Origin of the sequence: Lacibacter luteus (genome assembly GCF_004118265.1) — a bacterium.
Taxonomy (GTDB): Bacteria; Bacteroidota; Bacteroidia; order Chitinophagales; family Chitinophagaceae; genus Lacibacter; species Lacibacter luteus.
In genome coordinates, this window is sequence record NZ_SDHW01000008.1 from 1 (window position 1) to 57,671 (window position 57,671).

The 57,671-nt window shown below is 40.7% G+C and carries 52 protein-coding genes, 1 tRNA gene and 1 other RNA gene (1 of these 54 running past the window's edge); 27 read left to right on the top strand and 27 right to left on the bottom strand.

Annotated features, from left to right (window positions below; genetic code table 11):
• Window positions 1–105: 105 nt before the first annotated feature.
• Window positions 106–1,104: a hypothetical protein gene (locus tag ESA94_RS19390; protein WP_129132614.1), complete on the bottom strand. Its 999-nt coding sequence runs from the start codon at window positions 1,102–1,104 to the stop codon at window positions 106–108.
• A gap of 6 nt (window positions 1,105–1,110) precedes the next feature.
• Window positions 1,111–1,326: a hypothetical protein gene (locus tag ESA94_RS19395; RefSeq protein WP_129132615.1), complete on the bottom strand. Its 216-nt coding sequence runs from the start codon at window positions 1,324–1,326 to the stop codon at window positions 1,111–1,113.
• Window positions 1,327–1,431: 105 nt separating this feature from the next.
• Here ESA94_RS19395 and ESA94_RS19400 point away from each other — a divergent pair, with 105 nt between their 5' ends.
• Window positions 1,432–2,325: a LexA family transcriptional regulator gene (locus ESA94_RS19400; protein ID WP_164972802.1), complete on the top strand. Its 894-nt coding sequence runs from the start codon at window positions 1,432–1,434 to the stop codon at window positions 2,323–2,325.
• A 265-nt stretch (window positions 2,326–2,590) separates the two neighbouring features.
• The gene (locus ESA94_RS21630) at window positions 2,591–3,301 is read left to right on the top strand and encodes a MopE-related protein (RefSeq protein WP_205756022.1); all 711 of its coding nucleotides are present in this window, start codon (window positions 2,591–2,593) and stop codon (window positions 3,299–3,301) included.
• A gap of 72 nt (window positions 3,302–3,373) precedes the next feature.
• Here the strand turns inward: ESA94_RS21630 and ESA94_RS19410 are convergent, their stop codons facing one another.
• The 4 genes from ESA94_RS19410 to ESA94_RS19425 are packed head-to-tail and all read right to left on the bottom strand — an operon-like array spanning window position 3,374 to window position 6,188.
• Window positions 3,374–3,994 carry an NUDIX hydrolase gene (locus ESA94_RS19410; RefSeq protein WP_129132617.1) on the bottom strand — a complete coding sequence of 207 codons (621 nt, stop codon included), beginning with the start codon at window positions 3,992–3,994 and terminating at the stop codon, window positions 3,374–3,376.
• A gap of 44 nt (window positions 3,995–4,038) precedes the next feature.
• Window positions 4,039–4,584 (bottom strand): hypothetical protein, encoded by a 546-nt coding sequence (locus ESA94_RS19415; protein WP_129132618.1) that lies wholly within the window; start codon window positions 4,582–4,584, stop codon window positions 4,039–4,041.
• 17 nt (window positions 4,585–4,601) lie between these two features.
• Window positions 4,602–5,282, bottom strand: coding sequence for a lysoplasmalogenase (locus ESA94_RS19420; protein WP_129132619.1), 681 nt, complete (start codon window positions 5,280–5,282; stop codon window positions 4,602–4,604).
• Window positions 5,283–5,285: 3 nt separating this feature from the next.
• Window positions 5,286–6,188, bottom strand: coding sequence for a hypothetical protein (locus ESA94_RS19425; RefSeq protein WP_129132620.1), 903 nt, complete (start codon window positions 6,186–6,188; stop codon window positions 5,286–5,288).
• Window positions 6,189–6,327: 139 nt separating this feature from the next.
• Between ESA94_RS19425 and ESA94_RS19430 the strand changes: the two genes are divergently transcribed.
• From ESA94_RS19430 to ESA94_RS19440, 3 genes are all read left to right on the top strand, one after another.
• Window positions 6,328–6,663 carry a hypothetical protein gene (locus ESA94_RS19430; RefSeq protein WP_129132621.1) on the top strand — a complete coding sequence of 112 codons (336 nt, stop codon included), beginning with the start codon at window positions 6,328–6,330 and terminating at the stop codon, window positions 6,661–6,663.
• A 37-nt stretch (window positions 6,664–6,700) separates the two neighbouring features.
• The gene (locus ESA94_RS19435; protein WP_129132622.1) at window positions 6,701–7,231 is read left to right on the top strand and encodes an FKBP-type peptidyl-prolyl cis-trans isomerase; all 531 of its coding nucleotides are present in this window, start codon (window positions 6,701–6,703) and stop codon (window positions 7,229–7,231) included.
• Between the two features lie 79 nt (window positions 7,232–7,310).
• On the top strand, window positions 7,311–8,738 hold the full coding sequence (locus tag ESA94_RS19440; RefSeq protein WP_129132623.1) for an L-serine ammonia-lyase: 1,428 nt from the start codon (window positions 7,311–7,313) through the stop codon (window positions 8,736–8,738).
• A gap of 22 nt (window positions 8,739–8,760) precedes the next feature.
• Here ESA94_RS19440 and ESA94_RS19445 read toward each other — a convergent pair whose 3' ends face one another.
• The 5 genes from ESA94_RS19445 to ESA94_RS19465 form a co-directional block, all read right to left on the bottom strand.
• Window positions 8,761–9,174, bottom strand: a complete 414-nt coding sequence (locus tag ESA94_RS19445) for a hypothetical protein (RefSeq protein WP_129132624.1) — start codon at window positions 9,172–9,174, stop codon at window positions 8,761–8,763.
• 108 nt (window positions 9,175–9,282) lie between these two features.
• Window positions 9,283–9,705 carry a hypothetical protein gene (locus tag ESA94_RS19450; protein WP_129132625.1) on the bottom strand — a complete coding sequence of 141 codons (423 nt, stop codon included), beginning with the start codon at window positions 9,703–9,705 and terminating at the stop codon, window positions 9,283–9,285.
• 44 nt (window positions 9,706–9,749) lie between these two features.
• Window positions 9,750–10,562, bottom strand: coding sequence for an alpha/beta hydrolase (locus ESA94_RS19455; RefSeq protein ID WP_129132626.1), 813 nt, complete (start codon window positions 10,560–10,562; stop codon window positions 9,750–9,752).
• A gap of 179 nt (window positions 10,563–10,741) precedes the next feature.
• Complete coding sequence (locus ESA94_RS19460) at window positions 10,742–13,063, bottom strand: M1 family metallopeptidase (protein WP_129132627.1); 2,322 nt, start codon at window positions 13,061–13,063, stop codon at window positions 10,742–10,744.
• A gap of 25 nt (window positions 13,064–13,088) precedes the next feature.
• Window positions 13,089–13,667 carry a HupE/UreJ family protein gene (locus ESA94_RS19465; RefSeq protein ID WP_129132628.1) on the bottom strand — a complete coding sequence of 193 codons (579 nt, stop codon included), beginning with the start codon at window positions 13,665–13,667 and terminating at the stop codon, window positions 13,089–13,091.
• A 217-nt stretch (window positions 13,668–13,884) separates the two neighbouring features.
• On the opposite strand from ESA94_RS19465, the gene ESA94_RS19470 reads away from it, so the two are divergent.
• Complete coding sequence (locus tag ESA94_RS19470) at window positions 13,885–14,343, top strand: DUF6702 family protein (RefSeq protein ID WP_317127875.1); 459 nt, start codon at window positions 13,885–13,887, stop codon at window positions 14,341–14,343.
• Here the strand turns inward: ESA94_RS19470 and ESA94_RS19475 are convergent, their stop codons facing one another.
• Window positions 14,344–14,658 (bottom strand): hypothetical protein, encoded by a 315-nt coding sequence (locus ESA94_RS19475; protein WP_129132630.1) that lies wholly within the window; start codon window positions 14,656–14,658, stop codon window positions 14,344–14,346.
• A 1-nt stretch (window position 14,659) separates the two neighbouring features.
• Entirely contained in the window at window positions 14,660–15,571 is a 912-nt protein-coding gene (locus ESA94_RS19480; RefSeq protein ID WP_164972803.1) for a DUF2279 domain-containing protein, read from the bottom strand.
• Window positions 15,572–15,725: 154 nt separating this feature from the next.
• On the opposite strand from ESA94_RS19480, the gene ESA94_RS19485 reads away from it, so the two are divergent.
• The 3 genes from ESA94_RS19485 to ESA94_RS19495 are packed head-to-tail and all read left to right on the top strand — an operon-like array spanning window position 15,726 to window position 18,479.
• Window positions 15,726–17,453, top strand: a complete 1,728-nt coding sequence (locus tag ESA94_RS19485; RefSeq protein ID WP_129132632.1) for a phospho-sugar mutase — start codon at window positions 15,726–15,728, stop codon at window positions 17,451–17,453.
• 6 nt (window positions 17,454–17,459) lie between these two features.
• Window positions 17,460–17,774, top strand: a complete 315-nt coding sequence (locus tag ESA94_RS19490; protein ID WP_129132633.1) for a hypothetical protein — start codon at window positions 17,460–17,462, stop codon at window positions 17,772–17,774.
• A 36-nt stretch (window positions 17,775–17,810) separates the two neighbouring features.
• A complete protein-coding gene (locus ESA94_RS19495) occupies window positions 17,811–18,479 on the top strand; it encodes a protein-L-isoaspartate(D-aspartate) O-methyltransferase (RefSeq protein WP_129132634.1) in 669 nt (222 codons plus the stop codon).
• Between the two features lie 8 nt (window positions 18,480–18,487).
• On the opposite strand, the gene ESA94_RS19500 is transcribed toward ESA94_RS19495, so the two are convergent.
• Window positions 18,488–18,931 (bottom strand): nuclear transport factor 2 family protein, encoded by a 444-nt coding sequence (locus ESA94_RS19500; RefSeq protein ID WP_129132635.1) that lies wholly within the window; start codon window positions 18,929–18,931, stop codon window positions 18,488–18,490.
• A 145-nt stretch (window positions 18,932–19,076) separates the two neighbouring features.
• Between ESA94_RS19500 and ESA94_RS19505 the strand changes: the two genes are divergently transcribed.
• Complete coding sequence (locus ESA94_RS19505; protein ID WP_240671108.1) at window positions 19,077–20,321, top strand: peptidase U32 family protein; 1,245 nt, start codon at window positions 19,077–19,079, stop codon at window positions 20,319–20,321.
• Window positions 20,314–20,535, top strand: coding sequence for a ferredoxin (locus tag ESA94_RS19510; protein ID WP_129132637.1), 222 nt, complete (start codon window positions 20,314–20,316; stop codon window positions 20,533–20,535). The genes ESA94_RS19505 and ESA94_RS19510 overlap by 8 nt, the downstream gene beginning before the upstream one ends.
• A 90-nt stretch (window positions 20,536–20,625) precedes the next feature.
• Here the strand turns inward: ESA94_RS19510 and ESA94_RS19515 are convergent, their stop codons facing one another.
• Together ESA94_RS19515 and ESA94_RS19520 are read right to left on the bottom strand one after the other, a co-directional pair.
• Window positions 20,626–21,480, bottom strand: coding sequence for an endonuclease/exonuclease/phosphatase family protein (locus ESA94_RS19515; protein ID WP_129132638.1), 855 nt, complete (start codon window positions 21,478–21,480; stop codon window positions 20,626–20,628).
• Window positions 21,481–21,489: 9 nt separating this feature from the next.
• Entirely contained in the window at window positions 21,490–22,164 is a 675-nt protein-coding gene (locus ESA94_RS19520; protein ID WP_129132639.1) for an NAD-dependent epimerase/dehydratase family protein, read from the bottom strand.
• A 201-nt stretch (window positions 22,165–22,365) separates the two neighbouring features.
• Here ESA94_RS19520 and ESA94_RS19525 point away from each other — a divergent pair, with 201 nt between their 5' ends.
• Window positions 22,366–25,503, top strand: a complete 3,138-nt coding sequence (locus ESA94_RS19525) for a T9SS type A sorting domain-containing protein (protein WP_129132640.1) — start codon at window positions 22,366–22,368, stop codon at window positions 25,501–25,503.
• Window positions 25,504–25,571: 68 nt separating this feature from the next.
• Here the strand turns inward: ESA94_RS19525 and ESA94_RS19530 are convergent, their stop codons facing one another.
• On the bottom strand, window positions 25,572–28,199 hold the full coding sequence (locus ESA94_RS19530) for an outer membrane beta-barrel protein (RefSeq protein WP_164972804.1): 2,628 nt from the start codon (window positions 28,197–28,199) through the stop codon (window positions 25,572–25,574).
• 136 nt (window positions 28,200–28,335) lie between these two features.
• Window positions 28,336–28,941: a DUF445 domain-containing protein gene (locus tag ESA94_RS19535; protein ID WP_129132642.1), complete on the bottom strand. Its 606-nt coding sequence runs from the start codon at window positions 28,939–28,941 to the stop codon at window positions 28,336–28,338.
• A gap of 93 nt (window positions 28,942–29,034) precedes the next feature.
• Here ESA94_RS19535 and ESA94_RS19540 point away from each other — a divergent pair.
• Window positions 29,035–29,111, top strand: a tRNA-His gene (locus ESA94_RS19540).
• 52 nt (window positions 29,112–29,163) lie between these two features.
• Here the strand turns inward: ESA94_RS19540 and ESA94_RS19545 are convergent.
• The 4 genes from ESA94_RS19545 to ESA94_RS19560 all read right to left on the bottom strand — a co-directional run bounded on the left by ESA94_RS19545 (window position 29,164) and on the right by ESA94_RS19560 (window position 34,126).
• Window positions 29,164–30,159, bottom strand: a complete 996-nt coding sequence (locus ESA94_RS19545) for a helix-turn-helix domain-containing protein (protein ID WP_129132643.1) — start codon at window positions 30,157–30,159, stop codon at window positions 29,164–29,166.
• A gap of 65 nt (window positions 30,160–30,224) precedes the next feature.
• Window positions 30,225–32,822, bottom strand: coding sequence for a DNA mismatch repair protein MutS (gene mutS, locus ESA94_RS19550; RefSeq protein WP_129132644.1), 2,598 nt, complete (start codon window positions 32,820–32,822; stop codon window positions 30,225–30,227).
• Window positions 32,823–32,879: 57 nt separating this feature from the next.
• Entirely contained in the window at window positions 32,880–33,299 is a 420-nt protein-coding gene (locus ESA94_RS19555; protein WP_129132645.1) for an OsmC family protein, read from the bottom strand.
• Window positions 33,300–33,343: 44 nt separating this feature from the next.
• Entirely contained in the window at window positions 33,344–34,126 is a 783-nt protein-coding gene (locus ESA94_RS19560) for a rhomboid family intramembrane serine protease (RefSeq protein WP_129132646.1), read from the bottom strand.
• Window positions 34,127–34,298: 172 nt separating this feature from the next.
• On the opposite strand from ESA94_RS19560, the gene rpmB reads away from it, so the two are divergent.
• The 4 genes from rpmB (at window position 34,299) to ftsY (ending at window position 36,058) form a co-directional block, all read left to right on the top strand.
• A complete protein-coding gene (gene rpmB, locus ESA94_RS19565) occupies window positions 34,299–34,535 on the top strand; it encodes a 50S ribosomal protein L28 (protein ID WP_129132647.1) in 237 nt (78 codons plus the stop codon).
• A 24-nt stretch (window positions 34,536–34,559) separates the two neighbouring features.
• Window positions 34,560–34,742 (top strand): 50S ribosomal protein L33, encoded by a 183-nt coding sequence (gene rpmG / locus ESA94_RS19570; protein WP_129132648.1) that lies wholly within the window; start codon window positions 34,560–34,562, stop codon window positions 34,740–34,742.
• A gap of 66 nt (window positions 34,743–34,808) precedes the next feature.
• Complete coding sequence (locus ESA94_RS19575) at window positions 34,809–34,982, top strand: DUF4295 domain-containing protein (protein WP_129132649.1); 174 nt, start codon at window positions 34,809–34,811, stop codon at window positions 34,980–34,982.
• A 110-nt stretch (window positions 34,983–35,092) separates the two neighbouring features.
• Complete coding sequence (ftsY, locus tag ESA94_RS19580; protein WP_129132650.1) at window positions 35,093–36,058, top strand: signal recognition particle-docking protein FtsY; 966 nt, start codon at window positions 35,093–35,095, stop codon at window positions 36,056–36,058.
• Window positions 36,059–36,130: 72 nt separating this feature from the next.
• Here ftsY and ESA94_RS21525 read toward each other — a convergent pair whose 3' ends face one another.
• From ESA94_RS21525 to rplU, 3 genes are all read right to left on the bottom strand, one after another.
• Complete coding sequence (locus ESA94_RS21525) at window positions 36,131–36,286, bottom strand: hypothetical protein (protein WP_164972805.1); 156 nt, start codon at window positions 36,284–36,286, stop codon at window positions 36,131–36,133.
• Window positions 36,287–36,363: 77 nt separating this feature from the next.
• Window positions 36,364–36,630 carry a 50S ribosomal protein L27 gene (gene rpmA / locus ESA94_RS19585; protein WP_129132651.1) on the bottom strand — a complete coding sequence of 89 codons (267 nt, stop codon included), beginning with the start codon at window positions 36,628–36,630 and terminating at the stop codon, window positions 36,364–36,366.
• A gap of 53 nt (window positions 36,631–36,683) precedes the next feature.
• Window positions 36,684–36,986, bottom strand: a complete 303-nt coding sequence (gene rplU / locus ESA94_RS19590; RefSeq protein WP_129132652.1) for a 50S ribosomal protein L21 — start codon at window positions 36,984–36,986, stop codon at window positions 36,684–36,686.
• Window positions 36,987–37,124: 138 nt separating this feature from the next.
• Here rplU and ESA94_RS19595 point away from each other — a divergent pair, with 138 nt between their 5' ends.
• The 3 genes from ESA94_RS19595 to rseP all read left to right on the top strand — a co-directional run bounded on the left by ESA94_RS19595 (window position 37,125) and on the right by rseP (window position 41,319).
• Entirely contained in the window at window positions 37,125–38,621 is a 1,497-nt protein-coding gene (locus ESA94_RS19595) for a GH3 auxin-responsive promoter family protein (RefSeq protein WP_129132653.1), read from the top strand.
• Between the two features lie 49 nt (window positions 38,622–38,670).
• A complete protein-coding gene (locus ESA94_RS19600; RefSeq protein WP_317127874.1) occupies window positions 38,671–39,876 on the top strand; it encodes a 1-deoxy-D-xylulose-5-phosphate reductoisomerase in 1,206 nt (401 codons plus the stop codon).
• 78 nt (window positions 39,877–39,954) lie between these two features.
• Window positions 39,955–41,319: an RIP metalloprotease RseP gene (gene rseP / locus ESA94_RS19605; protein WP_129132654.1), complete on the top strand. Its 1,365-nt coding sequence runs from the start codon at window positions 39,955–39,957 to the stop codon at window positions 41,317–41,319.
• A gap of 72 nt (window positions 41,320–41,391) precedes the next feature.
• Here rseP and ESA94_RS19610 read toward each other — a convergent pair whose 3' ends face one another.
• Window positions 41,392–43,194 carry a MutS family DNA mismatch repair protein gene (locus ESA94_RS19610; RefSeq protein WP_129132655.1) on the bottom strand — a complete coding sequence of 601 codons (1,803 nt, stop codon included), beginning with the start codon at window positions 43,192–43,194 and terminating at the stop codon, window positions 41,392–41,394.
• Window positions 43,195–43,294: 100 nt separating this feature from the next.
• Here ESA94_RS19610 and ssrA point away from each other — a divergent pair.
• The 5 genes from ssrA (at window position 43,295) to ESA94_RS19635 (ending at window position 54,803) form a co-directional block, all read left to right on the top strand.
• Window positions 43,295–43,667: a transfer-messenger RNA gene (gene ssrA, locus ESA94_RS19615) on the top strand.
• Window positions 43,668–44,092: 425 nt separating this feature from the next.
• A complete protein-coding gene (locus ESA94_RS19620; protein WP_129132656.1) occupies window positions 44,093–44,557 on the top strand; it encodes a hypothetical protein in 465 nt (154 codons plus the stop codon).
• 31 nt (window positions 44,558–44,588) lie between these two features.
• Window positions 44,589–49,502, top strand: a complete 4,914-nt coding sequence (locus tag ESA94_RS19625) for an Ig-like domain-containing protein (RefSeq protein ID WP_129132657.1) — start codon at window positions 44,589–44,591, stop codon at window positions 49,500–49,502.
• A 198-nt stretch (window positions 49,503–49,700) separates the two neighbouring features.
• Window positions 49,701–52,856 carry a metallophosphoesterase gene (locus ESA94_RS19630; RefSeq protein ID WP_129132658.1) on the top strand — a complete coding sequence of 1,052 codons (3,156 nt, stop codon included), beginning with the start codon at window positions 49,701–49,703 and terminating at the stop codon, window positions 52,854–52,856.
• 81 nt (window positions 52,857–52,937) lie between these two features.
• The gene (locus ESA94_RS19635) at window positions 52,938–54,803 is read left to right on the top strand and encodes a cytochrome c peroxidase (protein WP_129132659.1); all 1,866 of its coding nucleotides are present in this window, start codon (window positions 52,938–52,940) and stop codon (window positions 54,801–54,803) included.
• A 15-nt stretch (window positions 54,804–54,818) separates the two neighbouring features.
• Here the strand turns inward: ESA94_RS19635 and ESA94_RS19640 are convergent, their stop codons facing one another.
• Window positions 54,819–55,838, bottom strand: a complete 1,020-nt coding sequence (locus ESA94_RS19640) for a LacI family DNA-binding transcriptional regulator (protein ID WP_129132660.1) — start codon at window positions 55,836–55,838, stop codon at window positions 54,819–54,821.
• Between the two features lie 282 nt (window positions 55,839–56,120).
• Here ESA94_RS19640 and ESA94_RS19645 point away from each other — a divergent pair, with 282 nt between their 5' ends.
• Window positions 56,121–56,996, top strand: coding sequence for an inositol oxygenase family protein (locus ESA94_RS19645; RefSeq protein WP_129132661.1), 876 nt, complete (start codon window positions 56,121–56,123; stop codon window positions 56,994–56,996).
• A gap of 77 nt (window positions 56,997–57,073) precedes the next feature.
• Window positions 57,074–57,671, top strand: partial view of a SusC/RagA family TonB-linked outer membrane protein gene (locus ESA94_RS19650; RefSeq protein WP_240671110.1) — the start only. The gene runs 2,444 nt beyond the window's last position; only the first 598 of its 3,042 coding nucleotides appear in the window; it begins with the start codon at window positions 57,074–57,076; its stop codon lies beyond the right edge, outside the window.

The following is a 57,671-nucleotide window of genomic DNA, read 5'->3' on the forward strand; positions in this document are numbered from 1 at the left end:
GTTTGATAAACAAAAAACAGCCAGTTCTTTAACAGCTTCAGAACATCTCTCCACCAGTTTTTGGATGATTTTTTTAGGGGGTCAATTTAAAATGGCGGAAGGGGGTTAGTTTGGGTGGTATTTACAATCAGAAACAGTTACAGCAACATATCTGTTAAAGTCGTTGCCATTGCCATCTGAAAATAGAAAGTCGAGATTATTATCATCATGTTCTACCAAAAACAATGGTGCTGATGGCCTTAACCCTTTTACCTGACGGATATACTTTTCGTTGAAAGCACTGTTGCCGTAACGACCAATAGTTATTTCGGATTCTCTCTTCCTGCGCCACACGCCAACAGTAGGTGGCTCAATCATCTTATAATTATTTTTACTTGCCCATACATTGTACATCGCTGCAACCAGCACATCATCGTATTGCATCGGGTTTTCAATAAGCTCCAGCAATTGCGCTTCGGCTACCTCATCGTTAACCTTTGCGGCCTGCTTATTACCATACATCTTATCAATAAGCATGGCATATCCTTGTTCTTTATAAAGAGCTGCTTTGCGTTGGAGGTTTTGGTAGGTTGTGGGAAAATCACCCGGCAACTGTGCATTACCATCATAACTATCAACCATTCCATTCTTCTTTTCAATCTGCATTAACTCGCCAACAAACTGAAAAAATACTGGGGTTTTAATACCAAGGCTTTTAATGATTTTCAGCGATTTATCACCAGCTGCATTTATTAAAGTAAGCCACTGCGCAGCTCGTGTATATTTCTTTACAGTTTTAGTAGGTAAAGAGGAGCCGCCATATCTGTATTCGAGAAAAAAGCGGCTTGCCTCTACGTTGACTTTAAGCATTCCTAAAATAGGAGCCTTAACAACATACCCGTATGGATCACCATACTTTGCCTGTATCAATTCCTTGTTCTTGGGAGATAATTTTTCGTAGCCTACCAATGTTTTACGACGATCTGTTGGGTCTTTAATAATAAGCCACGATTGGCTTTTTCTGAGTGTAGCCTTTTTAATTGTATCCTCACTAATACCACAATTGATACACTCAACTAATTCTATGAAAAGAACATTTTCGTTATTGTATTCAATGAACTTCATGGCTATTTAGTTAAAGGGTACAAGTTTTTTTACTTCAAGCAGCAATGCGTTTTCCTTTTCCTGCAACTGCATATAAAGACTCATTACATCTTCGTTGTGCCTGTCCGAGTTAATAACCATGTACACATACCTCCGTGAAAATCCTGTCAGTTCAGCGATTTTTTTTACCCTCGTGGCTATTTCGCTATCTCTTTTTATTGGTGTACTTACTGTTTTTTGCATACCTTGAATGTTCGCTTTAGTGGAACAAATATATGTGTAGATATTTGGATTAGCCAAATATTTACGCTTTTTTTATTATTCACACCTGTTGATAACATGGATTTTTTGGCTAAAAACTTGAAATTTCTACGTACTTCGAGAGAAGAAAAACAGCACGAAACCGCTGCTGGTATTGGATTTACGAGAAGTCAATACAATAACTGGGAGTTAGGTAGATCAAATCCAACAATTAAGGATTTATTGAAGGTTGCAAAGTATTTTAACTGCACCATTTCACAGTTAGTAGAGGTTGATTTAGAAAATGTCCACCTATCTGAATTTCAAAAAAGCCAAAAAAATACGCATGATGTACACCTAAATGTCCTCCCTTCTGTCCTCCTAAACACAAAAAAGGCCAACTTGGAAGAAGCTCAACACCTGCTTAATGATGATGGTACCGGTAAGGTTTATAGCCTTGGAATGCCCAAAGTGATCACTCTTGATACACAGGGTAACGAGAATGTGGTATTGGTGCCGGTTAAAGCCAGGGCGGGCTACCTGAACGGGTATTCTGATCCTAAATTCATTGAGAAACTGCCTGCATACAGATTACCCGGTATGAACAATGGCACTTACCGTCTATTTGAAGTTGGTGGAGCATCAATGTATCCAACGTTGCACGATGGAGATAATGTAATCGGCTCTTATGTAGAACAGCTGCGGGATGTACGGGATGATCGTATATACGTAGTGGTTACAAAAACCGATGGAGTGGTGGTTAAGCGGGTATTAAACCGGCTTGAAACAGATGGTAAGTTGATATTGAAATCAGATAACTACAAGCATCGGGACGATTACCCTACAATCGTCTGCGATCCGCAGGATATACTGGAGATTTGGTACTGCGTAGGCTTTATTTCTCGCCAAATGCGGCCACCGGCAGAGATGTATAACCGTCTTATTGACCTCGAAGGCCGGATAACCCTGATTGAGGATCAAAACCGCAAAAAGTTAAACTGAAATTAAAGCAAATTGAACGCTACGTTTTTTTTCGGCAAATCGGCATTATGGCCTGAAACCCGCACTGGCTGTGCATTTTCGCACAAAATGAGAGAGTATTGATTTTATATACTATGAATTACCCCCCTTACTCATAACAGCCTGTCAAAAAGAAACGGTTACTGAACAACAGAAGGAGGAAACCGGTGCTTCTATTGCAGCCAGGGGAGCCTCTTCAAAAATTGATATCTGCCATTATGATTCTAAAAAGAATACGTGGAAGACGATGAATATAAATGTTTCTGCATGGCCCGATCACCAGGCACATGGCGATGTAAGATTAGACGACCAGGATGGCGATGGATATGTACCCAACAATAATTGCGGCGTTGGACAGCAAGGTGATTGCAATGATAATAATGCAGCCATCAACCCCGGCGCAAGAGAAATATGTGGCAATGGAATAGATGAAAACTGTAATGGTCTTGATTGGGAAGTGGGTGGTGATTACCAGGATGGAACGATCGCTTATATTTCTCAACCTGGTGACTGGAACTATGTTGCAGGTGAAACACATGGTTTGATGGTTCAAAAACTGGACACCTTTACGCATTATTGGGGTTGTATGGGCTTTCGCCTGGCGGATTATGCTATACCAACTCCTACAGCTCTTGGCTACGGTCATGACAACAGCACCAATATACAATCTTACTGCAGCTATGAGCACCTCAATGAACTAGCCGCTTTTATGGCTAGATTTGGTTTGCCTAAATACCGAGACTCTAATCTAGGTTGGTTTTTACCAACTAAAGATGAGCTGAATAAATTGTACGTAAACAGGGCAGCCATTGGTGGTTTTACCGGCGATCTTTATTGGAGCTCTTCGGAATATGATGCAGACAATGCATGGGTTCAATCATTCCAGACCGGCGGGCAAGGTCCGGGCTTAAAGAATAATCCTGCACCGTTATCGCTTCGTGCTACTAAATATTTTTAGTTGCAGGTAAATATCAGGATAGTTAATAGCTGGTTTAAAAACAGGTGAGGGATTTTTTACTTGCCTGTTTTTTTAATCAACATAAGATTCAACATTATTACTGAGTACTTTGTTGTACAACAATTCCAACTGTGTTTTTAAAATGCGGTTGGTAGAAAGTTCAGGCAATTCGTTAATGGCGAAATAACCGATATCTAATACATCAAATCCTTTTTGCAATGTTGTTGAAAGAGCTTCGCAGTAAAATGCCAGTTTAAACACGTAGTAGGGTTCTGCAGGATGATCGTGTTTGTTTTTATCAAACACAGCCAGCAGATGCTTTACTTCTGCATCCAAACCTGTTTCTTCTTTTATTTCTTTAATGATGGTTTCTTTGGCACTGTAACCCACATCGGCCCAGCCGCCCGGCAAACTCCATTTGCCATCGGTTGATTCTTTTACCAATAGTATCTTTTTATCGGGCGATAAAACCAAGCCACGTATGTCAACCTTTACCGTCGGGTAATCTTTTGCAATGGGTATGCGTTCATGCAATTCATCTGCTGTGTGCTCACTAACGGAGCTTAACAGGCGAAGGGAGATGGCTCTTAATTCTTCGTAACGTTCTTTGTCAAATTCGTTGTTGTGATAGAGCAGGCCAAGATCAGCAATGGAAAGTAACCGTGTAATGTCACGCATCAATTCGTTTGTCATGCGTTAAAGGTAAGAATGGATAAAATGCAGTTGTATAAATTAACTTATTGGTCAAAAGACCAGTCATCAGTTTTTGGTACCGTAAAATCTTTGTGATTCACGATGAGCTGACAATCAGCAAAACGTTGTGCAAGCGTGCTCAGTTCATTGTTGTACTTCTCCGGCTCATCAACACTTATCAATAATGTTTTGAATGCATGCTCCGAATTCAGTTGCAACAGCCCGTTGATGCTGATGGATGTGCCGCCGAGGTGCAACAGTTCAAGCCCTTTAATGTTGTTGATGTGAGCGATAGCTGTATCATCAATTTGGTTACATCCTTTTAAACGGAGTTCTTTAATAAAGCTGAGCTGTGTAAGTAATTCAATACTGTAGTTGGTAATTTCTGTTTCATCAAGGTCAAGCATGTTGATGGATCGTACATGTGTCATCATCAGTTCAATTTCATCATCGGTCACACTATCCCAAATGCGGAAGTTCACACGGTCAAGTTCAGTGGGAACAGCGTCGGGCAACTGCGGTCTACTGAAATACGCAAACGTGCTCCAGAATTGCTGCTCCTTCAGTTTTTGTTTTTTCTTTTTACGCAAGTGAGCAACTTGAAATGTTATGAATGTTGATTGGCAATAGCTCCTTTCACAATCAGATATTGTGCAGCAGCATAAGTGATCATCACCACTAAACTCAATGCAAGATGTTTGTAAGCAAAAAGATTTACGGCAAGCACCGAATCAGAAAGTACAAACAGCAAGGCACCTGTAATAAATAGCGAAGCTGTTTTAGTATGCAGCTTCTGTTTTGTATTTAACGCCAGTAACAGCATACTGCCGATGGTAATGCCATACACCGTTACCGGAATTTTTAACGCATCAAGATAGGGGAAGAGCAACCAGAGAAAAAGCAGGATGTACAGCAACACAGGTATTGCCAGCAAAGGCTTTTGTTGAACAAGTCCTTTTTTGTTTTTTCCTGTTTTTACAAAATAGATGATGTAAAAAATATGTGCCAGTAAAAACGAAACAAGTCCGGGTATGAACATGCCTTCCATTTGCAGCAACACATCACCACCCCAGGAAAAAAACAAAGCTGCAAAAATGAGGAAGAACAGCCCATTGTTTCGTTGTGCAGATGAAAGGTAAAAACCAATCATCAACAATGGCATCAGCAATGGTTTGGTCAACCAGCGTTCTTCTGCTTTATGAAAGCAAATGAACAACAGATCGAGCAGCGCAACAATTGCATAGATGTACCAGGTTGTTCTTGCCATCCGTTGTGCTGCTGCCGTCATTCCTTAATAAACTTTTGCTTTAATGCCGTAAAACTTCTGCAGCGAATCTTTTAAAAATGCGGTATCTCTTAATGGCCTTGCAACATGTAGTATCAGCTGGTAATGTGTACTGTCTTTCATTTCCAATTGCAACTCACGTGCTCTTGATTTATGAAAAGCAATTCTTGCATCGGCTTTTGCTTTTGAAGAAAGTGTTTCAACAATCAACTTAAATGAACTTGTATCAATAGTTGCAGGTGGGGCAATGGTTATCTGTGCAGAATCTTTAAGCATTGTTGAGCTATCGGCTTGCTCCAGGACAGGTGTGTCAAGAGCAGCTGCAGTTTGTTCTGTATTTTCCTGTTCGGTTGTAGTGGCTTGCTTTTTAGGAAATGCTAACCAAACAGCCCAGCCAACCAAAGCAAGTGCAACAATCAACCCCAAAATTAAAATTGGTTTTTTGGAACTTTTTTTTGCTTCATGCGAAAAATCAATTTCTTTTTCATCATCCGGAAGTATTGTACGGTCACGCACATGGTCGGTGCTGATGGAATCAATTTTTTCCAGCACAGGATTCCCCTGTTCAAACTGTAATTGTGTTGTTTGATTTTTTGAAAGAGAGCCGATTCCTTTTATTAAAAAAGGTTTACCGATATTGATGAGCTGCACACCGGTGCTGATGTACGATTCAAGATCGCTCAAAGCCAACGGCTTCATTTTGCCTGTCTGTTGTACAAGATAAGTAAGCAGATCGTCCGATAGCTGGGCTTGCCGGTCCATGGTAAATGTAATAGCACCCTCGGGCCAAACCTGTTCTTTTGTATCGGTTAAGATAACGGAAGGGTCGAGTTCAAAACGACCTAAACCTGGCAGGGTGAGCGACTTCTCTTTGTATAAATACTGGGCTAGTAATTCCTGAATTTTCACGGATATTTTTTTCCAAACTTACTTAAAAACCTTGTTTTCTCATACAGTTCATTAAAACAAGCGTTAACTCATGGCCAAAATAGGAAGGAAGCACAACTCTTGCTGCTCTTACTTACCTACATTTGCACAAAATCGGGTTATGTTGTCGCAGGAGGATAAAGAATTTCTTACGTGGTGGGAAGCAAACAATAAACGGGAGAAAAAGCTCATCACCCAATTATCGGTTGGCTTACCATTGGGACTGGCGTTTGGATTTCCCATACTGCTGAGTGTATTGTTCAGAGGCTGGTATAAAAACATGCCTTACGTATCGGGCTCGCAGCTTACTGTTATTTTAATTGCAGTGCTACTGATCATTGTTTTTTATGCCATCTTCCGTATGCGTTTTAAATGGGAGTTGAACGAACAGCGCTACAATGAGCTGAAAGAAAAACAGGCCAGGGAGGCAACGATAACCGAAAACGAATTGTCTTAATTCAACAATATAAAGAACCGTTATTTATTAAACAGATATGAAAAAACTAAACTTGAAGTTGATGGTTGCGGTAGTTATTGCCGCTGTTTTAATTGGTGCCTGTGGAAAAAAGGATAAGAACGAGTGTACTGCAACAGCAGGCTCTACTGTAGCATCGGATGCGGAAGAGGCGATGGTGATAAAGTATCTCGATTCAATGGGCATTACAACCAGAACCGAATTGAATGGAAGCGGTATGTATTATGTAATTGATACAGCCGGTAACAGTAAGCGTGCAGGTTTGTGTACAAGTGTAACTGTTTCCTACAAAGGTTATTACCGCAATGGTAATGTATTCGATCAGGCAACTGCTGCAAGCCCTGCAACTTTTCCCGAAATTTCAAATTTAATTGAAGGCTGGAGAAGAACATTGCCTTTGCTGGGCGAGGGTGGTGTTATCCGTATGTTTATTCCTCCATCATTAGGTTATGGTGCAAGTGGTTGGCAAAACCCAAACACCGGGCTTTATTACATATTGCCTAATGCAGTATTGATTTTTGAAATGAAACTGATTGCAATAAACGGATAAAAGCAAACTTGTTTTACAAAGCTCTCTGCAAACAGCGGGGAGCTTTTTTGTTTACTTACATTTGTAAAAACTATTGATCGTGGGCTACGAACCTATTTCCGTTTTTGATATGTTTAAAATTGGTGTTGGTCCTTCCAGCAGCCATACACTTGGTCCATGGAGGGCAGCGCAACGTTTTGTGCAATCAATTGAGCTGTTGCAGCCATTACAAAATGTGCAATCGGTGCGTGTGTTGTTATACGGATCGCTTGCAAAAACAGGTAAGGGACATGGAACCGACGTAGCCATCGAATTGGGTTTGTGTGGCGATGATCCGGTTACGTTTGATGTAAACGCTATCGACAGCAAGATCAATGATATTGCGGCCATGAAAAAAATGGTACTGGGTGGCAGGCACGAAATTGATTTTGATCCCACAGAAGATATCGACTTTTTAATGAGTGAGAGTTTGCCCTTTCACCCCAATGCAGTTACATTTCTTGCAATGTTCAGCAATGGAGAATCAGTTGCCGAAACCTATTATTCCATTGGTGGAGGTTTTGTGGTGAAGGAGGGTGAAACAACTACCGGTAAAGCACAGGTGCAATTACCTTTTCCGGTTGATACAGCACAGGACCTGTTACACTGGTGTATGAAAACAGGTATGAGCATCAGCGAAGTTGTGATGGAGAATGAAAATGCCTGGCGCAGCGAAGAAGAAACAAAGCAGGGTATACTTAACATCTGGCGTGTAATGCACGAATGTATATTTAAAGGCTGCCATACAGAAGGCTACTTGCCGGGCGGATTAAATGTAAAACGCCGTGCATCGGGCCTCAACAAAAAATTACTGCATCAAACCGCTTACAAAGATTTTGCTGAGTGGATTGAAATGATTCGTAAAGGGGGCAACGATTTTAAATACACACTCGATTGGGTAAGTTGTTTTGCATTGTCGGTGAATGAAGAAAACGCTTCGTTCGGCAGAGTGGTTACTGCACCTACCAATGGTGCAGCCGGTGTTATTCCTGCTGTGTTGATGTACTATGTTTGTTTTTGTAATGGTCATGATGAAGAGAAGATCATTCGCTTTTTAGCAACTGCTTCCGAAGTAGGCAGCATCTTTAAGAAGGGTGCAACTATTTCTGCTGCAATGGGTGGCTGCCAGGCGGAGATCGGTGTTTCGAGTGCAATGGCTGCTGCTGCATTAACGGAATGCATGGGTGGTACACAAAAGCAGGTATTAATGGCAAGTGAAATTGCAATGGAGCATCATTTGGGTTTAACCTGCGACCCAATTGCAGGGTTGGTACAGGTGCCCTGTATTGAACGCAATACGATGGGTGCTATTAAAGCCATCACCGCATCGCAACTGGCATTACAAAGCACACCCGATTTTGCAAAAGTGTCGTTAGATGCTGTTGTAAAAACGATGTGGGATACATCGCAGGATATGAACCACAAGTATAAAGAAACTGCTGAAGGTGGTTTAGCGGTGAATATTTCTTTGGCATTGCCCGAGTGTTAAACATACTGAACACCCTGAGCATTTATTTCGATAAAATGATCAATCCTCTGTCTGAACCGGGAAGATTACCCACGGTACGATTTCCTTCCATAAAACTAAAACTGCTGTTAACGGTTGCAGTAATATTTTCACGTGCATCGAATGGTGCGCCTGCAAAAAGATAAGTAGCGGTTACGGTATTACCTGTTACCTGGTAAGTGCCTTCTCCTTTAAAACCTGTTGATGAGTCGGGATAGTTCACCGCTCTTACTGTTCCGTTACTTCTGAATAATAATGCAAAGCCTACGGTTGGATAAGTGCCTGAAGCAGCAGTATTTGTATTTTTCTTACCAACCCAGAAACCAACCATCGATGGAGCTTCAGGCGCAGGGCAATTTTTTTTCTTGCAGGATGTAAGTATGAGTATAAAAAATAACAGACAGAGTAGTTGTTTCATCACAGAGATTTAAGGTTTAAAATTAATCTGTGTGATGAGAGTGGTCAATTACACATTCGGGTACTGTAAAAAGTGAGGGTATACAACAACGGGTTATTTATTTTTTGATCATGCTGAGATAGAGAGCCAAAATGGCTCCCAATCCTTAAACTCAACAGTAAAAAAGGCAAAATCTTTGTTTAAAGCATATTCGATTGACCATTCAACTTCAAGGTCAATGCTTTCTGGAATACTTATGAGGCAAAGTTTTAAATCATTTTCCAGGGTGTAATTTTTGCTCTTAGTATCTATTTTTTTAATTTCTGAATTGATGAATTTTTCAATTTGATTTTTTAATACTGCATATCTCTTTTCAATTTCAATCAAAAACTCTCTTTGATTTTTTGAAACAATTTTGTTGACAGTATATATGTTGTATTCAACTTCATAATTTAATGGACTAAACAATTTTGCTCCTAATAAATAGGATTGTTCATGTTGAGATGCTTCTATGAGGGAAAGCTTTCCGAATATCTCATCTTCTATCATCATGTTAGCTTAGTGATGTTTATAAGTTAAAAGAAAGAAGGCAACTATTACTTCCCAAACACTTTCTTAAAAAACAACAAATGGTAATCAACTGCACTTCCCCAATAGGCACCATTGTGTACACCGGGACGTTCAGTATAATCATGATCAATTTTCATTTGCATTAACTTCTGATGAAGGTTGCGATTCACCTCTAAAAAGAAATCACCTAATCCACAATCGATGAGCAGTTTTAATTCACCATTCTTTAATGTTTCTATCTGTGTAATCACAGCATAGTTATCCCAATTCTCTTTATTGGTTGTAATATCGCCCAGCACTTGTTTTATTTGCCAGTTGTTAGGAAAGGGACGAATATCCACACCACCTGCCATTGAACCTGCAAGACCAAACACTTCTTTGTTACGCACCGCAAGATAGAGTGCGCCATGTCCGCCCATACTTAAGCCAGTGATGGCCCTTTTGTTTTTATCAGCAATGGTTTTGTAATTGCTGTCGATATGGGTTACCAGCTCTTTACTTACAAAAGTTTCATACTTCATCTTTGGATCAACAGGGCTATCATAGTACCAGCTGTAATAACCTCCATCAGGACAAACGATGATCATCTGCAACTCATCAACTTTCTGTGCAAGCTGTGGTGCTTCTTTGATCCATCCTGCATAATTGCCACTGTAACCATGCAGGAGATATACAACTGGAAAACGTTCCTTGCTTTTTTTATAATTTTTCGGTGTAATCACCACACATTTAATATCCTTCTGCATGCTGGTGCTGAACACTGTAATCGTATCAACTTTGCCAGCGAAGAGATGAAAAGAGACAAAGAGAAAAAAGAGGAGAGTGGTTAGTTGTTTCATAGTTTGAAGATAAGTATTTGTGTAGTTCAAAATAATTGTCATCCCGACGAAGGAGGGATCTGTTCATCTACATACAATTGCCTGGCAGATCCCTCGTGCCTCGGGATGACAAAAAAAGGGCACAGAGTTTTTCTCCGTGCCCTTTGTGTTACCTCTGTGTTCTCTGTGGTAGAATGTATTTAATTCTTATTCTGTGCTCTCTGCATTGAATTACCACCTGTACTTGCTCCACGTGCAGGACCACCGCCCTGGCGGAACAATGTAAACTTCGATGGCATTTCTTTCACCGGCCACAGGTTATTGCTTTCATCAATATCAGCCGTTTCACGCATGGGATCTATACGGATAGCTGCTACTTCTTTATCCTTGATGAACACTTTCGTAAACTTCTGCTCGTTGAGTTTCCAAACACTTACCGGTACACGGTCAACTTCTTTGCTGCCATCTTTAAATGTCCATTCAACAATCACAGGCATAACCATACCACCTTTGTTGGTAAAGCTTAATTCGTAAAAGTTTTTATTGGCCCATTTGCTTTTGTTTTCGTTGTCGACAGGAATAGCTGCTTCACGTTGCTGTTGTGCAAACTTGCCATCAGCATCCGGGTTGAAATAGTAGTAATCACGCAGGCTTGTATCTGCATCAGTTGCATACACAATGCTCTTGTCATCTTTATTGCGAAGTTTATGCACTGCATCAAATTGTTTTTGCTGGAAAGCAGCAGCATTTGATGCATCGTTGAGTTTAAACCAACGTACACTGTCGAGCGAAATATCTACCGGCTCAGTACCGTAGTACCAACCTCTCCAGAACCAATCAAGATCAACAGCACTTGCATCTTCCATAGTGCGGAAGAGATCAGCAGGTGTTGGATGTTTAAATGCCCAACGGCGTGCGTATTCACGGAAAGAATAATCAAACAATTCACGACCCATTACTGTTTCACGTAAAATATTTAAACCTGTTGCTGCTTTTGCATAAGCGTTCGAACCAACCTGTGCAACGTTGTCGCCCATGGTCATAATTGGTTCAAGCTGATCTTTCGGCAACTTCATGTAATCTGTGATCAAATGTGCAGGTCCACGACGTGAAGGATAGTTGTTATCAAACTCACCTTCAGTTAAGAATTGTGTGAACGTATTCAAACCTTCATCCATCCACCAGTACTGGCGTTCATCACTGTTAACGATCATGGGGAAAAAGTTATGACCAACTTCATGAATCACCACACCAATCATTCCATACTTTGTTGCTTCACTATAAGTGCCATCTTTTTCTGTACGACCATAGTTGAAAGCGATCATCGGGTATTCCATACCTTGCGATGCTTCAACAGACAACGCAACCGGATAAGGATAAGGAATGGTATGTTTTGAATAAATTTTCAATGTATGTGCAGTAACCTTTGTTGAATACTTGCGCCACAAACCATAAGCTTCTTTTGGATAATAGCTCATGCTCATGATCTTCTTTCCTTCAACATAAGTTGGCATTGCATCCCAGATAAACTTGCGGCTTGCACCCCATGCAAAATCACGAACGTTTTCTGCAGAGTAGATCCATGTTTTTTTATCGGTTGATTTATCTTTTTCGTTTGCCTTTGCTTCATCGAGTGTAACAACCTCCACTACGTCTTTTGCAGTTTGCGCCTGTTTCCAACGTTGCTGTTGTGCAGGTGTAAGCAATTGATTGTAGTTCTGGCATTCGCCTGTTGCAGCTACAACAAAATCACCGGGTACGGTCATCTTTACTTTAAAGTTGCCAAAGGTTAATGCAAACTCAGCACCACCGCTGAACTGTGTGTTCTGCCAACCCTGGAAATCGCTGTACACAGCCATACGTGGATAGAACTGGCTCATGGTAAATACAGAGTTGCCATCTTCAGCAAAGTATTCATAACCGCCACGGCTGCCCCAAACACCACGATCAGGAATTTTATAGTTCCAATCGATCTTGAAAACAAATTTCTGTCCGGGCTTTAATGCTGTTGGCAAATCAACACGCATCATGGTTTGGTTGATGGTGTACTTTAAACTGTTGCCGGCACCATCTGTAAGCTTTGTGATCTTTACACCAAGATCAGTTTCTTTTGCTAAACGCCATTTTTCAAGATTCACCAATTGTGCATTGCTCATGGTTGCTTCCATACGGTTGCGGCCGTTACGGAGATAATCATGATCGGGGTGATGAATGTTACCATCAACCTGCAACCACAGGTAAGTCAACGCATCGGGTGAATTGTTGAAATACGTAATGGTTTCGGTGCCGGTTAAACGAAGATTGGCTTCATCCAGTTCAACACTGATGTCGTAATCGGCTTTTTGCTGCCAATACTTTGGACCGGGTGCGCCACTGGCGGTACGGTACTCATTCGGACTTTGAAGTAAATATCCCAGTTGCTCAAAGCGGTTGCCATGATTACTGCCGGGATTACTTTGTGGTGGTTGCGCCACGCTTACCACAGTAAGCAATAAACAACCCATTAAAAAACGAATATGCATAGTTCAGATTTTTTCTCAATGCTTATTAAAACGGTATACGATCCAGTGCCATTACAAGCGATAATGCTGCAATACCACCTGTTACAAATAACATCCACTCTCTGCGCAGCACATTAAACACTTGTATAAATACAAATGCCACTAACAATACTGCAGCAACAATCAGTAACTGGCCAATTTCCAAACCAAGATTGAAAGCCAGTAACTGCGTAACAATTGTTTCGCTTTTGCCGAGCATGCTCTTCAGGTAATTGCTGAAACCAAGCCCATGTATGCAGCCAAACAACAAAGCGGCAATATAACGCAGCTTTGGCTGATGGACGGTTTCTTTTTTTTGCAGGATATTTCCCAGTGAGGTCAGCAAAATGGTAACCGGTATCAAAAACTCAATCCATTTACTGGAAATAAGGATGGCGTCAAATACGCTTAATGCAAGCGTAACCGAATGACCAATTGTAAAAGCGGTTACAAGTACCAGTATTTTTTTCCAGTCTTTTGCAAAGTAGGGCAGGCAGAGGGCCATGATAAAAAGGATATGATCGTACCCTTTCCAATCTGTAATATGATAGAAGCCTTCCCTTAAATAAAAACCAAAATCCTCCATTTTTTACTGCAGTGGTGGTTGAAGCTGGAAAATAAAGCAGAAGTTTGTACCCTTAAAATTTAATCGGTTAATGGTGGCAGTATTATATAAGCGGCTTGTTGAAGGCAAGTGGAGAGTGGGGAGTTGGGAGTGGTCAGTGGTGAGTCGACAGTCAACAGTCGACAGTCGACTATTGTCCGCCGTTCGTGGTCTGTTGTCTATGGTCTGTGGTCTTTTGATGCTATCGGCTTTCTCCCTTCATCCTTACTACATGAGCGTAACGGAAATAGAATACAAACCTGCCGAAAAAGAAGTGCAGATTGCCTGTAAAATTTTCACCGACGACCTGGAAGAAGCATTAAAAAGAGAGTTTAATAAAAAGGTTGATATTGTAAATGCTGCGCAAAAGAAAGAGAACGAACAACTGCTGCAACGTTATCTGCAAAAACATTTAAAACTTCAGCTCGATAATAAAACGCTTGCTTTAGAATTTTTTGGTTTTGAAGAAGAAGGGGAGGCAATATGGATTTACCTGCTTGCAAAAAATGTAGCAGCATTCAAATCGGCCAATGTGTTTAACGATGTATTGTATAGCTACAGGGAAGATCAGCTTAACATCATTCACTTCAAAAACAAAAACGAACGGAAAAGCTATCGCCTCAATTACCCTAATAACCAGGTTGTGTTTAACTGGTAATTAAAAAGCGTTGAGATAAATTTTTGCAGTAAGAAAAAGAATGGCAAAAAGTGTAAGCCACAACAGGTAATAATACACAGTTGCTTTTTGCTGAAATACAAGATGCTTTTTTTGATCGATACTTACAGCCCTTAATCTCGATTGCAGCAGGGGTTTTAGTTTAAGCACGATCGAAAGAAAACGATTGCCAAAAGAAACGGGTCTGTTTTTATCGTGCTTTGCATTTAACCGTTCGTACCCCGCCATAAGCAAAGCTCTCAGCAGGTAAAAAAACATAAACAAAGCAATCATTCCATATAACATTAAGTTAAGCATACTAAAACTGAATGGGTTTTAATGTAAGCTTCCTGTTTGTATTGTATTCAATAGCAGGGGCCGGAATTTTAAAATATTGTAATGAAAACAAAGGCGCATTTAAAGCCTGTGCCGAACGTATACGATGCAGATCGGCATCGGCAGCCAGGTAAAACTGCCGGCTGCGTTTAAACGAAGGTATTGCTTTGCCGTTTATCTCAAAAGGGTTTTGCCTTGCGCCAATCATTCCATCGGCACCAATACCTGCAGCTGCATTTAACCACACGGGAAAGTTACTTTCGGTTTTCATAAACGAACGCAGGTTTACACTCAGCCAATAGGTTTGCCCGTTGTAATCTTTCATTAAACGTTCGGCCCATTTTGTACCAAGTTGTTTGGGATTATAGATGGCATAGGGCGAAAAACTTGCAGAAAATTTTAAACCCATCCGCTGTTGGCCCCAACCTTTTTGCTGTGCTGCAAATAAACCAATACCTGAGAGGTTGGCAACCATATCGCCACCCGAAAAACCCCAGTCTCTGCTAAACCCATCCATCACCTCAACAATACTTAAAAAAGCAAGCGATGTAAGTGCACTGCCAAGAATAGCCTGGTTAGGTTTTACACCGCTCCAACGCAACAGATCGTGTTGCATGGTGGAAATATTGTAAGCAGTGGTGGCATGCCCCATCTTATCCATCTGCAACCATTCCCTGTTATCGTTAAGGAAATGAAATTTACTTGCAGGATATTTTTTGTACCAGAGAAAATAAAGCCCGATGGATGTTAGAACAAAAATGGCCGATTCGGTAAACACAACTTTGCGAAAACGATCGGGACGAAACTGCTCGCTTGGTGGAAGAAAATACTGTTGCGCAGGCAGCTGCTGAAACGAAAGTGCAGCCAATAAAAACAGTAATATCAGTTTCTTCATATATAAACGGCGGGTGAACACTTGCAAAATACGTAAGCTGCGGCAAATACACATCAATACAAACAACCGTTTTCAAAGCAATACAAAATCATCATTGCTGCTTTTTGATTGTTAGCTGCCAAATCCTACATTTGAATCTCTAAAAACAAACTGTATGCAAGCAACGATTCAGGCCAATGTGCAAAAGTGGCTCGATGGTAATTTCGAGCAACCGGTAAAAGATGAAATAAAAAAACTGCAACAGGATCATCCCGATGAGCTGGCTGATTCGTTTTACCGCAACCTGGAGTTTGGTACCGGCGGCTTACGTGGTATTATGGGTATTGGCACCAACCGTATGAACAAGTACACGGTGGGTATGGCTACACAGGGTTATGCAAATTATCTCAATAAAAGTTTTGGCGAAGGCAATGTAAAAGTGGTGGTTGGTCACGACAGCCGTAATAACAGCAGGCTCTTTGCTGAGATTGTTGCAAACGTAATGGGTGCAAACGGTATTAAAGTGTTTTTGTTTGAAGCATTACGTCCCACACCGGAGTTGAGTTTTGCTATCCGTCATTTGGGTTGCCAGGGTGGTGTTGTTTGTACAGCATCGCACAATCCAAAAGAATACAACGGTTACAAAGCCTATTGGAATGATGGCGGACAGTTGGTGCCACCACACGATAAAAATGTAATTACCGAAGTAGATAAAATTGCCGGTGTTGATGATGTAAAATGGAGTGGTGGTGAAAGTAATATCACCTTGATTGGAAGAGCTATCGATGAAGCGTATATGCAGATGGTGCAAAGCCTCAGCGTATATCCTGAAGTGTGTAAAGCACAACATGATCTCAAAATTGTGTACACATCCATCCACGGTACAGGTATTACACTCGTACCCGAAGTGTTGCAGCGTTTTGGTTTTACCAACGTAACTATTGTTGATGAACAGAAAGAACCCAATGGTAATTTCCCAACAGTAGTGTATCCCAACCCGGAAGAAGCAGAAGCCATGAATATTGGTTTGAACAAAGCCAAAGCATTGGACGCAGATATTTTATTGGGTACTGACCCAGACAGCGATCGTGTAGGTATTGGTGTAAAAGATCACAACGGTAACTGGGTGCTCATGAATGGTAACCAAACAGCTGTGCTTGCTTTCAACTATATGATTGAAGCACGCAAAGCAAAAGGCATCAATCAACCGAACGATATGGTGGTGAAAACCATTGTTACCACCGAAATGATCGATACCATTGCCAAAGCAAGTAACATCAACTGCTACAATGTACTTACCGGTTTTAAATGGATTGCTGAACTCATTAAGGAAAAAGAAGCAACAGAAAACTATATTGTTGGTGGTGAAGAAAGTTATGGTTTGATGATCGGCAGTCAGCTGCGTGATAAAGATGCCATCAGTGCGGTTGCATTGTTGTGCGAAATGGCAGCTTATGAAAAAAATAAAGGCCGCAGTCTGTATCAGAAAATGATCGACCTGTATGTGCAGTATGGTTTTTATAAAGAAAGCCTGATTTCTATTACCAAGAAGGGCATGAACGGACAGGCAGAAATTGCAGCAATGATGGAAGGTTACCGTACCAATACGCCAACCGTCATCAATGGTTCGGCTGTAGTACAGTTGCTCGATTACCAATTGCAGAAAGGTAAGAATGTGCAGACAGGTGAGGAGTGGATCATCACTTTACCAAAATCGAATGTGCTGCAGTTTGTATTGGCCGATGGCAGTAAAATTTCTGCACGACCAAGCGGTACCGAGCCAAAAATCAAATTCTACTTTAGTGTAAATGCAGCGCTCGATAAAGCGGAAAACTTTGATGCAGTACATCAACAGTTGAATGATAAGATCGATGGTATTATTAAGGATATGCAGTTGAAGTAATACAATATGATCGATTATGATAAAAAAATAGGGAAGCTGCAACGGCGTAGAACCATCTACCTTGTTACAGCTTCCTTTTTAATTTGCCTTAATCTTTTACTCGATCTTATCAGTTTAATTGAGGGAGAGTTTAAGAGAAACTACAATCAGGATGCAATGAGTAAGAATGTGGGTTACTTCCTAGGCTCACATATTTTTATTTTGTTTGGATTGCTGCTGGTTTACCGGGTAACAAAAATTACCAGGCGAATTAAATCGCTGCAGCAATTGCAGCTAAACGATATAGTTGACGCTGTAGGAAGTGATGCAGTAAAAGAATAATTCTTCGGTTTCGAATCTGTATCTTGCACCCGCTTTATGAGACGATTTGAAGATACTTACCGCCACAAGGGTCTGCGCAAAAAACTGGTTGACTTACTCCGCACAAAAGGAATTACAGACGAACGTGTGCTGGAAGCTATCAATACAATTCCCCGGCATTATTTTTTAGATACCGCCTTTGATGAAATTGCATACGAAGACCGTGCATTTCCCATTGCTGAAGGGCAAACCATTTCGCAACCGTATACAGTAGCCTATCAAAGTCAGCTGTTGGAAATAAAGCCGTACGATAAAGTATTGGAGATAGGCACCGGCAGTGCTTACCAGGCATGTGTATTGGCTGAGTTAAATGCACAGGTGTACACCATTGAACGCCAGAAAAAACTTTTTGATTTTAATAAAGCATCCTTTCCTTTCTTAAAGAAATACCTCAACATTAAATTCTTTTACGGCGATGGGTTTGAAGGCTTGCCTACGTTTGCCCCGTTTGATAAAGTAATTATTACAGCAGCTGCGCCGTTTGTACCGCCGAAACTTATTGAACAAATGAAGACAGGTGGAAAGATGGTGATACCGGTTGATGAAGGCGAAGAAATTCAACGCATGAAACGTTTAACCAAACAGGCCGATGGTTCTTATACGGAAGAAGTATTTGAACAGTTCTCGTTTGTACCGATGCTGGGTGGAAAGCAGAATGGGAAATAAATATGGTTTCAGTTAATTGAAACAATCGTTGCCTGTCTTGCAGTTAATTTCCAATCACCCTTTTCTTTTGTCCAGATATTAGTAAACCTTCTCTTTACCGTTTTGCCCGCATTTTGTGAACCAGCCTGCGGAATAAGTGTTTCTAAACCCATCACCACGGCCATTCCATTTACAAAAGAAATGTTTTCGATTTTTCGTTCAAAGCTGGTATAGTTGATCTTCCCTTGCCTTATTCTCTCCATGATCTGCTGGAAGCCAACAATCGCATTTTCTGGATTCTGAACCACAATTTTTTTTGACATCACTTCAGCCAAAACGGTTGTGTCTGATTTCAAGATCGCTTCACGTTCCTTGTCTTCCAGTTTTCTGAGCAGCGCCTCATCGTTTTTTTGTGCAAATGAACTAAGGCTAAACAAAAGGAGGGCTAAAACGAATAAAGTTTTGCGCTTCATGGCGTGTGTGTTGATTGATGATGAAACGAAACCAAAGTACAAGGTAAGAAAATACCAGAATTATACTGATCACAATCAGCCTATCATTCTCTTTTCCTTCTTACCCAGCTTTTAATTTTGCGGCTTTTACAAAAACTGTTTGTCAATGAAGAAGAAAGTAGAACTGCTGGCTCCTGCAGGAACATTCGATTGTATACAGGCCGCCATCAATGCCGGTGCTGATGCTATTTATTTTGGTGTGGAGCAACTCAACATGCGTACACGTTCCAGCGAAGGTTTTACCATTGAGGATATCAAAGAAGTAGCAAGGCTTTGTCATGCCAACAACATCAAAGCTTATCTCACACTCAATACAGTCATGTACGATCATGATCTGCAACTGCTGCGTGTTATTTTGAATGAGGTAAAGCAACAGAACATTGATGCTGTAATTGCTGCTGACTTTGCGGTAATGCAATTGTGCAGGGAATTAAATATTCCGCTGCATGTTTCCACGCAGGCCAATGTAAGCAACAGTGAAGCTGTTCAGTTTTTTGCAACGATGAGCGATGTAGTGGTACTTGCACGTGAACTCACGCTGCAGCAAATGAAAGCCATTACAAGAGATATTGAACGGAAGAATATCCTTGGCGTATCGGGTGAGTTATTAAAGATAGAAGTGTTTGTACATGGTGCGTTGTGTATGGCGGTGTCGGGCAAATGTTATTTGAGTTTACATGCACAGAATGCATCAGCCAATCGTGGTGCCTGTGTACAAACCTGCCGGTGTCCTTACAAAATAACCGATGCAGAAACAGGAGAGGAGTTACTCATCGACAATGAATATATCTTATCAGCAAAAGATCTTTGTACAATCGGCGTTATTGATCAACTGATCGATGCAGGTGTGGATGTATTAAAAATCGAAGGTCGCAGCAAAGGTGCAGAGTATGTACAAACAGTAACCCAATGTTACCGTGAAGCGATTGATGCAGTGGCAGAAGGAACCTACACACAAGAAAAAATTGCAGCATGGGAACAACACCTGGCAACAGTGTATAACCGTGGTTTTTGGGAAGGCTATTATCTTGGTTACCCTACAGGTGAATGGACGAGGAAGCCCGGTTCTGCTGCAACAGAAAAGAAAATTTATCTCGGCAAAGGAAGTAAGTATTATCCCAGGATTCGGGTGGGAGAGTTTAACATTGAAACAGGTTCGCTTAAGGCAGGAGATACGATATTAATTACAGGTCGAAGACATGGAGCAATTAAGGAACAATTGCATACATTAACTGTAAACGGTAATGCGGCCACTGTTGCAGGTCGTGGCGATAAACTTACGCTGCCCGTTGCAACGCCTGTATTGCCAACCGATAAGCTGTATAAAATTGTGGAGGAAGTGCATGCCTAAGCTGGTTCATTATCGCAATAAATGTATTGGTTGTGGTATCTGTTACCAGCAGCAACCTTTGTATTGGCGCATGAGTAAAAAAGATGGTAAGGCAACATTGCTGAACGCTGTAACAAAAAAAGATGTGCAGTTGCTTACTGTGAGTGAAGAAACTGCAGAAGTAAATCTATCGTTGATAGCCGCCTGCCCTGTACGTGTTATTAAGTTGATGTAATGTAATGTTGTTGTAGTCGAGCAACAGCATCACGACATTATTGGTTGCCGGACCAACAATTTTATTTCTTCTTGACGGGTATCTGGATATTTATTTTACCAACAGCTCTGTCATTACAGCAAAATGATCGCTTGCAAAACGACCTCCCCATGTTTGCGAAATGGTTGCGTGTGTTAATACCTTCCAGGTGCCTTTGAGAAAAATATAATCGATGGGTTGATCGTTGCGTTCTTTGCTTTGAAATCCGGTAAAGGTTCCTGTTGGTCCATAGTGTGCTGTTTGCGAAAGTTTTTTACTGTCGGTCAATCGCAGCGGATTGTTTTTATCAATGATCACCTGTATAGGTTCGTCTGTTGGTTCTGCATTAAAGTCGCCGGTAATTACAGCAGGAGTGGAGCCTGCAATTTCTTTTACTTTCTCCAGAACAAGCTTTGCACTTTCTCTGCGTGCAATTTTACCAATATGATCGAAGTGTGTATTGAATGCAAAGAAGATCTTTTTTGTTTTTCTGTCTTTGAATTTCGCCCATGTAACAATACGTGTAATGGCAGCATCCCATCCTTTGCTTCCTGCAACGTTTGTTGTTTGGCTTAACCAAAACATATCGTTGCTGAGTAATTGCAGTTTAGTGGTATCGTAAAAAATAGCAGAATACTCACCCTTAGTTTTACCATCATCCCTTCCGCCACCAATATATTTGTATTGTGGTAAACGTTGTTGTAAATCGATCATCTGGTCGTGCAATGCTTCCTGTACGCCGAGTAAATCAATTTGATGAAAAAGAATTTGCGAAGCTACTTTGTCTTTGCGGTAAGGCCATGCATTTAAACTGTCTGATGATGTGTTTAAGCGGATGTTAAAAGTCATAACACGCAAAGGCGTTTGTGCAAATGAAGAAAGAACAAAAACGAAAAGAATGCTGAATAGTAAAACGGATTTTTTCATGTGCCGAATTTATTGGGCAACAAGTTCCTTAATATCTTTCACTTCCAGTATTGATTTTTTGTAACCTTTTGTTGTTGCATTGATCATGGCTTTGCCTATTTCTTTTAACGTAACAATGCCATCTAAACGAAACAGTTTAATAACAGGTAAGAGCCAGCCTAAATAGTTATAGAGTTTCACAGTATTTTTCATGCCTTTGCCGGGTTCAATAACGCCGGGACGGAAATTGTACACTTGTGCAAACGGCAGTTTGGTGAGATCGTTTTCTGTTTTGCCTTTTACTCTTGCCCACATGAGTTTGCCCTGTTCACTACTGTCGGTACCACGGCCCGAAACATAACAGAAAGTCATAGCCGGGTTTTGTTGTGCAAGTACCGTTGCAACATGTGTGGTTAATGTATACGTAAGATGATAAAATTCTTCTTCTTTTTTTCCAACAGAAGAAACACCTGCACAAAAGAAACAGGCGTCGTAACCCGTTAACTGTTCTGCAATGGATGTGATGTTATGAAAATTGGAGTGCAGCAATTCTTTAAGCTTTGGATGCGACAGCCCATAACTTTTACGACCCAGGATCAATACTTCGGCAACAGCCGGGCTGTTGAGGCATTCGTGTAATACGCCTTCGCCTACCATTCCGGTAGCACCTGTTATAATTACTTTCAGGTTAGGTTTAATGCTCATTGTTTTTTGCTTGTTTAGTATAAAAACGTTTCAAAAAGCTTTTCCCTTTAAAGAAAGGCATTGTAAATGCAAACAGAAAATAAGTAGTTTTTTTTAAAGCAGCTTTAAAGATTAGGTAAAAAATATAATATGATATACTACAAGCAGGCTAATGGGGGGCATTTACTTTTACAGATTCCAAATTCCAGGTAAACCTTTATTATGAAAATCATTCAATCCAATCGCCTGCTTGGTTGTTTAACAGTTATAGCAACCTTGCTTTCATTTTCGCTTAATGCCCAAACACCAGGGCTTATAGTTCGGCCTGCAGGAGGTACGGGCCCCGTTGTATTAAATCCTAACCAGAATTATTACACCTCTGCAACTACAGCCGGTTACACAACCAACGATATTACCCAAAGTGAAATCCTGTACAAGATCATTAAGCCAATTATGGCCGAGCCAACAGGTGATCTTGCAACGGGTCCGACCGGCGGTTATTCCGACATTGTAAAAACAGTTGACAACAGTGGTTGTTATATTTTTAATGATGGAACCAACCTGCTTTTCCGTTTACGCATAGGTGGTATTGTAAGTGGCGCAAAGGCATACAATATTTTAATTGATTCGGACAATAAACTCGGTGCAACAGGCTCGTCTGCCGATCCAAACTATGTTGCACCAACAAACAGCGGCAACGGCAACCCTGGTTTTGAAACAGAGATTGCTTTAGAAACAGGATCGAATGGTCGTGTTGCTATTTATAATGTTGATGGAATCATTAATCCAACAGCAAGCTCTACGTATTCTTTAACTACCAATCAACTCATATCTGTAGCATTAAGCCGTGAATCGGGCGATGCAGATTATTTCTACGATTTTTTTGTTCCGCTCTCGGCATTGGGAATAACAGGATCTACTCCAATCCGTATTGTTATTTCAACAAACACGAATCCCGGTTCTGCATTTCAGGGAACACGTTCGGATATTTATGGCTTGGACGATTCGCAGTTTAGCAACACAACAGATGCATGGGAATATTTTGGCGAAAACTCTCCAGGCTTTACGTTAAATGATGTTACATCCGGAGGTTCAGGACCTTCTCCAATTTGTACAGCAGCACCAACAGTTAACAGTGGAATTGCTGCAGGTTCAAATATCAATATCACAGGATCATGGACACGGCTCGATGCAACAAAACCCTCTACTGCTACAATTTCTGTTTATAAAAATGGCGTACTTGCCGGTACCACATCGGCAACAAGTGGCGTAGCCTGGAGTTATACTATTGCTTCAGTTGTGGCTGGCGATGTAATAACAGCTAAGGCGCAGGCTACGGGAGAAAGTATGTGTTTGGTTAGTAACAGTGTGGCTGTTACAAGCTGTGTGCCTGCAAATATTTCAACCAATACAACTACAGTTATTACGTGTATCACTAACAAAGGTATACAGGGAACAAAACCTGCAAATGCCCGTATAAAACTTTATACCATTGCTGCAGGTGGCAATCTTGTTTTATTAGCTGATGATGCAACTACTACCAATAAAATCACTTATAACCAAACAACCGATCCTTCGGGTACAGTTTGGGAATACAACAGTACCAACAACGGTGGACCGAACGCTGCATGTACCGGCGGCCCGAACGATATGACGAATGCCAGTTATGTTATTACAGTAATTGAATCGGGTAAGTGCGAATCTGCACCTGCTTTCAGTTGCTTAACATTAACACAAACAGCAGCACCAACAATTACACAAACAGTTTTATACGAAGGCTCAACTGTTAGCGGTACTGCAGTAGCCGGTACAACAGTGCGGTTATTGGTAAACGGATTTATTGTAAGTACAACAACTGCAACGGGTGGCGTTTACAGCTTCAGCAACCAGGCATTTAAAACCGGCGATGTTGTTTCAGTTCGTTCACAAACAACAGGCGAGTGTATCAGTAACGCAACAAGTTTAACGGTAACATGTTTTACAAGCACCCCAATTATTAACACCGATTCTCAGGGTAATTTAACAGCATTGGCAACAACAGTTACAGGCACTTCATCCGAACCAGCAGGTACAACCATCAGAGTATACAATGCATCCAACGTGTTGCAGGGTACTTCTACTGTACAGGCAAACGGAACATGGTCGGTTACGGTAACGGCATTGGTGAATGCAACAGGCTATTATGCAACTGCACAAAATGGCACTTGTGCAGTAAGTGCAAATTCTACCACTGCTACTGCACGTACTGCAACAACTGTGTGCCCAACAATTACAGGTTCGTATGTTGAAGGAAATACAACGGTATCCGGTACAATTCCCGGTCCTTTTACAGGAACCGTTTATTTATACCAGGATGGCGGGCTGATTGGTTCTGTTGCATTAACAGTTCAAAGCAGCTGGACGATTATTGTAAACGTTGCAACGCCTTTGTATGCAGGCGGCGTATTAACCACCGGAGCACAAACAACCGGCGGTACGCTTAACAGGGCATGTGCTTCTACAACAACTGTAAGTTGCTCGGCACCGTCAACACCATCTGTATCGCCAACATCATCAACCATTGCAGTTGGGCAAACTGTTACATATACAGTTTCCAATACAGAATCAGGAACATTATACATTGTAGCCGATGCCACAACAGAAGCAAACTATGCAACATCGCAATTTGGAAATAACGGCTCCGAAACATTTACAACAACAACCTTTAACAGCCCCGGTACTTATACTGTAAGCATCAGTGCCGATAAACTTTCGGGTACAGCCTGTGTAACCAGCTCATCTGCTACAGTTATTGTAATGGGGGCATTGCCGGTACAGTTGTTATCGTTTTCAGGTAATCTTGCTAACGGCCAGGCACAGTTGCAGTGGCGCACTTCATCAGAAATAAATACCGATCACTTTGTTATTGAGCGTAGTGTTGATGGACGAACGTTTGCTGCAGCTGGTAAAGTAAATGCAGCAGGAAATTCGGCAATTGAAATGCGTTACAGTTTTGCAGATCCATCGCTTACTGCTACTGTTTATTTCTACCGGTTAAAAATGGTTGATGCAGATGGAAGTTTTGCATACAGCTCTGTTGTAAAACTGCAGCAAAATCAATCACAAAAAATAACCGTATCACCCAATCCGTTTAATGCGGTTATTCAAATTAACGCAACCGTTGCAAAGAGTGGGGTAGCAGATATTCGTCTTGTTGATCAATACGGAAGAGTAGTGTATCAAACAGTCCGTACAGTTGTACAGGGCACAAACAGTATTCAGCTGGCTAAACTTCCTGCATTGCCCGCAGGTCATTATCTCCTGCAATGGCACAGCAATGGAATTACATATGTAGAAAAAATATTAAAGCAGGCGAATTAATCTTACCGATCATAAATAAGAAAGGCCTCCGAATAGGAGGCCTTTCTTATTATCAGGAAGTTGATTGCTTATTGCATTTGCATTTCATCGCCACCACCTTCGCCTTTGTTGCTCTTACGCTTGAACAAAGAAGCGTCGAACTTACCAAAGCGGTAGTTGAAGTTTAAACGAACAAACGAAGGATCTCTTCTTCTCCAGCTGTACTGTTCAAAATATTGCGATTGAGAGAACTGATTGTTACGACGGCTACTTAAGATATCGCTCCAGTTCAACGAAAGTGAAGCAGTGTTATTCTTGATCTTAAATTCTTTACGGATACCCATATCAACAAAGTAATTATCGTCGATATAACCTTGTGTAGTTGCAACGCTACCACCACCAAAGCCACCACCACCGAAGCCGCCCATACCGCCACGGCCACCACGGCCACCGCCACCACCGGATGAAACAGGTAAAATAGAACGGGAGTTATAATCGCCGCTTAACTGCATGGTCCAGCCTTTTCCTAAGCGGAAAGAGTTGTTCAGTTTTACAGTGTAGCTGGTACGTTCGTTTTTCAACTCAGGTAAAATAGTGCTGCCATCAATTTTAGAATAATAAACGTTGATGTTGTAATTGATCTCCCACCATTTTGACACCGTGTTACGGAATACTAATTCCATACCTGCTGCATAACTCTTGTTGGCGTTAACCCATGTGCTGATGATAACACTGTCTGTTGAAGTTCCCAGCTTTTCTTTATTCTGGTAACGTGAAATAAGATTGTTTGTTTGCTTACCGAATAATGTAACCAATACCGTGTTGTTTTTATCGCCGTAAGTTTTTTGATATGTTAACTCAAGTGAGTTTGTAAACTCAGGCTTCAGATTAGGGTTACCTGTCTGGTAGTTAAAGATGTCACTGTAATCGGTATTAGGCAATAACTGGAAAAAGCTCGGACGGTTAATTCTGCGGCTGTAATTCAGTTGCAGATCCTGTTTGCCTTTTAATGATTTTGACATAAATACGCTTGGAAACAACGCCAGCGGAAACTGGTTCTGGAAGCGTTCTGTTTTACCAACCTGTTCACCATCGTATTTCGAACTTTCTATACGCAAGCCAACCTGGTAGTTAAAATCTGCTTTCTTTATTTTTTGAGAGTAGGTTCCATATGCAGCATGTACATAATCAACATACTTAAACTCATTGCTTAGCGCTGTATTTACTGTTCCGTTAAAGGAGTTGCGCTGAAAGCTTTCGAAATAACGTATTTGTGTACGCACACCACCTTCGAATTTGATGTTTTCATTGATCGGATCAGCATAATCGGCCTGTGCAACAATAAGCGAGTTGTTACCACCTGCAGCTATACCTTGAGTTGATTTTTGGTAGAGATTGATCCAGTCTTTATCAAACCATTTTGAATCTGTGATCTGTTGATCGTTTTCGCTACGGCTTTTGTTATAGTTCACATCCACAGTAAACTCTTTTCCTGCACGGGGGAAGTTATGTTTGAAGCTTAAAGATCCTCCGCCATTACGGAATTTGTTTGTTCCATCAGTTTCACGATAGCTCCAGATAGTTTTCGGCGATGTGTAAGCAGAGTCGTAACGGATATAATCCTGGTTAAACATATCGAAATTGCCACCACCGAAGTTAGCAGAGAGCGTAAGTGTGTTACGGTTGTCGAGCAGGAAATCGAAACCTGCACGGCCAAAATTGAACATGCCTTCGCTGATGTTACGGTTGCGTGTAAAAATTGTATTCAGCACATTGTCTCCAAGATTCTTACGATCTGTTTCGCCAAAGCCGATACCTCTGCGTTGGTTTAAACCAATGTTTGCAAAGAAGTTTACTTTACCCTGGCGTACGTTAATATCTGCACCGCCGTTAAATCTGCCACGCATATCAACACCTGCACGAACGCTGCCACTGTAACCAACACGTTTGTTCTTTTTTAATACAATGTTGATGATGGCTGATTGACCACCACTTGCATCATACTTAGCAGAAGGGTTTGTTATCAATTCAATACTTTGAATAGCATCAGCAGGAATTTGATCTAATGTTAACACCGTTGGGCGTCCATCAACAAATATTTGCGGAGCACTGTTACGTAAAGTAATGTTACCATCAATATCAACATTCACAGTTGGCACATTACGCATTACATCAACACCCGTACCACCTTGCGAAACAATATTTTTTTCTACGTTAAAAATTTTACGATCGATGCCCAACTGCAGTGTAGGCTTTTCGCCGGTTACTACAACTTCACCTAATTCTTTTACATCCGATTCAAGTTTGATGTTGCCCAGATCTTTATCAACCTGGCTCATCATATCTTCCATTCCTCCACCGGGCTTAAGGTTGAAGCTTATTTTTTGTTCAATTGTTTTAAAACCAATTGCTGTAATCAGTAAGCGGTACTGGCCCATTACATTTAAACCTTCAAGACTGAAATCGCCATTGGCTTGTGTTAACTGGCCTGTTACCAACACATCCTTTCTTGTTTTGGTGGCAGTGTCCATTCTGTTTTGGTACAGTTGAACAGATGCCCCATCAATAGGTTTGTTGGTTTTAGTGTCAACAATTTTACCGTAAAACCTTCCCATATTCATTTGACCACCGCCGCCATTCGGACGACCACCGCCCGGAGTCTGGGCAATTAGGTTAAGGCTAACAAGCAAAAGCAAAAAGCTGGTAATAAGTCGCATGTACTTCTTTTTAAAATTGAGGCGCAAATTTCTGCGTAAATAAATAGTATTCAACCTCATTTAGTATGAATGAGTGATTAACTGTTTTAGACGGTAATTGTTTACCCCGGCATCGTTTGAATATGATGAGTGGAAACTATTGCGTAAGAAGGGTGATGGCCACCTGAACCACACCAATAAGAAAGCCAAGCACTGCACCTACAATTTCTACAAAACGAAACTCACGGGCCATTACCTGGTAAAGAATTTCTTCAAGCTTATCGCTGGAAAACGCTTTTACTTTTTCGGTTACAATGGCTTCTAAGTCAAGTTGTTGTTTTAAGGTAACGCTGTAATCTTTCATAAACTTTGGAAAAAGCAGTTCCAGCTCTTCCATGAAAACAGCTTTCAGTTTTTCAATGGTTTTATCGCCAATAAACATGCTGATCATGGGCATGGTATCGCTAAGCTTAACCCGCAGAAAATGATCGATATGTGTTTCTACAGTAGGGAGTACTTTTTTAAGGTTTTCCGGACTGGTGATCTTTGCTTCAATTTCTTCGAACGAAAGTAATTCCTGGCTCACCAGTTTACCCAGTTTTTCAGCAAACTGTTGTTGCCGTTTTGGAAAAATGCCCTGCACTTTAATACCAAGTATGTTTATAGGATTACGTGGATGGAACAACATTTTAATTGCAACCCAGTTGGTAACCCATCCAATAAAAGCAGAGATAAGCGGAATAAGAATAAGCCAGTAATTCATAATGTGGCTGCAAAGAACGTTTATTTTTTAAATATGCATTCTTGATTTGCTTGGAAAAGTGAATTCCATTACTTTTGCAGTCCCTTAAACACGGAGGCTGTAGCTCAGTTGGTTAGAGCATCAGATTGTGGTTCTGAGGGTCGAGGGTTCGAGACCCTTCAGCCTCCCCAAGGAAAAGAAAATCCCTGCACTGTTTGTGTGGGGATTTTTTATTACAAGTGCTTATTGTTTTTGCGTAGAATGTTCGTGCAAAAGGCCAGGGGTAATACCATATTGTTTTTTAAAGGCCTTTGTGAAATTCGAAACATCGCTAAAGCCTATTCGCAGGCCTGCTTCTTTTGGAGAAATACCGGTGGTAAGATAGCCTTTTGCTTTTTCTAGACGGTTCTTGTTATAGTATTCGTACAACGGATAGCCATATACCTGTTTAAACCGTTGTTTAAGTTTTGTACCGCACATTTGTGCAATCACAGCAAGTTTAGTAATAGAAGGAAAACGGTCTAAGTCGTCTTTCAGCAGTTCTTCAATAGCTTTCAGCTTTGTAAGATCTTCTTCCGGAATGATTGTTTCGGTATTAATATCGGGATGTTCGTTGAGATAAGTCTTAAAAAAATAATCAAGCAGCGTTAGGATTTTACTTTTTATCAGAAAGCGCTGCTTCTGGTTTTTCAGATCTGCAGCAAAAACTGTTTGGAGCGATGCGTTGATCTCTTCGTCAATGATCATTTTATCGATCAACTGCACACCTTGCTTTGTAAGTTGAGCAATATTTTTTCTTGCTTCATCATCCAGGTGAACAGCAATCCATTGTGGCGTAAGGTAAATCCCTAACCGTTTAACAACAGAACCGGCAGAATAATTAACCTGTAATTCTGTGTTTGTGGATGACAAAAAGATATTATTCTTCTGAACAGTTTCTTCGTTACTGAACAAATCCTTCTTGTCTTTTACATGAATAAAGCTTGTAACCTGTGTTTGGTTAAAGAAAATAAGCAAACCCGCCTGGTTGTTGCTTAATCTGTGCAGAGTAAAATCGGTATTTAATTCTGCATTTAAAATACCAAACGAAAATGTCCGGTCAATACTATCAGCAAAACAATAACCATTACCAACTTGTTCCGGAAAGAAAAGTGTATTATTTGTAACCTTGCCTCCTGTTAGTGTTCCTATTTCCTGTAACCAGGTTTTAAAATTTCGTTGTTTGTACTGTAAATACATCGATACACAAAAGTACCAAGCCTGTATATGTTGCTATGTAGAACAGATTATGATGTTTTTGCGGCTTATTGTAGTTTCTGCTTAATTTCCTGCAGTTTCAATAGTGCTTCAACAGGTGTAAGACGGTTTATATCGATGCTGCTTAACATGTGTCTGATGTCTTCAAACGTTTGTGAGTGTACATCAAAAATGTTCAATTGCATTTTTTGTACAGGCAATTGCTTCAATTGCTCTTTAATATCGCTGCCACCACGTTGGTCCTCGAGTTGTTTCAATATTTCATTTGCCCGTTGAATAAGCGTTACAGGCATGCCCGCCATTTTTGCTACATGAATACCAAAGCTGTGGGTACTTCCACCGGGAGCAAGCTTACGCAAGAAGATCACTTTGTTGCCAACTTCTTTGTTGGTGATGTGGTAGTTTTTGATGCGTGGAAATTTTTCCTCCAGTTCGTTCAGCTCATGGTAATGTGTGGCAAATAATGTTTTAGGCTGCTGAGGCGATTGATGCAGAAATTCTGCAATGCTCCATGCAATAGAAATACCATCGTAAGTAGAAGTGCCACGGCCAATTTCATCAAGCAAAATCAGGCTGCGTGATGAAAGGTTGTTGATGATGCTGGCAGTTTCGTTCATCTCTACCATGAACGTACTCTCACCACCACTTAAATTATCACTTGCTCCAACACGTGTAAAAATTTTATCGGTAAGCGGAATTGTTGCTGCTGTTGCAGGCACAAAACTTCCCATATGCGCCATCAACACAATTAAACCTGTTTGACGCAGCAATGCACTCTTACCACTCATGTTGGGCCCTGTAAGAATAATGATCTGCTGTTCTTCTTTATCTAATACAATATCGTTGGCAATATAAGTTTCACCAACAGGCAGATACCGTTCAATAACGGGGTGGCGTGCATCTTTGATGTCTAATGCAACTTCATCCTTTATAACCGGACGAACATACTTGAACTGAATGGCATTTTCAGCAAAACAACCAAGGCAATCGAGTATGGCCATTACCTGTCCGTTTGTTTGTATTGGGCCGATGTACTCCTGTAATTCCAGCAAAAGTTTTTCGAAAAGTTCTGTTTCTATCTTCAGAATTTTTTCTTCTGCTCCGGTAATTTTTTCTTCATAAACTTTCAGCTCAGGAGTAATGTAGCGTTCTGCATTGGCAAGCGTTTGTTTTCTTGTCCATTCGGCAGGCACTTTGTTTTTATGCGTGTTGGTTACTTCTAAGTAATAACCAAACACATTGTTGAATGCAATTTTAAGCGAAGGGATACCAGTTGCTTCACTTTCACGTTGCTGTATCTCTAATAAAAATTCTTTGCTGTGGTGCGCAATGCGGCGCAGTTCATCCAACTCAATATTTACGCCTTCTTTAATTACATCGCCTTTGCTGATCATTACCGGAGGATTCTCTACGATCTCATTCAGTATTTTATCAGCAATGTAACGGCAGGGATTGATGGTATCGCTCAACCGTTTTAAATAAGCGTTCGGTGAAGTTGTACTCAACTCTTTAATTTGCTCTGCAAAGCCAAGCCCTTTTGCAAGCTGTAAAATTTCACGTGGGTTGATTTTTTTCAACGGAAGTTTTGCAACCAATCGTTCAACATCACCACTTTGTTTAATAAGTGTTTGCAGTTGTTTACGCAGATCGGTTTCGAGAATAAGCGATTGAACAGCTTCTAACCGTTCATTGATACGCTCCATATCTTTCAATGGCAACACCATCCAGCGGCGCATTAAACGGGCGCCCATCGGCGAAACAGTATTGTCGAGTATTTTCAATAAGGTATGGCCGCCATCTGCACCACTGCCGAGTAATTCAAGATTACGGATGGTAAAGCGATCCATCCATAAATAATCACGTTCATCTAAACGTTGAACAGAAGTAATATGATTAAGATTTGGATGCTCGGTATCCCGCAGGTAATGCAATACTGCGCCTGCAGCAATTGTTCCCAGCTTCAGTTCATCAACACCAAAACCTTTCAGCGAGTGTGTTTGAAAATGTTTCAGCAATAACTCTGTTGCATATGCTTCAGAAAAAATCCATTCTTCTAAATGATAGGTGTAAAACTTCGTTCCGAAATTTTCTTTAAACTGCTTTTGTTTGTTGCGTTGAAAAACAACTTCTGCAGGGCGTAAGCTTTGCAATAATTTATCAGCATACTCTCTATTTCCTTCTGCTACAAAAAACTCACCGGTGCTGATGTCTGTAAAAGCCAAACCATATTTATCATCTTCTTCATGAATGGCAGCAAGAAAATTATTACTGTCGTGTTCAAGCAGTTTATCGTTGGTTGCAGTACCCGGCGAAAGTAATTCGGTAACTCCACGCTTTACAATGCCTTTTGCCTGTTTGGGATCTTCAAGCTGATCGCAGATAGCAACACGATGGCCGGCCTTTACCAGTTTATGTAAATAAGTATCTAATGCATGGTGAGGAAAACCTGCCAGTTCATTGCTGGCTGCAGATCCGTTGTTGCGTTTTGTTAACGTAATACCCAACACCTGCGATGCAATGATTGCATCGCCACCAAAAGTTTCATAAAAATCACCAACACGAAACAGCAAAACAGCATCGGGGTATTTAGCTTTAATAGCTCCGTGCTGTTGCATTAAAGGGGTTTCTGATCCTGCTTTAGCCATGGCGGCAAAAATAAGGAAGCAGCCTGTTCAGTAAACGATTAGTTGTTCAGGTTTTTATCAGCTGTAAATAATTTCAAAGCTCATGTTGGCAAACTTGTCAAACATGGCACTTACGCCGCAGTATTTTTCTTTTGAAAGGTTTACTGCTTTTTCTACCTTCTCCCTGTCTGCAGGTTTAACTGAAATACGATAGATCACTTTTACCTCAGTATAGATCCTTGGGTGATCGGCTGAAAGATTTGCTTCTGTATCAATAGAAAAATTGCTGAACTCAACACGCATTTTGTTGAGAAGAGAAATGATGTCAATACCGGTACAACCTGCAAGGGCAGAAAGCATCAGTTGTTTAGGGCGGGGGCCGCTGTTGCTGCCGCCATCGTTTTCTGCAGTATCTATAATAATGTGATGTCCATCGTCGAAGTTTGATTTAAAACGCATTCCTCCGGTAAACTCTGTCTTTACAATTTTATCTGCCATATCAGTTATAATCTATTTAGTCGGCAAAGTTACGTACAGTGCACTCATTTTCGGCGGTGATAACGTTGAATAAATGGTTGTTTAAACACATCGGCTGTTTCTTCTTTGGGCGAAAAGAATTTTATAAGCAATATTCCTGCAACAAAGCCACCAATATGTGCAGCATACGCAACACCATCACTTTTGTCCGAAAACAAACCAATTCCGTTGATGATTTGAAAAGCGATCCAAACGCCCAACGCTACCAAAGCAGGGACCGTTACAATAAACCACACGAAAATGGCGTGCACTTTCCGTTGTGGAAACAGGATCAAATAAGCTCCCAACACACCTGAAATAGCCCCCGATGCTCCTAAACTCGGTATAAAAGGATCCTGCGCCATAAAATAAGTAGAGAAAACATGACTGAGGGCGGCAATTAAACCGGCTGAGAGGTAGAACAGGAGATAAGGCAGATGTCCAAGCTTGTTTTCAATATTATCGCCAAATATCCAGAGATAGAGCATATTGCCCCCAAGATGGGCAAAACCACCATGCATAAACATCGAAGTAAATAAGGTTAGGTAAACCGAACCGGGTGTTTCATAAAGAGCAGGCCGAACAAATTGTTGACCGGTTTCGGGAATGTTCAGCAGGAGGGGAGGCCTCACCTGATCGACCCCGGTAAGTATTTCGGCAGGCACAGTGCTCCAGGCATAGGTAAACAGTTCGTTTGATCCCAATTGCTGGAAAAAGACAAATACCAGAATGTTTGCAGCAATTAAAAAGTAATTAATATAGGGAGTTATTTTTCTGTCAGAATTATCATCAGCAATGGGTAACAGCATGCTTTTTTCTTAAAAATACATTGTTTCTTTGCCGAAACAGGACAAAACAGGCGGGTTTTCCACAAATTGCGTGCAATGCAGGCGAGGTTCGATTGAATTTTAAAAATCAATCAAAAAAAGTAACGGATTTAAGTTGAAAACTCTTACCTTTGCCGTCCTAAAAATTTGTATCATGGCTAGAGTTTGTCAGCTTACAGGAAAAGTGCCGGTTGGTGGTCACAAGGTATCGCACTCGAATATCAAAACGAAACGTCGTTTTTTACCCAACCTGCAAACAAAACGTTTCTTCCTGGCTGAAGAAGATAAATGGGTTACGCTGAAACTGTCTACAGAAGCGATCCGCACAATCAACAAAAGAGGATTGTATAGTGTAGTAAAGGAATTGCGTGCAAAAGGAGAACATATTTAATAAGCATATTTAAACTGAGCTAAAATGGCAAAGAAAGGTAATCGTGTACAGGTTATTCTGGAGTGTACAGAGCACAAAACATCGGGCCAACCCGGTACAAGCCGCTATATCACTACCAAGAATAAAAAGAACACACCAGAGCGTTTGGAGTTGAAAAAATTCAACCCTATCCTGAAAAAGGTAACAACGCATAAAGAAATTAAATAATAATGTGCCTGGTGCACATTTGAATTAGTAAAACTAGATCCCTCAGGGATTAAAAATTAAGAAGTCATGGCAAAAGCAGCTTCAAAGAACGCAAAGATTAAAGACGCCAAAGCAGCGGCAGAATCAAAAAACTGGACAAAAGTAATCAGGGCCGTTCGCAGTCCTAAATCTGGTGCATATACCTTTAAGGAGCAAATTGTGCACAAGGACAAGGTGAAAGATTACCTGGCTCAAAAATAACTTATACCTGATCAGTATATTCAAAGCTGTTCCAAGTTCACCAACATGGAGCGGCTTTGTTGTTTTTATATGCTAAACCTATTTCGTAGTAATATTGTAAAAACAGAACGATGGGATTTTTTGGAAAGCTATTTGGCAAAAAAGAAAAAGAAAGCCTGGATCAGGGATTAGAGAAAACCAAAGAAGGTTTTTTGGGGAAGATAGCAAGAGCTGTTGCCGGTAAAAGTACAGTTGATGCAGAAGTACTCGATAACCTGGAAGAAGCATTGGTTAGTGCAGATGTGGGTATTGAAACTACTGTAGAAATTATTGAACGTATTGAAGCACGTGTTGCAAGAGATAAATACATAAGCACTTCCGAACTTAACTCTATACTGCAACAGGAAATTGAAAACATTCTTGTAGATGCACCTGCAGATACAACTTATTCCAATTTCGATTTGCCTGCAGGGAAAAAGCCATTTGTATTGATGGTGGTAGGAGTAAATGGCGTTGGTAAAACAACAACCATTGGTAAACTTGCTCACCATTTTACGCAGGCAGGAAAGAAAGTAATGCTTGGCGCTGCTGATACTTTCCGGGCTGCTGCAGTTGATCAGTTAACCATTTGGAGCGATCGTGCAGGCGTGCCGATTGTAAAAAGAGAAATGGGCAGCGATCCTGCATCTGTTGCGTTTGATGCAGTGAACAGTGCTGTAGCAAAAGATATTGATGTGTTGATTATTGATACTGCAGGGCGATTGCATACTAAAACACATTTGATGGAGGAATTGAGTAAGATCAAGCGTGTTATTCAAAAAGTAATTCCGGATGCTCCGCATGATGTGTTACTTGTTCTCGATGGATCTACCGGACAAAATGCAATTGAACAGGCAAAACATTTTACAGCAGCTACAGATGTAACCGGACTTGTAATAACAAAGCTTGATGGTACAGCGAAAGGCGGTGTTGTATTAGCAATTGCTCACCAGTTTAAAATTCCGGTAAAGTTTATTGGGGTAGGCGAAAGAGTGGAAGATCTGCTGGTGTTCGATAAACATGAGTTTGCAGATAGCTTGTTCAACCTTAAGAAATAGAATAGAGAGAAAAGGCTATAAAAATAAAAACCTCCTGTAATCAGGAGGTTTTTATTTGGATTCGCTAGAATCTTATTTCTTTTTAGCGGCTTTCTTAGCAGCTTTTTTAGGAGCGGCTTTTTTAGCAGCTTTTTTAGCAGCCTTTTTAGGAGCAGCTTTCTTAGCAGCTTTTTTAGGAGCAGCTTTTTTAGCAGCTTTCTTAGGAGCAGCTTTCTTTTTTGTTGCCATTTTTTTAGAATTTAATGATTAGTAAAAAAAACTTAACAGAGTAAAAATAAAAAAATTTTTATTTCAAAAAAATTTTTTTAAGCACCTGCTTCAACGGGGGCAACAGAAACGAAAGTTTTATTATCCTTTCCTTTTTTGAATTCAACAACGCCATCGGCTAATGCAAAGATGGTAAAGTCTCTACCAACACCTACATTTTTACCAGGATGATATGATGTGCCACGCTGACGAATAATGATGTTACCGGCAGCAGCAGGCTGTCCGCCGTAGATTTTTACACCAAGGCGCTTACTTTGTGAATCACGGCCGTTCTTTACACTACCTTCACCTTTTTTATGAGCCATTGTATTAGAATTTTATTTTTTAGAATTTATTAATCTGAATTTTTTCCTTCAGATTAAGCAATACCCGTTACTTTAATTTGTGTGTACAACGTACGGTGGCCTCTCTTCTTACGGAAACCTTTACGACGTTTCATTTTGAAAGCAATCACTGTTTTGCCTTTCTTTTCAGCAACAATTTCAGCTTTCACTTTTACTTTAGCATCAGCACCTGCGCTGATTTTTCCATCCGTATCAACAAATAATACATCAGAAAACTCAACTTGGTCGCCAGCGTTACCTTCAATATGAGGAACGTACAGGCTCTGACCTTCTGAAACTTTGAACTGCTGACCGGCGATTTTAACGACTGCAAACATAACTTTCCAATATTAGGGCTGCAAAGGTAGGGATAAAATTGGTTTGAAAGCAAGTTTCTGCTTAAAAAATTTACCCTTTTTAACGGCATGCTTTGAGGCGGTAAAGTTAAATTTGTGACCTCAAAACCGGGCTACGGAATGAAAATTAAATCAGTGCTTGCAAAACCTTTTGCGGGTTTTATCTATAAATCGATCCAGAAAAATAAGCTTACAGCCTTAGCTGACCAGGAACAAATACTGAAACAGCTGCTGAAAACCGGCCGAATCACCGAATATGGCAAGGAGCATCGCTTCGAACAAGTTAATAGTTATGAGGAGTTTAAGCAGGCGTCGCCCATCAGGGATTATGAGCAGATGCGGCCCTGGATCGATAAAATTGTGGAAGGTAAACACAATGTGCTTTGGAAAGGTGTTCCAATGTACTTCGCCAAAACTTCCGGTACAACCAGTGGCGTTAAATACATTCCCATAACAAAAGAATCTGTTGGAAATCATTTTGGTACAGCCCGTAATGCTGCTCTTTGCTATGCAGCTGAAACAGGCAATACCCGTTTTTTCGATGGTAAACTTATCTTTTTATCAGGTTCGCCTGAGCTGGAACGTGTAGGAGGAATTCCTACGGGAAGGCTTAGCGGTATTTCTAATCACCTGATCCCAAAATACCTGCGTACCAACCAATTACCCTCTTACGAAACCAATTGTATTGAAGATTGGGAAACCAAACTGGGCAAAATTGTGGATGAAACCATCAATCAGAACATGACACTCATAAGTGGCATTCCACCATGGATGCAGATGTATTTTGATGAACTGATCAGGCGAACAGGAAAAAAAGTGGGCGACATCTTTCCCAATTTTAACGTTATGATCCAGGGGGGAGTGAATTTTGAGCCGTATAAAGCCAAAATATTTGAAAGTATCGGTCGTAAAGTTGATACCATCGAAGTATTCCCTGCAAGCGAAGGCTTCTTTGCCTTTCAGGATTCACAGCAAGCAGAGGGCTTATTATTAAATACAAACGACGGAATCTTTTTTGAGTTTGTACCTGCAGCTGAAATTCATAGCGAAAACCCAACCCGTCTTTCATTGAAAGATGTAAAAGTGGGCGAAAACTATGCACTTATTATTAATAGTAATGCGGGCTTGTGGTCGTATAATATTGGCGATACTGTAAAATTTGTTTCAACCGATCCTTACAGGCTGGTGGTAACCGGTCGTATTAAACATTATATCTCTGCATTTGGGGAGCATGTTATTGGCGAAGAAGTTGAGCAAAGTTTATTGCAGGCAGCAACTGAAGAACATATTCATATTACCGAGTTTACAGTGGCACCCATGATCCAGCAGGGCGAAGGCAAAAGCTACCACGAGTGGTTTATTGAATTTGAACATATGCCGGGTAACCTCGAAAGTTTTGCAAGCAAGCTGAACGAAAATTTGCGGGAGCGTAATATTTATTATGATGATTTGATTACAGGTAATATTTTGCAGCCGCTAAAAATCACGCCGGTTAAAAAGAACGGGTTTATCGATTACATGAAAAGTATTGGTAAATTGGGCGGACAAAATAAAGTGCCCCGTCTCAGCAACGATCGCAAAATTGCAGATGAGCTGATGAAGTGGGCCGAAAATTAATTTTCAACGAACGAAGTATGATGTACCATGTATAGCAGCCTTCTGATAATTGTTCAGAACTGTAAACAATGCTGCATCTTCCGATGACTATATGCAACAACAAAAGAAACGCATTGCCATTTTTGGTTCAACAGGTTCAATAGGTACACAGGCGCTCGATGTAATTGAGGCCAACCCCGATTTGTTTGAAGTTGAAATTCTTACTGCACATACCAACGATGAATTACTTGTAAAACAGGCACTGCAGTTTAATCCGAATGCTGTTGTAATTGTTGATGAGCGCAAATACGAAAAAGTAAAACAGGCGCTGGCATCAACCGATGTAAAAGTATTTACCGGAGAGCAGTCGCTGGAAGAAGTTGCAGCGTTTGACACGTACGATATGATGCTGGCCGCTATTGTTGGGTTTGCGGGATTAAAGCCAACATTAAAAGCTATCGATAACAAAAAAGCAATTGCGCTGGCAAACAAAGAAACACTGGTTGTTGCCGGTGATATTGTAATGCAGAAAGCAGTTGAAAATCGTGTGCCCATTATTCCTGTTGACAGCGAGCATTCGGCAATTTTTCAATGCCTCGTTGGTGAAGCAAGAAATAAAATTGATAAGATTATTTTAACGGCAAGCGGCGGACCATTTCGGGGAAAGAAGCCAAATTTTCTGTTGAACGTAAAAAGGGATCATGCATTGCAGCATCCCAACTGGAGCATGGGTGCAAAGATCACGATCGATTCTGCCACACTCATGAATAAAGGATTGGAAATGATCGAGGCTAAATGGTTGTTTAATCTTGCGCCGGAGCAGATACAAGTGGTTATTCATCCGCAAAGCATCATTCACAGTATGGTGCAGTTTGAAGATGGCAGTATCAAAGCACAAATGGGATTGCCGGATATGAAGTTACCTATTCAATATGCAATGGCTTTTCCTCAACGCATACCGAATAATTTTCCACGCTACGACTTTAAAAAAATAAACACACTCACGTTCGAAGATCCCGATCTGAAAACATTCCGTAACCTGGCATTGGCAATTGATGCGTTAGGAAAGGGAGGTAATCTTCCCTGTATTATGAATGCAGCGAATGAAATTGCTGTTTGGGCCTTTTTACGCAACAGGGTTGGTTTTCTGGATATGACGGACATTATTGAAAAAGCAATGAATCATGTAAAGTTTATTGCAAAACCAACGCTTGATGAGTATCTTGAAAGTGATGCCGAAGCAAGGAGTTATACCGCATCGCTTATTCAAATGTAACAACGACTAAAAATTAACGACGAACTTCTATATTTCACTGATATTTGTACATTCTAATTACTAAAACGATATCCCTTTATGCTTTTAGCCATTAATTGGGCTGATGTTGGAGTGCAGGCTGCACAGTTATTAACAAGTCTATCCATACTTATTATACTTCACGAATTCGGACATTTTATAACTGCCCGTTGGTTTAAATGCCGGGTAGAAAAATTTTATCTCTTCTTCGATCCCTGGTTTTCGTTATTTAAAAAGAAAGTTGGCGAAACCGAATATGGTATTGGCTGGTTACCACTCGGCGGCTATGTGAAAATTTCGGGTATGATTGATGAAAGTATGGATAAAGATGCAATGAAGCTTCCAGCACAGCCGTGGGAGTTTCGCAGCAAACCGGCATGGCAACGACTGATCATTATGATTGGCGGTGTAACCGTAAATGTGCTTGTGGCTTTTATTATTTATGCGATGATCCTTTTTGTTTGGGGCGAAGATCCCATTCCCATGAACACGGTAAAAAATGGCGTATGGATTACAGATAGTTTAATGTATGAAGCAGGATTACGTAACGGCGATAAAATTGTTTCAATTTCCGATAAACCCGTTGAGTATTTTGATGATGTAAATAAGAAAATACTTACGGCAAAGGAAATGATTGTAACAAGGAATGGTGTTGAGAAGAAGATCGTATTTCAAACCGATCTTGTTGGTAAGCTTGTTGAAAGCAAGCGCAGAAGAAGATTGGTAGAGATGCGTGTAAGTCCGTTGGTAGGAGCGTTTGATAAAAAAGATACCAGTTACGCCAGCCGTTCAGGATTAAAGAAAGGCGACCGGATCATTGCTGTTGATTCTGTTGCAGTATCCTATTTCGATGAAATGATTCCGCTTGTTGCAAAAAAGAAAAATGGAACTGTACAGTTTACTGTAAACCGTAATGGCGATACAATGAATATTGTGTCGAAAGTAAATGCAGATGGTAAAACCGGTTTAGGGCTTGCAGATATTGAAGATTATGCAGCTGCAGGCGATTTTAAGATCAACCATCGTTCTTATTCTTTCTTTGAAGCATTTCCTGCAGGTGTAAAGAAAACGTTTAGCAAGTTGGGCGATTATATTGAGCAGTTTAAATTAATTCTTCGTCCCGAAACCGGAGCTTATAAAGGTGTTGGTGGATTTAAATCGATGGGTTCTGTTTTTCCTCCTGTATGGAACTGGGAAAATTTCTGGAGCATTACAGCTTTCTTCAGCATTGTACTTGCATTTATGAACCTGTTGCCGATACCAGCATTGGATGGCGGCCATGTATTGTTTACATTAATTGAAATGATTACCGGCCGCAAACCAAACGAAAAGTTTTTAGAGTATGCACAAATTGTGGGCATGGTTTTTCTGTTGGGCTTAATGCTGTATGCAAACGGCAACGACTGGTTTGGATGGAATAAGTAGAAGTGAATAATTCATAAACAAAAAAAGAGAAAGCAATAACCGGCTTTCTCTTTTTTATTTTAAACGATATTGTTATAACTCGATTCCGATCTTCTTCATTAGAATAGAGGCGTTCATACTTTGGCAAACACCTCTTTTTATTTTATAGTCGAAATACAATTCATCTGCATTTACCTGCACATCGAAATGATAATTGTGTACAGTTGCTGGATATTCGTTTGCAAGGTTTGCCAGTTCAAGATCGTGTGTGGCAAGAATGCCCGTTGCTTTGTGCAACAGTAGTTGTTTTATTAAGGCTTTAGATCCTGTATGCCTGTCGTTGGAATTGGTGCCTCTTAAAATTTCATCGAGTAAAATAAATACAGCTTCATTGTTGTTTACTGCATCAATGATCTGTTTGAGTTTTTTCAATTCGGCATAAAAAGTAGAAGTATTTTCTTCCAGATTATCTTTAATACGCATGCTGCTCATAACTTTCAACGGCGAAACTGTTAATTGTTGTGCACATACAGGGGCACCCATACAGGCCAGTACCATGTTTACGCCAACACTCCGCAAGAACGTACTCTTGCCTGCCATGTTAGAACCGGTAATGAGGTTGATCTGTTCTTTTCCTTTTGTAGTAAAATCGTTTAATACATTTTTCTGTGCATCAATTAACGGATGGCCAAGTTGCACCGCATCAAAAACAGGTTCGTTTGTTTGCAATACAGGAAAATTCCAGTGCGGATGATTAAATGCAAGCGTACCAAGACTGCACAAAGTTTCCAGTTGAGCCAGTGCTGTAAACCAATGATTAATCTGCTGATTGTTTTTCCGCTTCCATGCTTCTAACTGCAGTACAAGTTGCAGATCCCACAACAAAAAAACATTCAGTGGAATAAACACAACAGGATTTAACCGGTAATCGAAGCGATTGAAAATTTGTTTCAGCTGAAAGATCTGCTTTGAAGCTTTTGCAGTATTGTTGTAAAACTGCTGTTGCAGCGAATGCAATAATGGATCGGCAAAGGATGCCTGCTCAACACAACGGATACTGTTTGAAAGTGTTTCCAGTTCGCCTGTAATTTTATTCAGCTTACGATACAACGGCACAATAAAACGGGTGATGCCAAATGCAACTGCTGCAAACAATAACGATGCCTGTAAAAATCGTTGGTAAGTAATTACATCAAACAAATAGCAAAACAATGTTGTTAACGCAATGGCCGGAACAACAAAGCGAAGTATATGCCAGTAACCTTTATGAATAAACCGGTTATCTTCTCTTAACCACGCTTCCAGTTTTTTTTCAGTAGAAGAAGTGATTACTGTTTCTCTTCCCAATGCCTGTAATTCCTGTCGCCAGTTTGTTGTACTGCACAATTCTTTTACAGCATTTTGTCGTGCAAGAATTGTGGCTGCATCGGCAGGTTGTTGTAACCAGCTTGCGATACATTCATTGCCTTGTTGTGATGTTGTTCGGTTAATGTATTGATAAAGCGATGCTCTTCCGAAAATATCAAGGTCACCTGCATACGGATGTTCTTCTGTATAAAATTCGCTGCCATCTTTCCTGTTCGTAAACTGATGCTGCAGGTAAAGCAACTCATCCTCATTTAATGTAATAAGGTTACGGCAATGTTTAATTGCATCCCGGTTGGCAAAGTCTTTCTTCACAACAAATAAAAACAAAGCAATGCCCGATACAATTACAATGAATGAAAAAAGTAAACCCATTGGCCAAACATACCAGGTGGCAAACACGGTAACTGCAAGAACACTAAAACGGACCCATCCTAAAAGGCGTTTCCGTTTAAATAATTCGCTCAATTGATTGTTTAGTATTGATAACTGTTCTGTGTAAAACTGATGAGGTGTTGTACCTGTTGCCATGCTGTAAAACTATAAAGAATATATCATCGTTTTTTCAATGCAGTTTATCAACAGAAATAAATGTATTTTTGCAGTCCGCTTGTACTTCGTACTTGCTTCCGGGGCTGCCTGGTTTTGACAGCATAGATCTTTGAAGGTGTAAGCATGCCGTGCGTTGTGTAATTAGCACGTAAATCTGAATACTCAAAACTCAAATGGCAATACACAGTATGCCATGGCTGCGTAATCAGTGATTATTCAGTCATTAGGGCCGCCGAACAGGTTGATCTGTTACCAAGTTCCGCCGCCGACTCAAAAACAAAACAGGTTGCTGTAACACAAGGCTGTGACTGTTACAAAAGACTCATTCAGCTAAGTACTGTATTGGTAGGTTCAGGTCCTGTACAGTGCCGACAATTAATCGTGAAATAAGCATGTAGAAAGCTTTTGGCGAATATGTTTGGACAGCGGTTCGAGTCCGCTCAGCTCCACTTGCCCTGTACAGTTACAATTGTGCAGGGCTTTTTTATTTTACTCATTCAGAAGTTGTAATTGTTGTGTTGTTATTGTAATGGAATAAATAACGATTCAAGTTGTATCATTCCCGCTCTATTATTTTTATGTTCAAGGTTGAGCATTGCGTATTTAAAATCGCAAGCCATTCTCCTGAGCAAATTTCTTTTTGCTGTTGCAATCATTATCTCACAGGGCAAATACTTGGTAAATTTTAGACAACCGTTTGCGCATGCAAACTATACTTAAACGCTGTTAAATTAGTAAACCCTTAATCTTCCAGAACTATTTGTGATTGTGAGTGCAGGTTTCTTTAAAACTGCAATTGAAACGTATTGCCATAACCATAAAATCGAACAGTCAGAATTATTTAGCGTCTATTTTTTAACAACCAAAACTACCAGTTATGAAAAAAAGCAAGATCCCTTCGGGAGTTGCATGGCTATTGCTATGCCTGTTGCTCAGCCATTCGTCTATGGCGCAACAGAAAAAGAACGAACCCGCCAAACCATCGTGGATAACAATGATGGATGATCCCAACGTAAATTATTTCGAAGCAGTAAAAAGTTTTAACGACTACTGGAAGAACAAAGAAAAGCCTGTAGAAGAAGGTGAGCTTTTTGAATCAGTAGGAGATAAAGAAAAAGAAGAAGCGATCAGTCGTAAAAAAGCAAGATTGCGTGCAAGTGAACCTGCACAGATGTATGCATTCGAATACAAACGCTTTATCTGGTGGATGCGGGAGATGGAACCTTTTGTGCAACCCGATGGACACATTAAAGGAATGGATGAACGCATCAACGAGTGGCGCACACTTCAACAACAGAAAAAACTACAGCGTGAAAGGGAAAAAGATAAACCCAAACAATAACTGCTGTATTTAACCAAACTAACTACTGAACATGAACAAATTATTTATCTCTGCAATTACAACAATTGCATTGGTGCTGTTGTGCAGCAGCATAACATTTGCACAAACGGGCAACTGGAACGAAGTTGGCCCGATCAATTTTCCCACCAATGTTTCCGGGCAGATCAATGGTATTGGTCGTGTGGAACAGATCAAGTTCGATCCGGTAAATCCTTTGCGCATGTATGCTGTTTGTCCTCGTGCTGTATTTATCAGTAACGACACTGCTACAACATGGGCTGTACTTGCCGGTACAGATGATCTGCCAACAAACACTGCAATGGCATCTATCTGCATCGATCATACCAATAACAGTGTTCTTTATATCGGCACAGGCGATGCCAACTATTATGGCACAGGCAGTGGCGTGTGGAAATCAACTGACGGTGGTGCTACATTTAATTTGAGCAATAACGGCATGGGTAATAAACTTGTTGTTGAAATAGTAATGTCATCAACCGATAATAACACATTGGTGGCAGCAGCAAATGATGGTTTATATAAATCAACAAACGCTGGCGCAACGTGGGTGCTTACTTCGCCTGTTGCACAGATGACGGATCTAGTTGTAAAAGCAGTTGTCAATAGCAATACCTTATATGCAGTTGCACGCAACAACCAGAATATTTATATCTCCAATGATTTTGGAAGTACATGGACAACAACAGCACTCAGTGCTACACTGCCTTCCAATGGCGGACGTGTAGCTGTTACTCCGGCTAATCCCAATGTTGTGTATGTTGGTTATGTAGGCAGCAATACAACAGGTCCTGTAAAAGGAGGGATCATTTATCAATCAACTGATGCTGGTGCAACCTTCACCATGAAGAAAGGCGATGATTCACCTAACCTGAATGGTTACAATGGTACATCAACAGGACAGGGAAACTACAATTGGGAAATTGAAGCTGATCCGTTGGATGCAAATACGCTTTACACCTGTGCACACATCATTTGGAAAAGTACAAATGGTGGAACAACCTGGGTACAGGCGCAAGCAAGCTGGGCTTATATTCTGCATACTGATCAGCATCACATGGTTTTTAATCCGAATAATCATAACCAACTGTTTAATGCAAATGATGGTGGTGTATGGATCAACAGGGATCATGTTGCAACAAATACATGGACACCAAAATCGAACGGACTTGCAGCAACTGAATTTTATACATCTGCAAACAGTCATGGTTACAAGTATTTAATTGGTGGCGGCACGCAGGATAATGGTGAAGTTTTTTATAAAGACAATACCTGGAAAACAAATCGTGGTGGCGATTGGACAAGTAAATATTTTACGGACAATACCAATGCCAATCGTTTTGTTTATGTACAGAACGGGAAGTACAGAGACTTGATGAATTCACCTTCAAGTTCTGAAGTTTCATTCGGCGTACCTGCTACTACAAGCAACAACGATCTCTATGCTGCTTCTTACCAGGATGCCAACACAGGATTCTATGCACAAAGCAATACATCGGGTGCTGTGTATGGTTTGTACAAAACCACTAATCTGCAAACCACAACGCCTGTATGGACAGCAGTAAATGGTTTTACACCAACAGTTCAGATGTATGCAATGGCGGTATCACCTGCTGATGCAAACATTCTTTACATTCTATCAAGAAACAAAACAGTGGTTCGTAGTACCGATGCATTGGGAGCTGCAACATTTACTAGTGTAGCATCAGCTCCAATGCCAAGTGGCACACCGTCAAACGGAGGACTTGCTGTGTTGAAGAGTGGGGTTGTGTATATGTCGAGCGATGGATATGTCTTTCGTTCAGGCGATCAAGGTGTAACATGGTTGGCTGTTGGTAGTGGTCCTGTTACAACATTGCTCAACGGACAAAAGATCAAAGAGATCATTGCAGATACATCACAAGCTGCAAGCGAAGTGATTTATGCCATTACATCGCAGGGTGTTTATTACAAAAAAACAACCATCAACGATTGGGCTTTTCTTGGTGCAGCAAATCTGCCAACTGTTGCAAGTATTACCGATATGGATATTTATTACGATCCAAACAATTCGGCTAATAGTGCATTGCGTATTTCAACCTATGGTCGTGGTTTGTGGGAATGTTCATTGCAGGCAGCAAGTGGAATGCCACCGGTTGTAACATTTACAACCCCACAAAACAATGCAGCTATTGCAGCAGGATCATCGGTGAACATCACTGTTGGCGCAACAGATGCAGATGGCAGCATTACAAAAGTTGAATTCTTTATTAATGGATTAAAAGTGGGAGAGGATGCAACATCTCCTTACACCTATGCTTGGAATAATATTGCAGCAGGTGGATATGTGCTTTCAGCAAAAGCAACGGATAACAGTGGTGCTTACGCTACGGGTTATGCAAATGTAAATGCAGTTGTTGCATGCCCGGGAAGTACCAACGTATCAAAAGGTAATCTGAATCTTTATTATTACGATAGCCAGGAAATTTCCGGCGAAAATGGAGCTGCTTCAAATGCTGTAGATGGTAATACAGGAACCATCTGGCATACACAATGGTCGGGCTCTGTTGCACCATTGCCACATGAACTCCGTTTATCGTTGGGAACAACTTATACTGTCAATAGTTTTAAATACCTGCCACGACAAAGCGGTACAAACGGACGTGTTGGTCAATATGAAATATATGTTTCTACCGATTCATTGAACTGGGGAACTCCGGTAGCAACAGGCACGTTTGCAAACGATGCAACGGAGAAGGTTGTAAGCTTTGCAGAAAAGCAAGGTAAGTTTGTTCGCTTCCGTGCATTAAGTGAAGTGAATGGACAGCAATATTCTTCAGCAGCAGAAATTAATGTAGGTATTTGCAACCAGGGCATCGCACCAACTGTTGCTATTACATCACCTGCAAACAATGCATCGTTCAACACACCTGTTAACATCAACATCGATGCAACAGCAAGCGATGCAGATGGCAGCGTAACAAAAGTTGAATTTTATGAAGGTGCTAATAAGTTGGGTGAAGACCTTACAGCGCCCTATAGTTTTACCTGGAACAATGTTGCAGTTGGTAGCTATGCATTAACAGCAAGAGCAACCGATAATGCAGGATTGATAACAACTTCTGCAGTTGTAAATATTACTGTGGCAAATCCAAATGTTGCACCAACAGTATCGGTAACAGCACCTGCAAATAACGCAGTGTTTACCGCACCAGCTACTGTCAACATAACTGCAACGGCAAGTGATACTGATGGCACAGTAACAAAAGTTGAATTCTTTCAGGGTGCGGTAAAACTAGGTGAAGATCTTACTTCTCCTTATAGTTATTCGTGGAGTGGGGTTGCAGCAGGTAGTTATGCAATTACAGCAAGAGCAACAGATAACAATGGAGCGGTTACAACTTCTTCTGTTATTAATATCACGGTTAACTTCTGTACACCTGCAATCATTTCATCAAGCCTCGTAAGTATTGCTTATGTAAACAGCCAGGAAACATCTGCAGAAAATGGCAGTGCAACCAATGTGCTTGATGATAACACATCAACCATCTGGCACACGAAATATTCCGGAACAACAGATCCTTATCCGCATGAAGTACAGTTGGATCTTGGAGCTACTTATGCAGTAACAAGCTTCAGGTATCTGCCTCGTCAGAACAGTACGAATGGACGTGTTGCCAATTATGAAATTTATGTTTCAAACAGTACAAGTTCATGGGGTACTGCTGTGGCAACAGGAACGTTTGCAAACGATGCAACAGAAAAGATCGTAACATTCAATGAAAAATCAGGAAGATATGTTCGCTTCCGTGCGTTATCAGAAGTGAATGGCAATGCATGGGCATCGGCTGCTGAGTTAAAAGTAGGTGGATGTTATGCAGGAAGCAATACATCACCAACTGTTTCCATTACATCGCCTGCAAACAATGCAAGCTTTACTGCACCGGCAACAATTACCATTAATGCCAACGCCAGCGATGCAGATGGCAGTATTAATAAAGTTGAATTCTTTAATGGTTCTACCAAGCTTGGTGAAGATCTTACTTCTCCATACAGCTACACATGGAATAATGTTGCAGCGGGTTCTTATACATTAACAGCAGTTGCAACAGATAACATCGGTGCAACCACAACTTCTACAGCAGTGGCGGTTACTGTAAATTCAAATACAACGTTAAGTCCAATTGCAGATTCGTACGTACGTGATGGTAACACGTATAAAAATCAGAATTACGGAACGTCAACAGCACTTACAGTGAAGAAGGATGTAACAGCATACAACAGGGAGATCTTTATGAAGTTTAATCTAAATGGAGCTGCATCATTCAACACAGCTTTATTGCGGTTAAACATTGCATCTGCAGGTATAACAGTAACAAATACGACCTGGAGTGTGTATTATGTTTCATCCGATAGCTGGACAGAAACAGGTGTTACCTGGAATAACAAACCTGCTTCTACCACTTTGCTGGCAACGGTACAGGGACAAAGCAGTGGTTGGGTTGAATGGAATATTTCGGCGCAGGCATTGAGCGAATTCGCAGGTGATAAAACATTGTCGCTTCGTATTGTTTCAACAGTGATCGATCCTACATCTGACGCAACCTTTAATTCAAAAGAAGTAACTACAACCAGTGTTCGTCCTCAATTGTTGTTGACGAATACGCCGGGCACCGGTATTAACCCGCCGGTAACTGTTATGCCGCTCGATTTTACCATTAAAGCATGGCCTAACCCAAGTAACAGCGAGTTTACATTGGATATTACCGGCAGCAGCCAGGAAAAAGTATACATCCGTGTAACCAATACCAACGGACAGGTTGTTCAACAGCTCACTACAACTACAAATCAAATTGTAAGCTTTGGCGAAAAACTGAATAGAGGCGTGTATTATGTTGAAGTGCGGCAAGGTGAAACAAGGAAATTGGTAAAACTGGTAAAACAGTAAGATAGTTCTCAGGAAGGTTAAAGGCCAAATTCGTGAAAAACTGCAAACTTGTTTGCAAAAAAAAGACCGGCGAAAGCCGGTCTTTTTATCATGATCTGAAAGCGAACGTGTTTTAAATATTTACAGACAGATAATAGACAAGCGCTTGCAAAACGATTAAAATCACATTACATTTAATTTTCAAACCAACCACTGTTTATGAAGCTGATCTTTTCTTTGTTAACGGTCTTGCTTGTCACAACCGTTTCAACTGCACAGACATCTATTATTTCTTACGGATCATCGTGGAAATATCTTGATAACGGCAGCAACCAGGGCACAACCTGGCGGACTGTTTCGTTTAACGATGCAGCATGGGCTACCGGTAATGCTCAACTTGGTTATGGCGATGGCGACGAAGCAACTGTTGTGAGCTATGGTAGCAACGCCAACAAAAAACACATCACAACTTATTTTCGTAAAACAATAACTGTTGCTGATGCATCAGTATTCAGCAGTTATACATTGAATATTAAAAGAGACGATGGAGCTGTGGTTTATATCAATGGAGTAGAAGTATATCGTACAAATATGCCAACAGGTACCATCAGTTATACCACAAAGGCATCAACCGATGCTGCTGATGATGGTAACACAGCACAAACAATTACTTTAAACGCAGGTGCATTGGTTACAGGCACAAACGTAATTGCTGTTGAAGTGCATCAACGGACTGCAAACAGTACCGATCTTTCATTTGATCTTTTACTTACAGGTATTGCAGGAGGTGGAGATACAACGCCACCAACAGTATCTTCTTATTCACCTGCTGATAATGCAACCGGCGTTTCTGCAAGTGCCAATCTTGTTTTGACCTTTAGTGAAACTATTCAGAAAGGAACCGGTTCAATTGTTATTAAAGAAGGAGGCGTTACAACGCAAACAATAGATGTTACATCAACCGCTGTTACTGTTTCAGGTAATACAGCAACCATCGATCCGGCGAACTTTACCAATAGTGCTGCAGTGAATATTGAAATTGCTGCAGGCGCATTTAAAGATGCAGCCAATAATAATTATGCAGGCATTGCCAATGCAACTACCTGGAACTTTACCGTACAGGCTCCTCCATCAGGTCCGCAAACATTATTAGCCTTTGGAACATCCTGGAAATATCTTGATAATGGAACAAACCAGGGTACTGCATGGTATGGTACAGGTTTCAGCGATGCAGCATGGGCAAGTGGTAATGCACAACTTGGTTATGGCGATGGTGATGAAGCAACCGTTGTGAGTTACGGAACTGATGCAAACAATAAATACATCACTACTTATTTCCGTAAAACGATCAATGTGAGCGATCCTTCATTATTCTCTTCTGTTTCAGGAAGTATAAAACGGGATGATGGTGTTGCCATTTATGTAAATGGTACAGAAGTGTATCGAAATAACCTGGCAGCAGGCGCTGTTTATAACACCCTTGCTACATTAGCAAGTGATGATGGTGCAACGATTCAAACATTTACGTTTAATCCTTCTGTGTTCGTAAGTGGCAATAATGTAATTGCAGTTGAAATACATCAGAATGCTGTAAACAGCAGTGATATTTCATTTGATCTTGAACTCATCGGCAACAGCGGAAGTGCTGGTGCCATTTTAACTCGTGGACCTTACCTGCAAATGGGCAACCAGTCAGCAGTAACACTTCGCTGGCGTACAGATGTGGCAACCGATTCAAAGATTGAAGTTGGAACTGTACATGGAACTTACACAGTTTCTGCAACTAATCCTGCATCATCTACAGAACACGAAGTAAGAATAACAGGCTTAACTGCCGATACAAAATATTTTTATCGCTTTGGCAGTTCATCACAAATATTACAAAACGGAACAGATAACTTTTTTGTAACTGCACCACCTGCCAACACCACAAGAAAGATCCGCATTGCAGCATTTGGTGATTGTGGCAGAAATGATAACAGCTTCCAGACAAACACACTCAATGCTTATCGTAATTATGTGGGCAGCAATCCTGCGGAGATCATGTTGTTGTTAGGCGATAATGCTTATACAAATGGTACCGATGCTGAGTATTCAAGCAATTTCTTTGCACCGTACAGCAGTACGATTTTACGTAATCACATCATCTTCCCTTCACCGGGCAATCATGATTACTACGGAAGCTCACAAACATCACGTGCAGGAGCTTATTATCAAAACTTCACCATGCCAACGGCAGCGGAGTGTGGTGGTGTAGCATCGGGAACAGAAGCATTCTATTCGTATGATTGGGGTGGTGTGCATTTTCTTTCATTGGATTCTTACGGAATTGAATCGGGCAATACACGTATGTATGATACATTGGGTGCACAGGTTACATGGATCAAACAGGATATTGCAGCCAACAACAATAAGTTCACTATTGCTTACTGGCATCATCCGCCACATACAAAAGGAAGTCATAATTCCGATACGGAAACAGAGTTGATCAATATCCGTCAAAACTTTGTACGCATTCTTGAACGTTATGGTGTTGATATCATTATATGCGGTCACAGTCATGACTATGAGCGTTCTTATTTGCTGAAGGATTATTTTAGTGCAGAAGCAAACTTCAATTCAGCAGCACATACAGTAACAACATCATCTGGTAAATATGACGGCACTTCAAATTCATGTGTGTACACAACAGCAAGTGGCCAGGTAAATCACGGAACTGTTTATGTTGTTGCAGGTTCTGCAGGTGCTGATGGAGGTGTGCAAAGTGGTTATCCGCATAATGCCATGCCTTATTCAGTAGATGATGGCGGTATGTTTTACATCGAAGTTGAAGACAATCGTTTGGATGCGAAGTTTATTCGTCGTGATGGTGTGATCGCCGATAAGTTTACCATCATGAAAGATGTGAACAAAACAAATAATCCAACCATTAACAGCGGCGAGAATGTTGTGCTTACTGCTTCATGGGTTGGAAATTATAGCTGGAGCACAGGTGCTACAACACGCAGCATCACAGTGAACCCAACAAGCAGCACAACCTATACTGTTACTGATGGAGTGAGCTGTGTAACAGATGTGTTTAATGTAACTGTTAATGGCGGTGGCGCAAGAATGGCACCGCAGCAGCAAGCAACAGAAGTGAAATTATCTGTGATTCCAACAAGAGTGAACAAAGGACAAGCAGTTCGCATCACTACGGGAACAAATGATCCGGTTGATATTACGGTTGTTGATATGAATGGAAGAACGCTGCAATCAAAAAAAATAGCAGGCACTGGTATTATTGAAACAGGCCAGCTTGCGGCAGGGAGTTATTTTATTAAAGTAAATGCAAAGCAAAAAGCTACTGTTCAAAAATTTGTTGTGGTAGAGTAATCCTTTATTGCAAATATTTTATCCAACCGGGTCTGCTTGGTAAGCGGCCCGGTTTTTATCTTCGTTACAACAATTTTCAGATTGAATAAACTACAAGCATCCATTTATAATAAAAGCTATCAACTATTGACTGTGGTTGCAGTATTAGTGTTGATTGTATTTTGTTCTGCTTACCTCATAACACCTGCAACAAACAAACCCAATGAAAAAGTAGATGCTTGGTATCTGCAGCAGCTTTCGAAATTAAAAGCAGAGTTAAAACTTCTTCAGAAACAGTTGAGCTATCAAAAAAGTATTGCAACTTGTCAGCAACAATTTAAACAGGCAAGAGTAACGTATAAAAAAGTAGCAGTATTAATTGATCACTTCAATTCATACGAAACAAAATACCTGAATGGCCCTAACCTGCAACGAACAGAAGATGATAATCCCGATGTAATTATAGAGCCGCATGGTTTCCAGGTATTGGAAGAATATCTTTTTGCTGAACAAAAATCACTTGATCAAGCAAAAGCGGAAACCGATGAACTGCTCTATACGGTTGAGAAATTGGAAACCGAAGCTGATCGTTCTTACAAATTCCAAGATGAAGAAGTGTGGGAAGCATTGCAGTTATCTGTTATTCGCATGATCACACTTGGCATCAGTGGTTTTGATTCTCCTGTTGCCCAATATTCGTTACCTGAATCAAAAGCAACTCTTGAAGGAGTGGCAGCAATTCTGTTGTTGTACAAACCGGCAATTGATAAAAAAGATCCTTTGCTTTATCAACAGCTTGTTGCAGCTACAAACAAAGCAGAATCATTTTTATCTGCATCTTCTTTTGAAGCGTTTGATCGGTTAACATTTATTACGCAGTTTGCAAATCCACTTTCTACTTTATTAAATAAAACCCGCAGCAAACTTGGTTACAATCTGTCAACAGGCTTGCGGCCATTGAATAATACAAATACAATATTTGAAACGAATGCGTTTAATGTTGATTTCTTTTCACCAACCGACCGTTATCGGATGACAGCTGATCGGATAGCTCTTGGAAAGAAATTGTTCTATGATTCCATTTTATCCGGTAATGGGAAAAGAAGTTGTGCCAGTTGCCACCAACCTGCAAAAGCATTTACTGACGGGAGAGTGAAAGCATTGTCGCTCGATGAAAAGCATGCGCTACTACGCAACACACCCACATTATGGAATGCTGTTTTTCAAACCAAACAGTTTTACGATAGTCGTACCAGTGTATTGGAAAACCAGTTGAGTGAAGTGGTGCACAATACCGAAGAGATGAAAGGTTCTTTAAAAGAAAGCATGCCTGCATTGCAAAACAATAATTCATACGCAACACTTTTTCAAAAAGCCTATCCCGATGAAAAAGAGTTTATCTCCGAATACAATATTGCCAATGCCATTTCTTCTTATGTGCGTTCATTGATCGCAATGAATTCCCGTTTCGATCAATATATGCGTGGAAACAAAACGGCATTGAGTGTAGTTGAAAAAAAAGGCTTTAACCTGTTTATGGGAAAAGCAAAATGTGGTACTTGTCATTTTATGCCTTTGTTCAATGGCATGGTTCCACCTGAGTTTACCGAAGCAGAATCGGAAGTGTTGGGTGTGCCCCAAACCAACGACACAGTTCATCCGGTACTTGATCCTGATTTAGGGAAATTCAACTTTACAAGATCGGTTGTGCATAAGCATGCATTTAAAACACCCACACTTCGCAACATTGATTTGACTGCACCTTATATGCACAACGGTGTGTTTGCAACATTGGAGGAAGTAATGGAATTTTATAACAGGGGTGGAGGAAACGGGCTGCATATTGCACCCGCCAATCAAACATTACCTGCGGATAAATTGCAACTCTCCAGGCAGGAAATAGCAGCTATTATTTCATTTATGAAAACCTTGACAGATACTTCGGGTATAAAACGGATGTTATATTAATTCAGGAAAGCTGCATCAGGCCAATGTTGAATTGCGTTCAATAAGTGTTGAAGGAAGTATCATAACACTGTCGGCAGTAATGTTGTGTTTTTTCTTTTCAATCATAGTAAACAAAACTTCAGCTGCTGTTTTACCAATTTCAAATGCGGGCTGTGTAATTGTGGTGAGTGATGGATTTAAAATCGGCGCAGTTTCAAGTGTAGAAAAAGCAACTACCTTCAGCTCTTTTGGAATCGTAATGCTGTTTGCAACACTTACCATATAGATCTGCATGGCCAAACGTTCAACCGAAGCTACAATGCCATCGATTTGCGGATTGTTTTTTAATAACTCCTGCACCTGGTCGAAGATTGTGTCCGGAGTGCCCGTACAATCAATCACAAATTCATGTTTATCTTTTATAAAACCTTCTTCTGTAAGGGCAGCAGTAAAACCTGCAGACCGTTTGCTGCAGATTGATAAGTTTTCAGAAGTAGAAAGAAAGGCAGGATGTTTACAGCCTTTGCTAAGCAAAAGTTTTGCTGCAAGAAATCCGCATTCGTAATCGTTGGTAATGATCTTGGGAGCTGCAAAGTTTTCAAATTCCCTGTCAAAGAATACAAACGGAATATTTTCATTCTTCAGCTTTTCAAAATGTGCTGCATCAGAAGTTTCGCTCGATACAGAAAGGAGCACTCCATCCACTCTTCCGCTAAGGCAATGATTAACCGTATTTTTTTCAATTTCAAAACTTTCATGTGAAAGATAAATCAGCACATGATAATTTTTTGTTTCGGCAACAGACTGAATGCCATTAATCGCTAACGAAAAAAAGTTATCGGCTACTTCGGGTAAAATAACAGCAATGGTTTTACTCTTTTGTTTACGTAAACTGCTGGCATAGGGGTTAGGTACATAATTCAGTTGCTCGGCCATTGCCAATACTTTCTTCTTGGTTTCGCTGCTTATTTCATGGCTGTCTTTTAACGCCTTTGAAACAGTTGCAATGGATAGTCCAAGTTCTTTCGCCAGGGTTTTAATTGTAAGCTTACTCATACACGCTAAACAGATCTTGTGGTTGGGATTTACTCCTGTTGCAAGATAAAGATAGGTTGAATATCGAAAACGGTTTCGTAAATAAAGTGTATCAAACTAACAGCATTATCCAACAAAAAAGTGTCATTTTAACACATTATTTATCACCAACGATTTGCTTCATATGAAATGGCAGTCCATTCCATGCTTTGGCTTTTGCTGTGTTCGCTGCAGTTCTTCGCAGCTTACTTCTTTCAATTTTTATTCTTTACATACACAATCAATCAATAAAATTTAAGCTTTATGAGTAAAAACAACTTTGAGGCTGTGCCTTTGAATAATCTCGATGAGTGGGAAGATGATTTACTCAGACGTTATCCCGATCCGGAAGCTATTGCAACTGCAAAAGCAACGGAAGAGTACCGTAATTACGAAGAGCCTGCAAGAGACACTGTAAAAGAATTTTACCGCCTTAACCATACATATCAAACGTATGCATTTGTACAGGAAAAACGGAACGAGTTTCTGCAATTCAACAAAAAGGAAATGACGATTTGGGATGCATTCGATTTCCTGAATCAACTGGTGGATGATTCTGATCCGGATACCGATCTCGATCAGCTGCAGCACTTGTTACAAACGTCAGAAGCAATCCGTCGTGATGGTCATCCTGATTGGATGGTATTGGTTGGTTTAATGCACGATATGGGTAAGGTGCTTTGCCTGTTTGGTGAACCGCAGTGGGCTGTAGTAGGCGATACCTTCCCGGTTGGTTGTGCATATTCCGATAAGATTGTGTTTCCTGAATATTTTTCTGCAAACCCAGATTTTAACGATCCCGTATACCAAACAAAATACGGTGTGTACGAACCAAACTGTGGTTTGCGTAATGTAAACATGAGTTGGGGCCATGATGAATATGTGTACCAGATGATGAAAGATTATTTGCCCGAAGAGGGATTATACATGCTCCGTTACCATTCTTTTTACTCCTGGCACAGAGAAGGTGCATACGATCATTTACTCGATGAGCATGATCGTAATATGCTGAAATGGGTAATGCTGTTTAACCCGTACGATCTGTATTCGAAAAGTCCGGAGCCACCGGATTGGAAAAAATTAAGACCGTATTACGAAGAGCTGGTTAAAAAATACCTGCCTTCAACAATTAAGTTCTGATAAGTAGTTCTCATATATCTGTTTAAAATCCGGTATTCACCATCCTTGTTCTTATTATAACTCAAAAACAAATTGCTATGATGCGAATTCTTAAACGAGGCTTGTTCAGTCATTATGCATTGCCTGCCATGATGATGCTCTTCCTTGTATGTATTACCACCAGTGTAAGCGGGCAACAATCGCAGGTAAGCGGTACAGTAAAAGATGAAAAAGGTGAACCTGTTGCCGCTGCTACTGTAACTGTTAAAGGAAAAAATGTTTCAACTACAACTGCAGCAAACGGAACATTTACCATTGCTGCAAAAGCAAATGATGTACTGGAGATCAGTGCGGTTTCATTTACCACACAGGAAGTAAAGGTTACATCTTCTGCATCTTACAACATTGTGCTTGCAACTTCTTCTGTTGCATTAACGGATGTGGTTGTAGTTGGTTACGGCCGTAACTCCAAACGTACATTAACAAGCGCCATCACTTCTGTTAAGCCGGAAGATCTGAACCGTGGCGCTATTGGCGATGTAGGCCAGTTGTTACAAGGTAAAGTACCTGGTTTGAATATTACAGCAAGCGGCGATCCTAACCGCTCTGCTGCTGTTATTCTTCGTGGTGCTTCAACGGTAAACAGTCCTCAAGGTCCATTTTATGTTATTGATGGAATTCCCGGTGCAGATATTA

What these genes read in the sequence shown, in the direction of transcription:
- ESA94_RS19390 (WP_129132614.1), bottom strand. Translation starts at nt 1,104, where the DNA reads ATGAAGTTCATTGAATACAATAACGAAAATGTTCTTTTCATAGAATTA.
- ESA94_RS19395 (WP_129132615.1), bottom strand. Translation starts at nt 1,326, where the DNA reads ATGCAAAAAACAGTAAGTACACCAATAAAAAGAGATAGCGAAATAGCC.
- ESA94_RS21630 (WP_205756022.1), top strand. Translation starts at nt 2,591, where the DNA reads ATGAATATAAATGTTTCTGCATGGCCCGATCACCAGGCACATGGCGAT.
- ESA94_RS19410 (WP_129132617.1), bottom strand. Translation starts at nt 3,994, where the DNA reads ATGACAAACGAATTGATGCGTGACATTACACGGTTACTTTCCATTGCT.
- ESA94_RS19420 (WP_129132619.1), bottom strand. Translation starts at nt 5,282, where the DNA reads ATGACGGCAGCAGCACAACGGATGGCAAGAACAACCTGGTACATCTAT.
- ESA94_RS19430 (WP_129132621.1), top strand. Translation starts at nt 6,328, where the DNA reads ATGTTGTCGCAGGAGGATAAAGAATTTCTTACGTGGTGGGAAGCAAAC.
- ESA94_RS19435 (WP_129132622.1), top strand. Translation starts at nt 6,701, where the DNA reads ATGAAAAAACTAAACTTGAAGTTGATGGTTGCGGTAGTTATTGCCGCT.
- ESA94_RS19445 (WP_129132624.1), bottom strand. Translation starts at nt 9,174, where the DNA reads ATGAAACAACTACTCTGTCTGTTATTTTTTATACTCATACTTACATCC.
- ESA94_RS19450 (WP_129132625.1), bottom strand. Translation starts at nt 9,705, where the DNA reads ATGATGATAGAAGATGAGATATTCGGAAAGCTTTCCCTCATAGAAGCA.
- ESA94_RS19455 (WP_129132626.1), bottom strand. Translation starts at nt 10,562, where the DNA reads ATGAAACAACTAACCACTCTCCTCTTTTTTCTCTTTGTCTCTTTTCAT.
- ESA94_RS19460 (WP_129132627.1), bottom strand. Translation starts at nt 13,063, where the DNA reads ATGCATATTCGTTTTTTAATGGGTTGTTTATTGCTTACTGTGGTAAGC.
- ESA94_RS19465 (WP_129132628.1), bottom strand. Translation starts at nt 13,667, where the DNA reads ATGGAGGATTTTGGTTTTTATTTAAGGGAAGGCTTCTATCATATTACA.
- ESA94_RS19470 (WP_317127875.1), top strand. Translation starts at nt 13,885, where the DNA reads ATGCTATCGGCTTTCTCCCTTCATCCTTACTACATGAGCGTAACGGAA.
- ESA94_RS19475 (WP_129132630.1), bottom strand. Translation starts at nt 14,658, where the DNA reads ATGCTTAACTTAATGTTATATGGAATGATTGCTTTGTTTATGTTTTTT.
- ESA94_RS19480 (WP_164972803.1), bottom strand. Translation starts at nt 15,571, where the DNA reads ATGAAGAAACTGATATTACTGTTTTTATTGGCTGCACTTTCGTTTCAG.
- ESA94_RS19485 (WP_129132632.1), top strand. Translation starts at nt 15,726, where the DNA reads ATGCAAGCAACGATTCAGGCCAATGTGCAAAAGTGGCTCGATGGTAAT.
- ESA94_RS19490 (WP_129132633.1), top strand. Translation starts at nt 17,460, where the DNA reads ATGATCGATTATGATAAAAAAATAGGGAAGCTGCAACGGCGTAGAACC.
- ESA94_RS19495 (WP_129132634.1), top strand. Translation starts at nt 17,811, where the DNA reads ATGAGACGATTTGAAGATACTTACCGCCACAAGGGTCTGCGCAAAAAA.
- ESA94_RS19500 (WP_129132635.1), bottom strand. Translation starts at nt 18,931, where the DNA reads ATGAAGCGCAAAACTTTATTCGTTTTAGCCCTCCTTTTGTTTAGCCTT.
- ESA94_RS19505 (WP_240671108.1), top strand. Translation starts at nt 19,077, where the DNA reads ATGAAGAAGAAAGTAGAACTGCTGGCTCCTGCAGGAACATTCGATTGT.
- ESA94_RS19510 (WP_129132637.1), top strand. Translation starts at nt 20,314, where the DNA reads ATGCCTAAGCTGGTTCATTATCGCAATAAATGTATTGGTTGTGGTATC.
- ESA94_RS19515 (WP_129132638.1), bottom strand. Translation starts at nt 21,480, where the DNA reads ATGAAAAAATCCGTTTTACTATTCAGCATTCTTTTCGTTTTTGTTCTT.
- ESA94_RS19520 (WP_129132639.1), bottom strand. Translation starts at nt 22,164, where the DNA reads ATGAGCATTAAACCTAACCTGAAAGTAATTATAACAGGTGCTACCGGA.
- ESA94_RS19525 (WP_129132640.1), top strand. Translation starts at nt 22,366, where the DNA reads ATGAAAATCATTCAATCCAATCGCCTGCTTGGTTGTTTAACAGTTATA.
- ESA94_RS19530 (WP_164972804.1), bottom strand. Translation starts at nt 28,199, where the DNA reads ATGCGACTTATTACCAGCTTTTTGCTTTTGCTTGTTAGCCTTAACCTA.
- ESA94_RS19535 (WP_129132642.1), bottom strand. Translation starts at nt 28,941, where the DNA reads ATGAATTACTGGCTTATTCTTATTCCGCTTATCTCTGCTTTTATTGGA.
- ESA94_RS19545 (WP_129132643.1), bottom strand. Translation starts at nt 30,159, where the DNA reads ATGTATTTACAGTACAAACAACGAAATTTTAAAACCTGGTTACAGGAA.
- mutS (WP_129132644.1), bottom strand. Translation starts at nt 32,822, where the DNA reads ATGGCTAAAGCAGGATCAGAAACCCCTTTAATGCAACAGCACGGAGCT.
- ESA94_RS19555 (WP_129132645.1), bottom strand. Translation starts at nt 33,299, where the DNA reads ATGGCAGATAAAATTGTAAAGACAGAGTTTACCGGAGGAATGCGTTTT.
- ESA94_RS19560 (WP_129132646.1), bottom strand. Translation starts at nt 34,126, where the DNA reads ATGCTGTTACCCATTGCTGATGATAATTCTGACAGAAAAATAACTCCC.
- rpmB (WP_129132647.1), top strand. Translation starts at nt 34,299, where the DNA reads ATGGCTAGAGTTTGTCAGCTTACAGGAAAAGTGCCGGTTGGTGGTCAC.
- rpmG (WP_129132648.1), top strand. Translation starts at nt 34,560, where the DNA reads ATGGCAAAGAAAGGTAATCGTGTACAGGTTATTCTGGAGTGTACAGAG.
- ESA94_RS19575 (WP_129132649.1), top strand. Translation starts at nt 34,809, where the DNA reads ATGGCAAAAGCAGCTTCAAAGAACGCAAAGATTAAAGACGCCAAAGCA.
- ftsY (WP_129132650.1), top strand. Translation starts at nt 35,093, where the DNA reads ATGGGATTTTTTGGAAAGCTATTTGGCAAAAAAGAAAAAGAAAGCCTG.
- ESA94_RS21525 (WP_164972805.1), bottom strand. Translation starts at nt 36,286, where the DNA reads ATGGCAACAAAAAAGAAAGCTGCTCCTAAGAAAGCTGCTAAAAAAGCT.
- rpmA (WP_129132651.1), bottom strand. Translation starts at nt 36,630, where the DNA reads ATGGCTCATAAAAAAGGTGAAGGTAGTGTAAAGAACGGCCGTGATTCA.
- rplU (WP_129132652.1), bottom strand. Translation starts at nt 36,986, where the DNA reads ATGTTTGCAGTCGTTAAAATCGCCGGTCAGCAGTTCAAAGTTTCAGAA.
- ESA94_RS19595 (WP_129132653.1), top strand. Translation starts at nt 37,125, where the DNA reads ATGAAAATTAAATCAGTGCTTGCAAAACCTTTTGCGGGTTTTATCTAT.
- rseP (WP_129132654.1), top strand. Translation starts at nt 39,955, where the DNA reads ATGCTTTTAGCCATTAATTGGGCTGATGTTGGAGTGCAGGCTGCACAG.
- ESA94_RS19610 (WP_129132655.1), bottom strand. Translation starts at nt 43,194, where the DNA reads ATGGCAACAGGTACAACACCTCATCAGTTTTACACAGAACAGTTATCA.
- ESA94_RS19620 (WP_129132656.1), top strand. Translation starts at nt 44,093, where the DNA reads ATGAAAAAAAGCAAGATCCCTTCGGGAGTTGCATGGCTATTGCTATGC.
- ESA94_RS19625 (WP_129132657.1), top strand. Translation starts at nt 44,589, where the DNA reads ATGAACAAATTATTTATCTCTGCAATTACAACAATTGCATTGGTGCTG.
- ESA94_RS19630 (WP_129132658.1), top strand. Translation starts at nt 49,701, where the DNA reads ATGAAGCTGATCTTTTCTTTGTTAACGGTCTTGCTTGTCACAACCGTT.
- ESA94_RS19640 (WP_129132660.1), bottom strand. Translation starts at nt 55,838, where the DNA reads ATGAGTAAGCTTACAATTAAAACCCTGGCGAAAGAACTTGGACTATCC.
- ESA94_RS19645 (WP_129132661.1), top strand. Translation starts at nt 56,121, where the DNA reads ATGAGTAAAAACAACTTTGAGGCTGTGCCTTTGAATAATCTCGATGAG.